Source organism: Pseudotabrizicola algicola (assembly GCF_010915705.1).
GTDB classification, from domain to species: domain Bacteria; phylum Pseudomonadota; class Alphaproteobacteria; order Rhodobacterales; family Rhodobacteraceae; genus Pseudotabrizicola; species Pseudotabrizicola algicola.
In genome coordinates, this window is the sequence record NZ_JAAIKE010000007.1 from 54,847 (window position 1) to 112,517 (window position 57,671).

General features: G+C 61.6%; 53 protein-coding genes and 1 pseudogene (2 of these 54 only partly in view). 23 read left to right on the top strand and 31 right to left on the bottom strand.

All coding sequences use genetic code 11. The annotated features are described in order from the left end of the window. The 11 genes from lptB to G3572_RS17565 form a co-directional block, all read left to right on the top strand. Positions 1-477, top strand: partial view of an LPS export ABC transporter ATP-binding protein gene (lptB, locus tag G3572_RS17515; protein WP_164614322.1) — the 3' portion only. It extends 285 nt beyond the left edge of the window; 477 of the gene's 762 nt are visible here — the last part of the coding sequence; the start codon falls outside the window, past its left edge; it ends in the stop codon at positions 475-477. A 230-nt stretch (positions 478-707) separates the two neighbouring features. Then, positions 708-1,283, top strand: a complete 576-nt coding sequence (gene hpf / locus G3572_RS17520; RefSeq protein WP_164614324.1) for a ribosome hibernation-promoting factor, HPF/YfiA family — start codon at positions 708-710, stop codon at positions 1,281-1,283. A gap of 36 nt (positions 1,284-1,319) precedes the next feature. After that, positions 1,320-1,784 carry a PTS sugar transporter subunit IIA gene (locus G3572_RS17525; RefSeq protein WP_100196707.1) on the top strand — a complete coding sequence of 155 codons (465 nt, stop codon included), beginning with the start codon at positions 1,320-1,322 and terminating at the stop codon, positions 1,782-1,784. A gap of 7 nt (positions 1,785-1,791) precedes the next feature. Then, positions 1,792-2,463, top strand: coding sequence for an HAD family hydrolase (locus G3572_RS17530; RefSeq protein WP_164614326.1), 672 nt, complete (start codon positions 1,792-1,794; stop codon positions 2,461-2,463). Continuing rightward, entirely contained in the window at positions 2,460-3,413 is a 954-nt protein-coding gene (locus G3572_RS17535; RefSeq protein WP_164614328.1) for a sugar-binding transcriptional regulator, read from the top strand. The genes G3572_RS17530 and G3572_RS17535 overlap by 4 nt, the downstream gene beginning before the upstream one ends. Positions 3,414-3,519: 106 nt before the next feature. Next, complete coding sequence (locus G3572_RS17540; RefSeq protein ID WP_164614330.1) at positions 3,520-4,833, top strand: ABC transporter substrate-binding protein; 1,314 nt, start codon at positions 3,520-3,522, stop codon at positions 4,831-4,833. Positions 4,834-4,948: 115 nt separating this feature from the next. Next, a complete protein-coding gene (locus tag G3572_RS17545; RefSeq protein ID WP_164614332.1) occupies positions 4,949-5,821 on the top strand; it encodes a carbohydrate ABC transporter permease in 873 nt (290 codons plus the stop codon). 1 nt (position 5,822) lies between these two features. Then, the gene (locus G3572_RS17550) at positions 5,823-6,653 is read left to right on the top strand and encodes a carbohydrate ABC transporter permease (RefSeq protein WP_164614334.1); all 831 of its coding nucleotides are present in this window, start codon (positions 5,823-5,825) and stop codon (positions 6,651-6,653) included. Between the two features lie 7 nt (positions 6,654-6,660). Next, complete coding sequence (locus tag G3572_RS17555; protein ID WP_164614336.1) at positions 6,661-7,659, top strand: ABC transporter ATP-binding protein; 999 nt, start codon at positions 6,661-6,663, stop codon at positions 7,657-7,659. Beyond that, on the top strand, positions 7,656-8,426 hold the full coding sequence (locus G3572_RS17560) for an L-iditol 2-dehydrogenase (RefSeq protein WP_164614338.1): 771 nt from the start codon (positions 7,656-7,658) through the stop codon (positions 8,424-8,426). Before G3572_RS17555 ends, G3572_RS17560 begins: the two co-directional genes overlap by 4 nt. Position 8,427: 1 nt before the next feature. Next, positions 8,428-9,876, top strand: coding sequence for a mannitol dehydrogenase family protein (locus G3572_RS17565; RefSeq protein ID WP_164614340.1), 1,449 nt, complete (start codon positions 8,428-8,430; stop codon positions 9,874-9,876). Here the strand turns inward: G3572_RS17565 and G3572_RS17570 are convergent. The 6 genes and pseudogenes from G3572_RS17570 to cysQ form a co-directional block, all read right to left on the bottom strand. Continuing rightward, positions 9,861-11,215 (bottom strand): annotated as a pseudogene (locus tag G3572_RS17570) (nodulation protein NodH). The gene G3572_RS17565 and the pseudogene G3572_RS17570 overlap by 16 nt on opposite strands. After that, positions 11,216-12,913, bottom strand: a complete 1,698-nt coding sequence (locus G3572_RS17575; protein ID WP_164614342.1) for a DUF5927 domain-containing protein — start codon at positions 12,911-12,913, stop codon at positions 11,216-11,218. It lies immediately after the preceding pseudogene. Positions 12,914-12,926: 13 nt separating this feature from the next. Further along, on the bottom strand, positions 12,927-13,937 hold the full coding sequence (locus G3572_RS17580; RefSeq protein WP_164614343.1) for a glycosyltransferase family 2 protein: 1,011 nt from the start codon (positions 13,935-13,937) through the stop codon (positions 12,927-12,929). Positions 13,938-14,115: 178 nt separating this feature from the next. Continuing rightward, the gene (locus G3572_RS17585; protein WP_164614345.1) at positions 14,116-15,153 is read right to left on the bottom strand and encodes a glycosyltransferase family 2 protein; all 1,038 of its coding nucleotides are present in this window, start codon (positions 15,151-15,153) and stop codon (positions 14,116-14,118) included. Positions 15,154-15,162: 9 nt separating this feature from the next. Beyond that, on the bottom strand, positions 15,163-16,056 hold the full coding sequence (galU, locus tag G3572_RS17590) for a UTP--glucose-1-phosphate uridylyltransferase GalU (RefSeq protein WP_164614347.1): 894 nt from the start codon (positions 16,054-16,056) through the stop codon (positions 15,163-15,165). Between the two features lie 128 nt (positions 16,057-16,184). Further along, on the bottom strand, positions 16,185-16,967 hold the full coding sequence (gene cysQ / locus G3572_RS17595) for a 3'(2'),5'-bisphosphate nucleotidase CysQ (RefSeq protein ID WP_240335623.1): 783 nt from the start codon (positions 16,965-16,967) through the stop codon (positions 16,185-16,187). A gap of 170 nt (positions 16,968-17,137) precedes the next feature. Between cysQ and G3572_RS17600 the strand changes: the two genes are divergently transcribed. Both G3572_RS17600 and G3572_RS17605 read left to right on the top strand, forming a co-directional pair. Then, a complete protein-coding gene (locus G3572_RS17600) occupies positions 17,138-17,959 on the top strand; it encodes an ABC transporter permease (protein WP_164614351.1) in 822 nt (273 codons plus the stop codon). Then, positions 17,956-18,579 (top strand): COG3650 family protein, encoded by a 624-nt coding sequence (locus G3572_RS17605; protein WP_205518781.1) that lies wholly within the window; start codon positions 17,956-17,958, stop codon positions 18,577-18,579. Before G3572_RS17600 ends, G3572_RS17605 begins: the two co-directional genes overlap by 4 nt. A gap of 49 nt (positions 18,580-18,628) precedes the next feature. Here the strand turns inward: G3572_RS17605 and G3572_RS17610 are convergent, their stop codons facing one another. Continuing rightward, positions 18,629-19,750, bottom strand: coding sequence for a baeRF11 domain-containing protein (locus tag G3572_RS17610; protein WP_164614353.1), 1,122 nt, complete (start codon positions 19,748-19,750; stop codon positions 18,629-18,631). 289 nt (positions 19,751-20,039) lie between these two features. Here G3572_RS17610 and dnaK point away from each other — a divergent pair, with 289 nt between their 5' ends. The 3 genes from dnaK to radC all read left to right on the top strand — a co-directional run bounded on the left by dnaK (position 20,040) and on the right by radC (position 24,142). Then, positions 20,040-21,947, top strand: coding sequence for a molecular chaperone DnaK (gene dnaK, locus G3572_RS17615; protein ID WP_164614355.1), 1,908 nt, complete (start codon positions 20,040-20,042; stop codon positions 21,945-21,947). A gap of 75 nt (positions 21,948-22,022) precedes the next feature. Further along, a complete protein-coding gene (gene dnaJ, locus G3572_RS17620; protein ID WP_164614357.1) occupies positions 22,023-23,171 on the top strand; it encodes a molecular chaperone DnaJ in 1,149 nt (382 codons plus the stop codon). A gap of 203 nt (positions 23,172-23,374) precedes the next feature. Further along, positions 23,375-24,142 (top strand): RadC family protein, encoded by a 768-nt coding sequence (radC, locus tag G3572_RS17625; protein WP_164614359.1) that lies wholly within the window; start codon positions 23,375-23,377, stop codon positions 24,140-24,142. On the opposite strand, the gene G3572_RS17630 is transcribed toward radC, so the two are convergent. From G3572_RS17630 to secA, 3 genes are all read right to left on the bottom strand, one after another. Next, on the bottom strand, positions 24,114-25,622 hold the full coding sequence (locus G3572_RS17630) for a phosphate ABC transporter substrate-binding/OmpA family protein (RefSeq protein ID WP_164614361.1): 1,509 nt from the start codon (positions 25,620-25,622) through the stop codon (positions 24,114-24,116). The genes radC and G3572_RS17630 overlap by 29 nt on opposite strands. Before the next feature lie 18 nt (positions 25,623-25,640). Further along, on the bottom strand, positions 25,641-26,639 hold the full coding sequence (locus G3572_RS17635; RefSeq protein ID WP_164614363.1) for a hypothetical protein: 999 nt from the start codon (positions 26,637-26,639) through the stop codon (positions 25,641-25,643). Positions 26,640-26,780: 141 nt separating this feature from the next. Beyond that, a complete protein-coding gene (gene secA / locus G3572_RS17640; protein WP_164614365.1) occupies positions 26,781-29,480 on the bottom strand; it encodes a preprotein translocase subunit SecA in 2,700 nt (899 codons plus the stop codon). A 184-nt stretch (positions 29,481-29,664) separates the two neighbouring features. On the opposite strand from secA, the gene G3572_RS17645 reads away from it, so the two are divergent. The 4 genes from G3572_RS17645 to G3572_RS21905 all read left to right on the top strand — a co-directional run bounded on the left by G3572_RS17645 (position 29,665) and on the right by G3572_RS21905 (position 32,561). Further along, the gene (locus G3572_RS17645) at positions 29,665-30,510 is read left to right on the top strand and encodes a peptidylprolyl isomerase (protein WP_164614367.1); all 846 of its coding nucleotides are present in this window, start codon (positions 29,665-29,667) and stop codon (positions 30,508-30,510) included. Positions 30,511-30,525: 15 nt separating this feature from the next. Further along, positions 30,526-31,917: a bifunctional glutamate N-acetyltransferase/amino-acid acetyltransferase ArgJ gene (gene argJ / locus G3572_RS17650; protein WP_164614369.1), complete on the top strand. Its 1,392-nt coding sequence runs from the start codon at positions 30,526-30,528 to the stop codon at positions 31,915-31,917. After that, positions 31,914-32,312, top strand: coding sequence for a (deoxy)nucleoside triphosphate pyrophosphohydrolase (locus tag G3572_RS17655; RefSeq protein WP_164614372.1), 399 nt, complete (start codon positions 31,914-31,916; stop codon positions 32,310-32,312). Before argJ ends, G3572_RS17655 begins: the two co-directional genes overlap by 4 nt. Before the next feature lie 108 nt (positions 32,313-32,420). Beyond that, entirely contained in the window at positions 32,421-32,561 is a 141-nt protein-coding gene (locus G3572_RS21905) for a hypothetical protein (RefSeq protein WP_205518782.1), read from the top strand. 65 nt (positions 32,562-32,626) lie between these two features. Here G3572_RS21905 and infB read toward each other — a convergent pair whose 3' ends face one another. The 13 genes from infB to G3572_RS17720 form a co-directional block, all read right to left on the bottom strand. After that, positions 32,627-35,221: a translation initiation factor IF-2 gene (gene infB, locus G3572_RS17660; RefSeq protein ID WP_164614374.1), complete on the bottom strand. Its 2,595-nt coding sequence runs from the start codon at positions 35,219-35,221 to the stop codon at positions 32,627-32,629. Continuing rightward, the gene (locus G3572_RS17665) at positions 35,218-35,862 is read right to left on the bottom strand and encodes an RNA-binding protein (RefSeq protein ID WP_164614376.1); all 645 of its coding nucleotides are present in this window, start codon (positions 35,860-35,862) and stop codon (positions 35,218-35,220) included. Before G3572_RS17665 ends, infB begins: the two co-directional genes overlap by 4 nt. 23 nt (positions 35,863-35,885) lie before the next feature. Further along, positions 35,886-37,505 carry a transcription termination factor NusA gene (gene nusA / locus G3572_RS17670; RefSeq protein ID WP_164614378.1) on the bottom strand — a complete coding sequence of 540 codons (1,620 nt, stop codon included), beginning with the start codon at positions 37,503-37,505 and terminating at the stop codon, positions 35,886-35,888. A 16-nt stretch (positions 37,506-37,521) separates the two neighbouring features. Further along, positions 37,522-38,127: a ribosome maturation factor RimP gene (gene rimP / locus G3572_RS17675; protein ID WP_164614380.1), complete on the bottom strand. Its 606-nt coding sequence runs from the start codon at positions 38,125-38,127 to the stop codon at positions 37,522-37,524. Positions 38,128-38,317: 190 nt separating this feature from the next. Next, positions 38,318-38,542, bottom strand: a complete 225-nt coding sequence (locus G3572_RS17680) for a hypothetical protein (protein ID WP_164614382.1) — start codon at positions 38,540-38,542, stop codon at positions 38,318-38,320. Positions 38,543-38,620: 78 nt separating this feature from the next. Further along, positions 38,621-39,271, bottom strand: coding sequence for a YjbF family lipoprotein (locus tag G3572_RS17685; protein ID WP_164614384.1), 651 nt, complete (start codon positions 39,269-39,271; stop codon positions 38,621-38,623). Further along, a complete protein-coding gene (locus G3572_RS17690; RefSeq protein ID WP_164614385.1) occupies positions 39,268-41,490 on the bottom strand; it encodes a YjbH domain-containing protein in 2,223 nt (740 codons plus the stop codon). The genes G3572_RS17685 and G3572_RS17690 overlap by 4 nt, the downstream gene beginning before the upstream one ends. A gap of 105 nt (positions 41,491-41,595) precedes the next feature. Then, complete coding sequence (locus tag G3572_RS17695; protein ID WP_240335615.1) at positions 41,596-43,524, bottom strand: polysaccharide biosynthesis protein; 1,929 nt, start codon at positions 43,522-43,524, stop codon at positions 41,596-41,598. Positions 43,525-43,621: 97 nt separating this feature from the next. Further along, positions 43,622-44,257 (bottom strand): sugar transferase, encoded by a 636-nt coding sequence (locus G3572_RS17700; RefSeq protein ID WP_164614387.1) that lies wholly within the window; start codon positions 44,255-44,257, stop codon positions 43,622-43,624. A 49-nt stretch (positions 44,258-44,306) separates the two neighbouring features. Then, positions 44,307-44,756: a MarR family winged helix-turn-helix transcriptional regulator gene (locus G3572_RS17705; protein WP_164614389.1), complete on the bottom strand. Its 450-nt coding sequence runs from the start codon at positions 44,754-44,756 to the stop codon at positions 44,307-44,309. Beyond that, the gene (locus G3572_RS17710) at positions 44,753-45,583 is read right to left on the bottom strand and encodes a carbon-nitrogen hydrolase family protein (RefSeq protein WP_164614391.1); all 831 of its coding nucleotides are present in this window, start codon (positions 45,581-45,583) and stop codon (positions 44,753-44,755) included. The genes G3572_RS17705 and G3572_RS17710 overlap by 4 nt, the downstream gene beginning before the upstream one ends. Next, positions 45,583-45,840 carry a glutaredoxin 3 gene (grxC, locus tag G3572_RS17715; protein ID WP_164614393.1) on the bottom strand — a complete coding sequence of 86 codons (258 nt, stop codon included), beginning with the start codon at positions 45,838-45,840 and terminating at the stop codon, positions 45,583-45,585. The genes G3572_RS17710 and grxC overlap by 1 nt, the downstream gene beginning before the upstream one ends. A gap of 42 nt (positions 45,841-45,882) precedes the next feature. After that, a complete protein-coding gene (locus G3572_RS17720; RefSeq protein ID WP_164614395.1) occupies positions 45,883-46,614 on the bottom strand; it encodes a double zinc ribbon domain-containing protein in 732 nt (243 codons plus the stop codon). 207 nt (positions 46,615-46,821) lie between these two features. Here G3572_RS17720 and G3572_RS17725 point away from each other — a divergent pair, with 207 nt between their 5' ends. Then, positions 46,822-47,451 (top strand): methyltransferase domain-containing protein, encoded by a 630-nt coding sequence (locus G3572_RS17725; protein ID WP_354004064.1) that lies wholly within the window; start codon positions 46,822-46,824, stop codon positions 47,449-47,451. A gap of 58 nt (positions 47,452-47,509) precedes the next feature. Beyond that, a complete protein-coding gene (gene hemH / locus G3572_RS17730) occupies positions 47,510-48,610 on the top strand; it encodes a ferrochelatase (RefSeq protein WP_164614399.1) in 1,101 nt (366 codons plus the stop codon). Between the two features lie 88 nt (positions 48,611-48,698). Here the strand turns inward: hemH and G3572_RS17735 are convergent, their stop codons facing one another. Next, positions 48,699-48,878 (bottom strand): hypothetical protein, encoded by a 180-nt coding sequence (locus G3572_RS17735; protein WP_164614401.1) that lies wholly within the window; start codon positions 48,876-48,878, stop codon positions 48,699-48,701. A 147-nt stretch (positions 48,879-49,025) separates the two neighbouring features. Next, positions 49,026-49,631, bottom strand: coding sequence for a L,D-transpeptidase (locus tag G3572_RS17740; protein WP_164614403.1), 606 nt, complete (start codon positions 49,629-49,631; stop codon positions 49,026-49,028). Positions 49,632-49,807: 176 nt separating this feature from the next. Between G3572_RS17740 and dalA the strand changes: the two genes are divergently transcribed. Beyond that, positions 49,808-50,323 (top strand): divisome-associated lipoprotein DalA, encoded by a 516-nt coding sequence (gene dalA, locus G3572_RS17745; protein ID WP_164614404.1) that lies wholly within the window; start codon positions 49,808-49,810, stop codon positions 50,321-50,323. A 29-nt stretch (positions 50,324-50,352) separates the two neighbouring features. Here dalA and G3572_RS17750 read toward each other — a convergent pair whose 3' ends face one another. The 6 genes from G3572_RS17750 to G3572_RS17775 form a co-directional block, all read right to left on the bottom strand. Next, positions 50,353-50,850, bottom strand: coding sequence for a L,D-transpeptidase family protein (locus G3572_RS17750; RefSeq protein WP_164614406.1), 498 nt, complete (start codon positions 50,848-50,850; stop codon positions 50,353-50,355). Positions 50,851-50,917: 67 nt separating this feature from the next. After that, complete coding sequence (locus G3572_RS17755; protein WP_164614408.1) at positions 50,918-51,706, bottom strand: ion transporter; 789 nt, start codon at positions 51,704-51,706, stop codon at positions 50,918-50,920. 35 nt (positions 51,707-51,741) lie between these two features. After that, positions 51,742-52,962 (bottom strand): class I SAM-dependent RNA methyltransferase, encoded by a 1,221-nt coding sequence (locus G3572_RS17760; RefSeq protein ID WP_164614410.1) that lies wholly within the window; start codon positions 52,960-52,962, stop codon positions 51,742-51,744. After that, the gene (locus G3572_RS17765; RefSeq protein ID WP_164614412.1) at positions 52,959-54,809 is read right to left on the bottom strand and encodes an ABC transporter ATP-binding protein; all 1,851 of its coding nucleotides are present in this window, start codon (positions 54,807-54,809) and stop codon (positions 52,959-52,961) included. The genes G3572_RS17760 and G3572_RS17765 overlap by 4 nt, the downstream gene beginning before the upstream one ends. Continuing rightward, positions 54,806-56,647, bottom strand: a complete 1,842-nt coding sequence (locus G3572_RS17770; RefSeq protein WP_164614414.1) for an ABC transporter ATP-binding protein — start codon at positions 56,645-56,647, stop codon at positions 54,806-54,808. Before G3572_RS17770 ends, G3572_RS17765 begins: the two co-directional genes overlap by 4 nt. A gap of 62 nt (positions 56,648-56,709) precedes the next feature. After that, positions 56,710-57,671: the 3' portion of a CCA tRNA nucleotidyltransferase gene (locus tag G3572_RS17775; protein WP_164614416.1), read on the bottom strand. 181 nt of this gene lie beyond the right edge of the window; the window shows 962 of its 1,143 coding nt (coding positions 182-1,143); its start codon lies beyond the right edge, outside the window; its stop codon occupies positions 56,710-56,712.

Consider the following 57,671-nt stretch of genomic DNA (forward strand, 5'->3'; position numbering starts at 1 on the left):
CCGCAAGAGGTCAGCATCTTTCGCGGCCTTTCGGTGGAAGACAACATCCTTGCGGTGCTGGAGATTACCGATCTGGATCGCCACAAGCAGCGCGAGCGGCTGGACGAATTGCTGTCGGAGTTTTCCATCACCCACCTGCGCCGCGCGCCTGCGCTGGCCCTTTCGGGCGGCGAGCGGCGGCGGGTGGAAATCGCCCGCTGTCTGGCGGCAAACCCGAAGTATCTGCTGCTGGATGAACCCTTTGCCGGCGTGGACCCGATTGCGGTGGCGGAAATCCGCGGGCTTGTGCATGACCTCAAGTCGCGCGGCATCGGCGTGCTGATCACCGACCATAACGTGCGCGAAACGCTGGAGATCGTCGATCGCGCGTATATCTTGCACGATGGCCATGTGCTGATGAGCGGCACCACCGAAGAAGTCGTGCGCGACGAAACCGTGCGGCGCGTCTATCTGGGCCAGAACTTCCGCATTTCCTGATCACATCCAGATGACAATGCGGTGACGATTCGGTTGACAAGTCGGCCATCCCTGTCGCCAAATACCGTGGATGCGAGCAAGAACCCGCCATCTGCCAAGCCTGCCTTGCGGCCGCCATTCGGCCCCGCCATCTTGCAGTTGCGCCCCCGGTCCCCATGTCAAGGAAAGTAGACCTCTGGCTGCGGGCACCCGCCCCCGGCCAGAGCAAGAAGCCGCGCGGAGGAGACATCATGCGCTATCAGATCAGTGGAAAACAGATCGACATCGGAGAAGCCCTGCAGACCCATGTGAAGGCCGAACTTGGCGAGGTGGTCGAGAAATACGCCCAGCGCCCGACAGAGGCCGTCATCGTCTTTTCCCGCGTTGCGCATGAATATGTCTGCGAAACCGTGATCCATCTTTCCACCGGACTGACCGCGCAGGCCAAGGGCCATGCCACTGAAATCTATGCGGCTTTTGAATCCTGCCGCGAGAAGATGGACAAGCAGCTGCGCCGTTACAAACGCCGCATCCGCAACCACCATTCTGCCCGAACGTCACCTGTTGAATTTGACGGCGCATCCTCATATATCCTCGCCCCAACCGAGGACGCCGAGGATGCGGAGCCAGACAGCCTCCAGCCCATCGTGATCGCCGAGATGGAGACGAAGATACCGTCTATCACCGTCGGCGAAGCCGTGATGCAGCTGGAGTTGAACGGCAACCGGATGCTCGTGTTCCGCAATGAAGGGCATGGCGGGGTGAATGTGGTCTATCGCCGGGATGACGGCAACATAGGCTGGATCGACCCGCGCAACAGCAAATAGGGGCAGCCGGTTGGCTGTTCGGGAACACGACCGTCCATGGATTTAGCAAAGCTCCTCACGCCCGGCGCCGTTCGCGTCGTCGGGCAGATCACCAGCAAGAAGCGTCTCTTTCAGGAACTGGGAGAGATGGTGGCCGGATGCTACGGGCTGACGGCCGCCATTGCTGTGGACGGTCTGCAAGAACGCGAAAGCCTTGGCCCCACAGGTGTGGGCCACGGCATCGCCCTGCCCCATGCGCGGCTGGAAGACCTTGACCGGATCGTCGGCGTGTTCATCCGGCTGGAGAAACCGCTGGATTATGACAGCGTCGACCGTCAACCGGTGGACCTGATCTTTGGCCTGTTCGCCCCGAAGGATTCGGGGGTCGATCACCTGAAGGCGCTGGCGCTGGTCAGCCGCACCATGCGCGACCAGAACGTTGTCGCAAAGCTGCGTGCCAATACCGACCCCGCCAAGCTGCACGCGATCCTGACCGAATCCCGCACCCCGCAAGCGGCCTGATGCCCGCATGGGCCGCGCCTGTGTGATCTTTGACTGCGACGGCGTGCTGATCGACAGCGAGATCATCAGCGCCCGCATGTTGATAGAGGCTTTGGCCCAGCGCGGCGTGACCATCGACCTGCCCTATGTGGCGCGGCATTTTCTGGGCCGCAGCTATCCGGTGGTGATGGCCCAGATCCGCACCGAATTCGGGCTGGACCTGCCCCCCAGCTTTGAAGACGAATACCGCGACCGCCTGCTCGAAGGCTTTCGCGCCGGACTGAAGATCATGCCGGACGTCCGCGATGTGATCGGCGCGCTGGCCGTGCCGTTTTGCGTGGCCACCTCCTCCAGCCCCCGCCGCGCCGAGATGTCGCTGCGTCTGGTTGGCCTGTGGGACGTGTTTGACGGGCGGGTGTTCACCGCAAGCCAGGTGGCGCGCGGCAAGCCCGCTCCCGACCTGTTCCTGTTTGCCGCAAGCCGGATGGGATTTGCCCCCGCCGATTGTCTGGTGATCGAAGACAGCCTGACAGGCGTTGCCGCCGCCCGCACCGCCGGCATGGAGGTCTGGCAGTTTACCGGTGGCAGCCATATGGCGGGCCTGTCACTGGAGATGGGCCAAGGTGCCAGCCCGGACTTGCGTTTTGCATCATTTGCAGACTTCCATCGGCTTGCCCCCGAAACCCTGAGGCAAGCATGAGCCGGATCGAGAACAGCGACCCTACGCCCCAAGATGACGCCGCCCGCGCGGGCTGGCTGTATTACGTGGCGGGCATGACGCAAGACCAGATCGCCGCCGAGCTTGGCATCAGCCGCCAGCGCGCGCAGCGTCTGGTTGCCAAGGCAATGGCCGACGGTCTTATCCATGTGCGGCTGAACCATCGCATCGGGGCCTGCCTCGATCTGGAATCGGCCCTGCGCGACCGCTTCGGATTGGGGCGCTGCCGTGTGTCGCCATCGCTGGGCGGCGCGGACCCCGTGCTGTCGATCGCCCCCGCCGCCGCCGCCGAACTGGAGCGGGTGCTGCGTCAGCCCGATCCGCTGACCATCGCGCTGGGAACCGGTCGCGCCATGCGCGGCATGGTCGATGCCATCACCCCGCTCGAGGCACCGCAGCACCGGCTTGTCTCGCTGATCGGGAACATCGCGCCTGACGGGTCCGCCAGCTTTTTCGATGTCATCATGCGGGTGTCCGACAAGGTGCGCGCCCCGCATTACCCCATGCTGGTGCCGGTGATCTCGCCCACCAGTGCCGAGCGTGACGCCTTTCACGCACTGGCCCCCGTGCGGCGGGTGGCCGATCTGGCGCGCGCGGCGGATGTGGTCTTTGTCGGCGTCGGCCAGATGTCCGACGATGCGCCGCTCCTGGCCGACGGCTTTGTCACCCGTGAGGAGTTGGACCAGATGCGCGCCGCCGGAGCCGTCGGCGAAGTGGCGGGCTGGGTGTTTGATTCGGCGGGTCAGTATCTGGATGTCGGCACCAATACCCGCACCGGCGGGGTGCGCGTCGCGCAGAATCCCGACCGTCCTGCCGTGGGCATTGCTGCGGGCGCATCCAAGGCCCCCGCCATCGCTGCGGCGCTGAAATCGGGAATCATCAATGGTTTGATCACTGACGAGCTGACCGCCCGCGCGGTGCTCGCGTCCTGATTGCTTTGCATTTGCGGCGTAGGAAGGGGCTTGACGGCTGCGGCCCTAATGTGAGTAATTGCCCATCAAGCGATGATTTGCTCATTCGCTGATAGGGAGGATAACCATGACACTCACGCTCCGCGCCCTGCTTGGCGCGACGGTTTCGCTTACTCTGGCGGGTGCCGCCTTGGCCGAAACCACCATCACCGTTGCCACCGTCAACAACGGCGACATGATCCGCATGCAAGGCCTGATGGACGACTTCTATGCCAAACACCCCGACATCAAGGTCGAATGGGTGACGCTGGAAGAGAACGTCCTGCGCCAGCGCGTGACCACCGACATCGCCACCAAGGGCGGCCAGTTCGACGTGCTGACCATCGGCACCTACGAGGTTCCGATCTGGGGCAAGCAGGGCTGGCTGGTCAGCCTGAACGACCTGCCTGCCGAATATGACGTGGACGACCTGCTGCCCGCGATCCGGGGCGGCCTGACCGTGGATGGCGAGCTTTATGCCGCGCCCTTCTACGGCGAATCCTCGATGGTGATGTATCGCAAGGATCTGATGGAAGCCGCCGGTCTGACCATGCCCGAGGCGCCGACATGGGATGACATCAAGGCCGCAGCCGCCGCGATGACCGACAAGTCGAAAGAGCAATATGGCATCTGTCTGCGCGGCAAAGCAGGCTGGGGCGAAAACATGGCCTTCCTGACCGCCATGTCCAACAGCTATGGCGCGCGCTGGTTCGATGAAAACTGGCGGCCCCAGTTCGATGGCGAGGCATGGAAGGCCACGCTGACCGATTATCTGGCGATGATGAACGAATACGGCCCGCCCGGTGCGGCAAACAACGGGTTCAACGAAAACCTGTCGCTGTTCCAGCAAGGCAAATGCGGCATGTGGATCGATGCAACCGTCGCCGCGTCTTTCGTGACCAACCCGAATGATTCCAGCGTCGCCGACAAGGTCGGCTTTGCGCTCGCCCCCGATACCGGCAAGGGCAAGCGCGGCAACTGGCTCTGGGCATGGTCGCTGGGCATTCCGGCAGGCACGCAAAAGGCCGATGCCGCCAAGGCCTTCGTGGCCTGGGCCACCTCGAAAGAGTATCTCGAAGTCGTCGCGGCCAAGGAAGGCTGGGCAAACGTGCCTCCGGGCACCCGTGCGTCGCTCTACGCCAATCCGGAATACCAGAAGGTGCCCTTCGCGCAGATGACGCTCGACAGCATCAACTCGGCCGATCCGACCAACCCGACGGTTGATCCGGTGCCTTATGTCGGCGTGCAATTCGTGGCGATCCCCGAATTCCAGGGCCTCGGCACCGCCGTGGGCCAGCAGTTCAGCGCCGCCCTTGCCGGCACCATGACCGCCGAGGCCGCGCTGGCCGCCGCGCAAACGCTGGTGACCACCGAAATGACGCGGTCCGGTTACATCAAGTAACCTGTTCCTCCTGTGATGCCGGGTGCCTCCGCCCGGCCTCACGCCGCCGCGTCCCGGTGCCGGGCCCTGCGCCCGGCACCCCACCTTCCCCTCCTTCCGCACAAGGACCAAGCCGATGGCAACCGCCCATTCCCGGACTGCTGCGCGCCTGATGCTGTCGCCCGCGGTCCTGCTCCTGCTGCTCTGGATGATCGTGCCGCTGGGGATGACGCTGTATTTCAGCTTCCTGCGCTACAATCTGCTGATGCCGGGCATGGAGACATTCGTCGGCTTCGACAATTACTATTACTTCGTGAACCAGCCTGCCTTCTGGTCGGCCCTGTCGAACACGCTGGTCCTTGTGCTGGGGGTGCTCTGCATCACCGTGATCGGGGGCATCCTGCTCGCGCTTTTGCTCGACCAGCCGTTCTGGGGCCAAGGCATCGTGCGGGTGCTGGTGATCGCGCCCTTCTTTGTCATGCCCACCGTGTCGGCGCTGGTGTGGAAGAACATGTTCATGAATCCCGTGAACGGCATGTTCGCCCATGCGGCCAAGGCACTTGGCCTGCAACCCTTTGATTTCCTGTCACATGCCCCCTTGGCTTCGATCATCCTGATCGTGGCATGGCAATGGCTGCCCTTTGCCACGCTGATCCTGCTGACGGCGCTGCAAAGCCTTGACCGCGAACAGCAAGAGGCCGCCGAGATGGATGGCGCGGGCTGGTTCCAGCGGTTCATCTACCTGACGGTGCCGCATCTGACCCGCTCGATCACCGTGGTGATCCTGATCCAGACCATCTTCCTGCTGTCGGTCTTTGCCGAGATTCTGGTGACCACCAACGGCGGCCCCGGCACAGCCTCTACCAACCTCACCTACCTTGTCTATGCGCAGTCGCTGCTGAACTACGACGTCGGCGGCGGGTCTGCGGGCGGCATCATCGCGGTCATCCTGGCCAATATCGTCGCGATCTTCCTGATGCGGATGATCGGCAAGAATCTGGAGGCATGAGATGGCCCGCAAGGTTTCCAACACCCGCAAGACGGTCGTCACGCTCGCCGCGTGGAGCATCGGGTTCCTGATCTTCTTTCCGATCCTCTGGATCATCATCCTCGGCTTCAAGTCCGAAGGCGATGCCATCAAGACCCCGCTGCAGGTGCTGTTCAGCGACTGGACGCTGCAAAGTTACCATGACGTGCAGGCGCGCTCGAACTATGCGCGGCACTTCTGGAATTCGGTGATCCTGTCGGTCGGATCGACGATGATCGCGCTGGCCATCGCCATTCCGGCCGCGTGGTCGATGGCCTTCGTGCCGGGCAAGCGGACGAAGGATCTGCTGATGTGGATGCTGTCCACCAAGATGATGCCCGCCGTGGGCGTTCTGGTGCCGATGTATCTCCTGTTCCGCGATTTCGGCCTCCTGGACAGCCGCATCGGCCTTGTGGGGGTGCTGACGCTCATCAACCTGCCGATCGTGGTCTGGATGCTCTACACCTATTTCAAGGAAATCCCCGGCGAGATTCTGGAAGCCGCGCGGATGGACGGGGCCAGCCTGCGGTCGGAAATCCTCTATGTGCTGACGCCGATGGCGGTGCCGGGCATCGCCTCGACCATGCTCCTGAACATCATCCTCGCGTGGAACGAGGCGTTCTGGACCCTGCAACTGACCACATCACAGGCCGCCCCGCTGACGCAGTTCATCGCCAGCTACTCGTCCCCCGAGGGCCTGTTCTACGCAAAACTATCGGCGGCCAGCACTATGGCCATCGCTCCGATCCTGATCCTTGGCTGGTTCAGTCAAAAGCAACTCGTGCGCGGCCTGACATTCGGCGCGGTGAAGTGAGGACGACATGGGCAAGATAACCCTGACGCAAGTGCGCAAATCCTTTGGAGAGGTGGATGTCATCCCCGGCATCGACCTGACCATCGACGAAGGTGAATTCGTGGTCTTTGTCGGCCCCTCGGGCTGCGGAAAATCGACCCTGCTCCGGCTGATTGCGGGGCTGGAGGATACCTCGGGCGGCGTGATCTCGATTGACGGGATGGACGCCACCGACCTGCCCCCCGCCAAGCGGCGGCTGGCGATGGTGTTCCAGTCCTACGCTTTGTATCCGCATATGTCGGTGCGCAAGAACATCGCCTTCCCGCTGAAGATGGCAGGGATGGACGCCGCCGAACAGGAAAAGCGGGTGAACCACGCCGCCCGCATCCTGAACCTTGGCAATTACCTTGACCGCCGCCCCGGCCAGCTTTCGGGCGGGCAGCGGCAGCGCGTCGCCATCGGCCGTGCCATCGTGCGCGAACCCGCCGCTTTCCTGTTCGATGAACCGCTGTCGAACCTCGATGCCGCCTTGCGCGTCTCCATGCGGCAGGAAATCAGCGAACTGCACCAGACGCTGAAGACCACGATGATCTATGTGACCCACGATCAGGTGGAAGCCATGACGATGGCCGACAAGATCGTGGTGCTGAACGCGGGCCGCATCGAACAGGTGGGCAGCCCGATGGAGCTGTATCGCAATCCCGCCAACCTGTTTGTCGCGGGCTTCATCGGCAGCCCCAAGATGAACCTCATCGAAGGCCCCGAAGCCGCGAGGCACAACGCCACCACCATCGGCATCCGCCCCGAGCATATCGACATCGGCGGCGATGGCCCGTGGCAGGGCGTCGTCGGCCTGTCCGAGCACCTTGGCTCCGACACCTTCCTCAAGGTGAACGCAGGCCCGCTCGGCACGCTCACGGTGCGCGCCAGCGGCGAGGTCGACATTCACCACGGCGACAGCATCCGCATGACCCCGCAAGTGGGCAAACTGCTGCGCTTTGGCGCAGACGGAAAGGCACTGAAATGAGACTGCACGGCAAGACTGCCCTCATCACCGGGGCCGCGCGCGGCATCGGTCTGGAGTTCGCCCGCGCCTACATCGCCGAAGGCGCGCAGGTGACGCTGGCCGACATCAATGCCGAAGCGGTCAAGGCCGCGGCGGCAAGCCTTGGCCCGCAGGCCCATGCGGTCCATCTGGATGTGACGCGGCAAGACAGCATCGACGCGGGGTTTGCCGAGGCCATCGACCGCATGGGCAAGCTGGATATCCTTATCAACAATGCCGCGCTGTTCTCTGCCGCCCCGATCGCAGAGATCACCCGCGCCGATTATGAACGCCTGTTCGCCGTCAATGTCTCTGGCACACTGTTCTGCCTGCAAGCCGCCGCGCGCCACATGATCGCACGCGGCGCGGGGGGCACCATAATCAACATGGCCTCACAGGCAGGGCGGCGCGGCGAATCTCTGGTTGCCGTCTATTGCGCGACCAAGGCGGCGGTGATTTCCCTGACCCAAAGCGCGGGGCTGAACCTTATCGCGCACGGCATCACCGTGAACGCTATCGCCCCCGGCGTGGTGGATGGCGAACACTGGGACGGGGTGGATGCCTATTTCGCCCGCTATGAAGGCAAGGCCCCCGGCCAGAAAAAGCGCGAAGTGGCGGCCGCTGTGCCTTTTGGCAGGCTTGGCACCGCTGCCGACCTGACCGGAATGGCAATCTTTCTTGCGACCGACGAAGCGAAATACATCGTCTCCCAATGCTTCGGGGTCGATGGCGGAAACTGGATGGCCTGAGATGACCCGCACCCTTCCCCCTGTTTCCCTCCCCGCCTATGACCGCAGCGCGCTGACCCCCGGCATCGTCCATATCGGCCTTGGCAACTTTCACCGCGCGCATATGGCCGTCTATCTGGATGACCTGATGGCAATGGGCCTTGCGCAAGATTGGGCGATTCTGGGCGCGGGCGTGCGCAGCGGCGATGCCCGCATGCGCGAGGCGATGCTGGCGCAGGATTGCCTGTCCACGATCATCGAGCTTGACCCGAAGGGCCGCACCGCCCGCCGCGTCGGCGCCATGACCGGCTTTGTCGAGGTGCAGCCCGACAATGCCGCGCTGATCGCCGCGATGACCGATCCGGCGATCCGCATCGTCAGCCTGACGGTGACCGAAGGCGGCTATTTCATCGACGCCGCCACCGGCCAGTTCGACCCCGAGGCCGCCGAAATCCGCCATGACGCGGCGCGCCCCGATGCCCCGCAAACCGCATTCGGGGCAATCCTTGCCGCCCTGCGCGCGCGCAAGGCGGCGGGCCACGCGCCCTTTACCGTGATGTCCTGCGATAACCTGCCCGGCAACGGCCATGTGACACAGGCGGCAGTCGTCGGCCTTGCCCGCCTGTCAGACCCTGCCTTTGCCGACTGGGTAAAGGCGCATGTCGCCTTTCCCAACGGCATGGTCGACCGCATCACCCCCGCCACCGGCCCGCGCGAGCGCGAGATGGCGGCCGCCTTCGGCCTCTCCGATGATCAGGTTCCCGTCACCTGCGAGCCGTTCCGCCAGTGGGTGCTGGAAGACAACTTCCCCGCCGGACGCCCGCCGCTGGAACGGGTCGGCGTGACCTTTACCGATGATGTGCATGCCTATGAGGCGATGAAGATCCGCATCCTCAACGGCGGCCATGCCACCATCGCCTATCCGGGCGGGCTGATGGATGTGGAATATGTGCATGAGGCGATGGCCCACCCGCTCATCAGCGGCTTTCTCGACAAGGTGGAACGGGACGAGATCATCCCTTACGTCGCCCCGGTGCCGAACACCGACCTTGCCGCCTATTACGCGCAGGTGCGCGAGCGGTTCAGCAACCCCGAGGTGGCCGATACCGAACGCCGCCTCTGTCTGGACGGGTCGAACCGCCAGCCGAAGTTCATCATCCCCTCGCTGCGCGATGCACTGGCGGCGGGCGGCAGGATCGAAGGGCTGGCGCTGGTCTCGGCGCTCTGGTGCCGCTATTGCGCCGGAACCACCGACAGCGGGCAAGAGATCGCGCCGAATGATCCCGATTGGGACAGGCTGCAACCGCTGGCACTGGCCGCCCGGTCCGATCCGTCTCTCTGGATCGGGCAGCGCGCGATTTATGGCGAAACGGGGCAAGACCCGCGCTTTGCCGCCGCCTTTGCCAATGCGCTTGCCGGTCTCTGGGCGGATGGCACCGAAAAGACTCTGGCGCGCTATCTGGACGCCTGATCGCGCCAGTCGCCAAAGCCAAAGGCCAGATAGTCGCGCGCATAGGCATCGCGCGCGGCGGCCTCCACCTCGGCATCATAGATCGCGGCCAGCGGGGTAAACCCGTGCGGCGATGCGGGGGGCAAGGCCGGCGGCTCTTGCCCCACCTCTGCCGCCAGAAAGGCCAGCCCTTCGGCCAGCCGCTCCTCTCGCAGAACCACATCCGGCCGACACGGGTGCTGGTCTGGCCCGACAGGTTCAGCTTGACCCATTTCAGAAAGGCCAGAAATCCGGCGCGATGGGCGGCGACATCGGCGTAATCCTTGCCGCGCGCGGGCAGGTCGATCTTGTGGACCTTGCCCATCTGCTCGCGGATCTGGTCAAGCCCGCCCGACAGGATCTGCGTGCAAAACGCCTCATGCGCGCGGGCGACCGGATGGCGCAGCACCGTGAAGGACCGATGGCCGGGGCGCGCGCGTTTCCATTGCCGCAGGGTTTTCTGGGTGAAATCCCCCTCCAGCCCGCCAAAGCCCTGCATCCAGCCCGTGACCTGCTGCACCGGACCGCCCCGCAGCGGCATGTAAAGCAGCCCCGCCATCCGCGCCGCCAGAAACTGCGGCACCATCGGCGGGCGGCGCGGCTCGAAATTCGGCGTGCGCGCCAGATTGAACCGGTCCAGCCGCGCCAGCCCCCGCTCCATCTCGTCGGGGTTCACCACCTTTTGGGTAATTTCTTCCGGATTCTGCTTTTTCAGGCTGCCATCCAGCCCCGCAAGCCCCTGCAGGCCCAGAAAGGCGGCAAGCCCGTTCAGCACATCCAGATCGTTGATATCGTCATAATCGATGTAGAATGCCGTCTGCCCGCTGGTCTGCAACCCGTGCAGCAAGCGCACCTGAAACGCCTGCAAGTCGCTGACATGCGCCTCGAACTCGGCGGCATCAAACCGCACCTGCGCGCTTTTCAGGTTCTTGGCATTGGTCAGCTTCCACTGGCCGGTTTCCTGCGCGATCTTCCAGCTGACATAGCTTTCAACCGGGTTGCGGGTCAGGATGATCTTGGCGCAGTGCGGGTCATCCAGCACCGGCTGCACCACGCGGGGGTCATGGTCGTGGAAATAGCGAAACCCCGACAAACCCTTGGTCTGCGCCCGCATCGCCCGGATCAGCGCCAGAGGGTCAGCCTCCCGATCCGCCATCGAAAAGCCGAACAGGCTGGTCTGGTCTTTCTTGCCGATGAAATGCGGGTTGAACACCTCTCCGTGGCAGTGGACACCGTCCATCGCGTTCAGATTGGCTTCGAGAAAATTCGACCCTGTCCGCATCTCTGCGAACATTACAAAACTGTCAAACCGCTTGGACACTCACTTCACCAGATAGGGGCGCCCGCGGCGCGTGGATCTTGTCGCCGGATCATCCCCCACCGGAAAATCACCCATAAGCACCGGCTGCATCCCTTGGTTGCGCAGGTTCTGCAGGAACTGGCCAAAGCCGGTCAGATCGGCCATGCGGGGCGCCTCGGTCAGCCGCCGCCCCTGACGCGGGCCGATTTCGTCGATGATGGTCTGCAACGGCTCCATCGGGTTTTCGACAAAATCGGCAAGCGACCAGATGCGCACCCGCGCCTTGGCATAGGGCGCGCGCAGGACGTTCAGAAACTCCTGCTCGATCTTTTGCAGGCGCGCGGCCTCGCGCCGGATGTCGCCGAAATTCCGGTTGGAATGGAACAGCGGCACCGCCCAAGCCCCCGAGATGACCGAAATCTGCGCATTGCCATCCAGCGACATGAACCAGTTCAGCTCTTGCGTATCCGCAGGCCCGAACTGGAAGCACTGACGCTCGCCCCGCGTGTTCCAGATCAGGCTGGTCAGGAAGCTTTTCGGGTTGTAGTCGCGCACCTTGGCACTGTCGGACAGGGCGCCGTTATACACCGACTCGCCCCCGGCAAAATGCACACGGTCGGGTGCGAACAGATGCCCGTGTACCCGCGTGCCGCTGGCCTTGGACAGCCAGATCTCGAAATTCTCGAACACGTCGGCAAAGCCGGAAAACACCGAATACGGCCCCGCTGTCCGCCCGTTTTCGAAGTTCTCTTTCGGGAAACGGCTCTGCATATACAGGCCCGGCCGCCCCTTGACCCGCCGCTCCACCGCCTTGGCAAACAGCCGGTCGATCTTGCCGGGGTTCGGCTCGGCCGCGGCCTGACGGCTGCGGTCATCCGACAGGAACGCGCCGTAAAGCCGCACCGCATCCGGCCAGATCTTGCGGGCGACAAAACAGTCGGACCGCCGCAGCAATTGCAGGTGGTCATCGTAGAAGATGTGCGGCTTGCCCTGAAAATCGAACTTCGACAACGTCAGCGACCGGCTTTCGACCGAGCCGGACACCTGCCGCACCAGCGTCTGGAAATAGCTTTCGTCAGGGATCCAGACCTTCTGGAAATAGCGGTCGATCTTGGCGCGCTCGGGATGCTCCAGAATCGCCGACAGCGTGCGGCGGGTCAGGCACCACCACTGGCTGCCCAGATGCGGCACCAGTTCCGCCGGAATCTTCCGCCGATACCCCACCATGCGCTGCAATTTGACGTAAGTATCAAACCACCAGCGCTGCTTGCGCCAACTGAAGGGGAAGCGCAGCGTGAAGCGTTCGAAATCAAGCCCGCCGATCGTCCAGCCCACATCTTCGGTGGTCACGCTTTCGATGAAATCGGTCTTGGGCCGTTCATCCAGATAGGCGCGCAATTCCTCGACCGGACGCAGCGGCAGGCAAGACCCCGAGGCGAGATAGACATGCCGCACCTCGGCAAACTCGCGCAGCATGACCGTCGCCGCCTCCTGGCTGGCGGCCACAATGCCCCATGTGCCCCATTCGCAGGCATGACGGCCCGAAAAGCGCACGTTGGGCAGATCGGAAAGCTCTTGCACCAGATCGCCATAGGGCTTGGCCGCCACCCGCCGGTCCACATGGATGACAACCGGACAGCCCCGCTCGGCCCAGTGCCGCGCCACCTGGGCAGCGCGACCCAGTGCCGTATGGCACAGCATCACAAAGCCCACCGTCATCCACGCGACTCCTTCATGCCCAGTTGCCCTTGGACATCAGCCCCAAAATCTCGAGCTGGCGCCAGTTGATATACTTTTCACTCCACTTGCACCAAACCTCGGGATGCTCGGCCAGCCCTTGCTGATAGGCCTTATACTCCGCACTTGCGGCATAATGTTGGCCGCGTTTGAGTTCTTCTTGCGCCTTGGCCGGAAACGTATCCAGAAACTTGGCATGCAGCAGCACGCCCGAGGCTTTTTCCCCGCCCCATTCGTCAAAGGCAAGATTCAGGCCACGCGGCAGCATCATGTGGGTGGAACTGATATAGGCATAGGACCGATGCCATTTGACCAGCGGAATCTTGTTCAGCGCGGGGGCCTTGGCGGGACTGTCGCCAAAGAAGATCCGCGTGCGCGGCCCGCCCTGAATCCAGAGGTTGCCATAGGCCGGATTGCGGCTGATCTGGTAATTCCCGCTGTCAAACCATTGCGCGATCTCGAACGGGTCCTGCCCTTCGCGATAGGTCTGGTCGGTGATCGGCCCCTTTGGATACATGTCCAGCAGCATCGCCGAGAAGGTGCGGATCTGCGTCGTGTCAAGCCAGTCGGTCAACGCGCGGATCGGGCGCGTTTCGCAAAAGGGATACACGAAAAACTCGTCCGGATCGACGGTCAGGCACCAATGGCCATGCCCGTAGCGCCGCAGCAGAAAGCTGAGCCAATCCATGCCGAAGCGGCTTTTCTTGTAACTGGCCTCGGTGCGCCAGAGCGACACATCGGGCTGCTCGCGCAGATATTCCAGCGACCCGTCGGTCGACCCGTTGTCGACCATGAAAAAATGGCTGACGCCAAGGTCGCGGTAATAGCGCAGGAAATACGGCAGGCGGATCTTTTCGTTCCGCAGCGTGGTAAAGGCGAAAATCGCATCCTCTGCCTGCCCTGCAGAACGGTCCGCCACCAGGCTCAGGTCACGACGGCTTGCCCAGCCCCGAAAGAGCAGGCGCCGGCGGTGCCAGCGAAGCCGATAGGAAGAGAGCAAACCCAAGATAACAACCCGATCTCAGAACGCACACAGAAAGCGACACCAGTCAGCGCAGCAGACGATATGACACTTTGGCCATTCTGCCATCATTTGCCCAGTTTCCAATGGCCACGCTAGTAAATTGACGCGATTTAGTAAACAATTTCACACAGTTTCACGCCAAAGCGCAGGCAACGGCGCCTTACACCCACCCCCCGCGCGACATCAGGCCCAGCGCCTCCAGCCGCCGCCACCCGCCCAGCCGTTCCGACTGCGGGCAGCGCAGCACGGGATCAGAAATGACCGTATCGTAATAACTGTCATAAAGCGCGCTATTGGCGAAATGCTGCTTCCTTGCCTTCTCTTCGGTTGATTTGCCGATGATCTCGGGCAGGAACTTGGTGTGCAGGAGCAGGCCGGAAATCTGCTCGCCCCCGTCTGTGGCATAAACCCGGTTCAGGCGCGGCGGCAGTATCGCATGGGTAGAGTTCACATAGGCATAGCGCCGGTTCCAGCGCACCAGTGGAATCTTGTTCAGCGTAGGGGCGCGGCGCGGGTCATCGGCAAAGAAAAGCCGGCCCCGGGGTCCGCCCTGAATCCACAGATTGCCCATCCGCTCCTGGACCTGCACCGCATAATTGCCCGGATCGAACCAGCGCAGCACCGACAGCGGGTCATCGCCGGGGCCGATCTGCGCCGCCGACAGCGGGCCGTCCGGGTAAAGGTCCAGCATCATGGTCCCCATCGCCTCCAGCCCCTGCTCCTCCAGCCAGCCGGTCAGCGCGGGCAAGGGGCGGGTCTGCCAATAGGGGTAGATCAACAACTCATCCGCATCGAGCGTCAGCGTCCAGTGGCCGTGTGCATGGCGCATCTGCAGCCATGTCACCCAGTCAAGGCCAAAGCGCGACAGCTTGTAGCTGGCCCTGGTATGCCACAGCGACACATCGGGCTGCGCCACCAGATAGTCGCGGGTGCCGTCGGTGCTGTCATTGTCCACGATCAGAAAATGGCGCACCCCCAGCTTGCGGTGGTGGTCAAGGAAATGCGGCAGGCGAAGCTGCTCGTTGCGCACGGTCATGAAACACAGGATATCGCCGCGCCGGATGGCGCTGCTGCGGTCCTTGACCACCTGCAGCGCGCGCCTGCTGCGGAACGACCGCCACAAATGCCTCCGCCGTCTGGTCCGCAAACCATAGGCGCGCCACGCCGCCCGCAACAGCGTCCTGACGCGCCCGGTCATGGCATTGCCTTATTGCGCGGCTTTCTGCAGCGCGACCATATCGTTCAGATAGGCCCCGAACTCGTCGCGCAGGTCGGGACGCGCCAGACCGAAGGCCACGGTGGCCTGCAGGAACCCGGCCTTGGAGCCGCAGTCATACCGCTGCCCGCGGAAACGGTAGCCGTAAACCTTGCTCTTGCCGATTTCCTCGGCGATGGCGTCGGTCAACTGGATCTCGCCGCCCACACCCTGCTTGATCTTGTTCAGGTTCACCAGAACATCGGGCGACAGGATATAGCGCCCGATCACCGCCAGATTCGACGGGGCCGATCCGGCGGGCGGCTTTTCGACCATGCCCTTGGCTTCGACGATCGAGCCCATGTCATTGGCGATATCAAGCACACCATAGGAAGACGCCCGCTCCGGCGCGACTTCCATCGCGGCCACCATATTGCCGCCAGTTTCGGCATAGGCCTCGATCATCTGCTGCAGGCAGGGCTTTTCCGCCGCGATCACGTCATCGGGCAGCAGCACGGCAAAGGGTTCGTTCCCGATCAGCCGACGCGCGCACCACACCGCATGGCCCAACCCCTGCGGACGGTTCTGGCGGATATAGGCAATCGCGCCGCTGTCCATGTTGGTGTCCTTGAGAACATCCAGAAGCTGGTCCTTGCCCGCCTTGCGCAGCGCCGATTCAAGCTCGGGGGCGACGTCAAAGTAATCTTCCAGCGCCGATTTGCCCCGGCTGGTCACGAAGATGAACTCTTTGATGCCTGCGGCACGCGCCTCGTCGATCGCGTATTGGATCAGCGGGCGATCGACCAGGGTCATGATCTCTTTCGGGATCGATTTGGTGGCCGGCAAGAACCGCGTTCCAAGCCCTGCAACCGGAAAGACCGCTTTGGTGACTTTCTTATGCTTCATAGCACTCGCTCTGTTTGATTGGCCGTCGCAAGAACGGTCGGTTTAAATGACTATACAACAATCAATGGACCAAAGAATGACAAATCTATGGCTTCGCTTAATCATCGGCCTAAAGGCACCGGTCGATCTTAAGCGCCGGCCGGCTCTTTGTGCAACCGGACTCCCGGCGCATAGGCGATAAAGAACGGGTTGTCCCACCCCGGCTTGCCGTAAGTGAGCGGAAAATGATCATCAAAGCGCACGACATGGCCGCCCGCCCCGCGCAAGACCGCGTCTCCGGCGGCGGTGTCCCATTCCATCGTGCGGCCCAGCCTCGGGTAAAGATCGGCCTCGCCGGTGGCGACCAGACAGAATTTCAGGCTGCTGCCCGCGCTCGTCATGTCCTTGACCGCATAGCGCGCGATATAGGCATCGGTCGCCGCATCGCGGTGCGATTTTGACGCCACCACCATCAGCGCCCCGTTGTCCGGCGTCGACACCGCAAGCGGCGTGACCGCGCCGGGGGCCTCCTTGGCAAAGGGGCCGGTTTCCTCGACCGCGCGGCCATCGGCCTCGGTATAGAACAGCCGCCCCTTGGCAGGCGCATAGACCACGCCCCGCACCGGCACGCCATTCTCGACATAGGCGATGTTCACCGTGAAATCGCCGCGCCGCTGCACGAATTCCTTGGTGCCATCCAGCGGATCGACGATCAGGAAAGTGCTTGCCGTCAGATCATGGCTGTCGGCCTGTTCCTCGGTGATCAGCACCACATCGGGATAGGCCGCGCGCAGCCCTGCCGAGATGATCGCATCGGCGGCCTCGTCGGCCTCGGTCACCGGGCTGGCATCGGATTTGGATTTCACGTCAAACTCTGGCCCCTCGTAAACGGCCATGATCTTGTCCCCCGCTTCAAGGGCCAAGCGCCGCATCGTCAGTGTCAAATGACCAAAATCCACATCCATCTCCCTTTTCGCGCCGTTTCGGCACAATAGTTGCTTAAAACGCGCGAAGGCCTTACCATCGCCTTGAAGGAAACATCAAGATTTCCTCCGCTATGGCAAGGGGTTCACTCGGCAACCCTAAAGAGGACAGGGCAGAAATGTTCCGACCTGTGGTCAGAAAGACGCCGGCCCGCAGCGCGCTTGCGATGCTGGAACTTATATTCCATGCCACCGTGCGCTCCATCCGGCGCAGCCACGGCAATGCCGTGATCGGCCTGCTGCTCAATATCATGCAGACCGTCATCATGGTGGTCGTGTTCTATGTGATGTTTGACCTCCTGGGCCTGCGCGGCAATGCCATTCGCGGCGATTTCCTGCTTTATGTGATGTCGGGCATCTTCATGTTCATGACGCACACAAAGGTGGTGGGCGCGGTGGTCGGGTCTGACGGTCCCACCTCGGCGATGATGAAACACTCTCCGATGAACCCGATCATCGCCATCGCCGCCGCCGCGCTCAGCTCGCTCTACATCCAGATCCTGTCGGCGGGCGTGGTGCTGTTCATCTACCACGCCGCCTTTACCCCGATCACCATCTTTGATCCCGTAGGCACAATGGCCATGCTGTTCCTGGCCTGGGGCACGGGGCTCGCGGTTGGCATGGTGTTCAAGTCGGCAATGCCGTGGCAGCCCGAACTTATCGGCATCCTGTCCACGCTTTACCAACGCGCCAACATGATCGCCTCGGGCAAGATGTTCGTGGCCAATGCCATGCCCACCTATATTCTGGCCTATTTCGACTGGAATCCGCTCTTCCATATCATTGACCAGTCGCGCGGCTTCATCTTTCTCAACTACAATCCGCATTACAGCTCTATCAGCTATGCGGTCACCGTCATGATCATCTGCATCCTGATCGGCCTGATGGGAGAGTTCTATACCCGCAAGCACGCCTCCAGCAGCTGGGGTGCAAAGCGGTGACGGGCAAGGCGGCAAAACTGCTGTGCAGCGCCGGGGCTGTGCTGGCCTTGACCAGCGCCGCGCAGGCAGACCCGACCTTTCCCGCCCGTTACGAGGTCAGGGGCGTTGCCGCCACAGATGCGCTGAACATCCGCGCCACGCCCAGCGCAAGAGCCGAGATCATCGGCGAGATAGAGCCTTTTGCCATCCACATAGAGGTGCTCGACCTGTCGCCAGATCGCAAATGGGGCAAGATCGGCGTGCCGGAGGGCAATGGCTGGGTGTCGATGGCCTATCTGGCCCCCACCCCGCCAGAAGATCCCTTCACCGTGCCCCGCCCGCTGTCCTGCCTTGGAACCGAGCCGTTCTGGTCGGTCAGCCTTTACCCGCGCGGGGCCGAGTATAACTCGCCCGACACCGGCGCCGTACCGATGGCTGTCACGCATGAGGCGGTGGCCGATCACGGCTATCTGGTCCAGCTTGAAGAAGGGCCAAGCTTGAACCGCACGCTTATCATCACGCGCGAAGCCTGCTCCGATGGCATGTCAGACCGCGCCTACGGCTTTGCCACCCGCATGTTCACCGAAGCGCCCGACGGGAACAGCGCGCTGCACGGCTGCTGCACGCTCGATCACCGCTAGGGCTTGCATGAAAGAAGGGGGCCGCACAGGCAGCCCCCCCGAAACCGTGTCACGCGGCATAGCGCAAGATCGCGGCCACCGCGCCCTTGCCCGGCACCTCGTCCTGACGCACGGCCACCACCTTGCCACCTGCGACCAGCACGCGCGCCGCGATTTCATCGATCACGCCAAGGTTCTCGGCGGTGGATTCCTTGTCAAAGGTCACCGCGCCCGTGGTCTCGTCCACCGTGCCCGGCACAACCCCGTCAATATCGACAAACAGCGTCTCGACCGCGCCAAAGGTGGCGGCCTTCGCCACATCTGCAACATCGGTCAGCGCGCGGCCCTCCCCCTGCAGCGCCGAAAACCGCTCGTTCAGGGCGGCCACGGTCTTGGCCTGCTCGGCATCCAGCACGGGGCGGGCTTCCTCTGCCAGTTGCGACAGGCTCATGTTGACGGGGCTGGTCTTGATCGCATCCTCGGCCAGCGTGTCATGCGTTGTCACCGAGCGGAACATCGACAAAAGCGGGTCCGTCGCCGCCAAGATCAGCGGCTCGTCGCGCCCCGCCAGAACCGGGCGCAGGGCCTCGTCGATCTTGCGGCAATAGGCGCGCAGCAGCGTATTCTGCCCCTCGCCGCCACCGATCCGGCCCGAATAGCTGCGCGAGTTCACGCTGGCCGTGCCAGCGGCCGAGGCGGCATCCTTGGGCATGTCCGGCACGCGCACCTCTTGTGGCGGCAGATCGGCAAACACCTCCAGCAGGCGCACCTCGTTCTCGGCCAGCGCCAGCACAAAGGCGTGGTTCTGCCCCGATACGGCGCGAAGCAGCGGCTTGAGGAAATAGCGGTCCCCCACCTGCACCATCTCGCCCAGACGGTTGGGCAGCCGGAAGGTGCGCAGCCGGTCCGGGCTGACAAAGATGGCAAGGCTGTTGGCCTGCTTGTTCCAGAAATCGTCATCGTCGATCAGGTCATTCACCTGTTCGGAAATCGGCCAGATCGTGCGCTTGGCGGTGCCTGCGGCCTCCAGCTGCGCCTCGGCCTCCTTGAGAAGATTGCCCAGCGTGGTGCGGGCCTGCCCGATATGCTGCGTCTCCGGCGTGGTCGGGATGAAGAAAGACACCAGCGCATCCCCCCGTGCCGCAATCAGCTTGTCGATCTGCGCCTTGGTCGGAATGTCTACATAAAGCATCTGCATGTCCTTTTTTCTTGAAAACCTGAGCAGGGGTAACGTCACACCCCGCCCCCGGTTCCGGCCTGCGACAGCTTGCCCACCCCGCACCGCCCGCGGCAGGCCCGCACAGGCTTGTGAAAAATTCGCGACACTGGGCGCAGGGACCCCGTTGCAGGCAAAATGCCCGCAACCTATATACAGCACGCAACGGTAACTCGGGATCCACCGATTTCGCCGCACGCTCCATGGGCAAGGGTGCCGCATCGGGCCCGCGCCAATACCATCGCCTGTAGAAAGGGATTCAAACATGGCCAAAGTCATCGGTATCGACCTTGGAACAACCAACTCTTGCGTCGCCATCATGGATGGGTCGCAACCGCGCGTGATCGAAAACTCCGAAGGTGCACGCACCACGCCCTCGATCGTCGCCTTCACCGAGACCGAGCGTCTGGTCGGACAGGCCGCCAAACGGCAGGCCGTCACCAACGCCTCCAACACCATCTTTGCGGTCAAGCGTCTGATTGGCCGCCGCTTTGATGATCCGGCGATCCTCAAAGATCAGAAGAACATGCCCTACAAGGTCGTCAACGGCGGCAATGGCGATGCATGGGTCGAAGTGCGCGGCGAAAAGTATTCGCCCAGCCAGGTGTCTGCCATCATCCTGCAAAAGATGAAGGAAACCGCCGAATCCTACCTCGGCGAAACCGTGACGCAGGCTGTCATCACCGTTCCCGCCTATTTCAACGACGCCCAGCGTCAGGCCACCAAGGACGCGGGCAAGATCGCCGGTCTTGAAGTGCTGCGCATCATCAACGAACCCACCGCCGCCGCTCTGGCCTATGGGCTCGACAAGAAAGAAACCAAGACCATCGCCGTCTATGACCTCGGCGGCGGCACCTTCGACATCACCATTCTGGAAATCGACGACGGCCTGTTCGAAGTGAAATCCACCAACGGGGATACCTTCCTTGGCGGTGAAGACTTCGACATGCGCATCGTGTCCTACCTCGCCGAGCAGTTCAAGAAAGAGCATGGCGTTGACCTGACGCTGGACAAGATGGCGCTCCAGCGCCTCAAGGAAGCGGCAGAAAAGGCCAAGATCGAACTGTCCTCCTCGTCGCAGACCGAAATCAACCAGCCGTTCATCTCGATGGACAAGAACACCGGCCAGCCGCTGCACCTCGTGGTCAAGCTGACCCGTGCCAAGCTGGAATCGCTGGTCGATGACCTCATCAAGCGTTCGATGAAACCCTGTCAGGCCGCGCTGAAAGATGCTGGCCTGTCCGTGGGCGACATTGACGAGGTGGTGCTGGTCGGCGGCATGACCCGTATGCCCCGCGTGATCGAGGAAGTGACCAAGTTCTTCGGCAAGGAGCCGAACAAGGGCGTCAACCCCGATGAAGTCGTGGCCGCCGGTGCCGCCATTCAGGCGGGCGTTCTGCAAGGCGACGTCAAGGACGTGGTCCTGTTGGACGTGACCCCGCTTTCGCTGGGCATCGAAACCCTCGGCGGCGTGTTCACCCGTCTGATCGACCGCAACACCACGATCCCGACCAAGAAGTCGCAGATCTTCTCGACTGCCGAAGACAACCAGAACGCCGTGACGATCCGGGTGTTCCAGGGCGAACGCGAAATGGCCGCAGACAACAAGATGCTGGGCCAGTTCAACCTTGAAAACATCCCGCCCGCCCCGCGCGGTCTGCCGCAGATCGAGGTGACCTTCGACATCGACGCCAACGGCATCGTGTCGGTGAAGGCCAAGGACAAGGGCACCAACAAGGAACAGGCCATCACCATCCAGGCCTCGGGGGGTCTGTCGGACGAGGACATCGAAAAGATGGTCCGCGACGCCGAAGCCAATGCCGAAGCCGACAAGGCCCGCCGCGAACTGGTGGAAACCAAGAACCAGGGCGAAAGCCTGCTGCATTCCACCCGCAAATCTCTGTCGGAGCATTCCGACAAGGTTGACCCGACCACGGTTGAAGCCATCGAACTGGCCATGCAGCCGCTGGAAGAGGCGCTCAAGGGTGATGACGCGGGCAAGATCCGCTCCGGCATCCAGAACCTGACCGAAGCCGCGATGAAGCTTGGCGAAGCGATCTACAAAGCCTCGCAAGCCGAAGGTGAAGGCGCAGACCCGGACCGTCCGCGTGACGTTGACGAAGATATCGTCGATGCAGACTTCGAGGATTTGGGCGAGAACAAGCGGAAGTAAGACCGCAGGACACGGAAAAGGGGGCGGTCTGGCAACGGACCGCCCCTCTCCGGTTCGGGAAAGGTGCTGTGACGCATGGCAAAACGCGACTTTTACGACGTTCTGGGCGTTCCCCGGGGCTCATCTGCGGAAGATCTGAAAAAGGCCTACCGCGCGAAGGCCAAGGAACTGCACCCGGATCGCAATTCGGACAATCCCAATGCCGAGGCCCAGTTCAAAGAGGTGAACGAAGCCTATGAGGTGTTGAAAGACGCCGACAAGAAGGCCGCCTATGACCGTTATGGCCATGCCGCATTCGAAGGCGGCATGGGCGGCGGGCGCGGGCACCCCGGCGCGGGCGGCAATGGCGACTTTGCCTCGGCCTTCTCGGACGTGTTCGAAGACTTGTTCGGCGATTTCATGGGCGGGCGTGGTGGCGGCGGTGGCCGCTCGCGGGCGCAGCGCGGGTCTGACCTGCGCTATAACCTGCGCATCTCGCTGGAAGAGGCGTTCAAGGGCATCCAGAAAACCATCAACGTGCCCACCTCCACCGCGTGCGAAGTGTGCCGTGGTTCGGGGGCCGAAGGCGGCGCCGAACCCACCACCTGCCCCACCTGTTCGGGCATGGGCAAGGTGCGCGCACAGCAGGGCTTCTTCACCGTCGAGCGCACTTGCCCCACCTGCAACGGCATGGGCCAGATCATCAAGAACCCCTGCCGCGCCTGTGGCGGTCAGGGCCGGGTGGAGAAGGAACGCGCGCTTTCGGTCAACATTCCCGCCGGGGTGGAAACCGGCACCCGCATCCGGCTTGCCGGTGAGGGTGAGGCGGGGCTGCGCGGCGGCCCCTCGGGCGATCTCTACATCTTCATCGAGGTGCGCGAACACGCGATCTTCCAGCGCGACGGCGCGCATCTGTTCTGCCGGGTTCCCGTCAGCATGACGACAGCCGCCATAGGCGGCGAGGTCGAGGTGCCGACGATCGACGGCGGCCGCAGCCGCGTCAAGGTGCCGGCCGGTGCGCAATCGGGCAAGCAACTCCGCCTGCGATCCAAGGGCATGCCCGCCCTGCGTGGCGGCGGCGTCGGCGACATGCTGATCGAACTGGCGGTGGAAACGCCGGTGAACCTGACCGCGCGGCAAAAGGAACTGCTGCGCGAATTCGAAAAGCTGTCCGAGGAAAACAACCCCGAAGGCTCGTCCTTCTTCTCCAAGGTCAAGGGCTTCTGGGACGGCATGAAAAGCTGACCGCAGGCAGCATCGCCACGATCCAACCCCGCCGGGCAACCGGCGGGGTTTTTCTTTGCCTGCCGCGCCCCGCGCCGCACCAACGTCATGACGTAGGCCATACGCGCGCCATACCCGAACCACACGCGCTGCACCCCACGGCATTTCCGCCTCCGCTGCCCGCCGTTAACGCTTGGTTTACCCTCTCGTGCCAGCCTGCGCGCATGGCACAGCATGGCTTTCACGATGGCTCCCTCCCCCTCTTCCCCCCCTCGGGCGATGAGGATGAGGCCGCGCCATCCGCCCTCCCGCAAAAGCTGCCCTCCTACATCGCAGACCACCGCAAACGCCTGCGCGAACGCTTCATGGCGGGCGGGGCCGCCGCGATGCCCGATTATGAACTGCTGGAACTGCTCCTGTTCCGCGCCATCCCCCGGCAAGATGTCAAACCCCTCGCCCGCCTGCTGATCGACACCTTCGGCGATCTGAACCGCGTCATCACCGCCGCGCCAGCCCGGCTGCAAACCGTGAAAGGGGTCGGCGAAGCCGTTGTTTGTGAAATGAAAATCTTTGAATCCGTGGCCCAGCGCATGATGCGCGCCCGCGTCATGAACCGGCCCGTGCTGTCGTCATGGGATGCCCTGCTCGACTATTGCCACACCACGATGGCGCACCGCGAAACCGAACAATTCCGCATCCTGTTCCTTGATCGCAAGAACACCCTGATCGCCGATGAGGAACAGGCCAAAGGCACGGTCGATCATGTCCCCGTCTACCCGCGCGAAGTGGTGAAACGTGCGCTGGAACTCAACGCCTCGGCGCTGATCCTTGTGCACAACCACCCCTCGGGCGACCCCACGCCCAGCAGCGCCGACATCACCATGACCCACCAGATTGCCGAGGCATGTCAAGTGCTTGGCATCACCCTGCATGACCACCTGATCATCGGCAAAAACCGCGAACTCAGTTTCCGCTCGGCGGGCTATCTGTGAACACCGGCTTCAGCCAGACCTCCACCCGCCGGTTCAACCGCCGCCCCGCCTGCGTCTCGTCACAGGCCATCGGCATCGCTTCGCCAAAGGCAATGACCTGCGGCAAGTCAGCCTCTGCCACCCCGGCCTCGGCCAATGCGGTCATAACCCCTTCGGCGCGCCCTTTGCTCAGCTCAAGATTGGCCGCAGCCGCCCCGCTCCCATCCGAAAATCCCGCCAGAACAAGGGCATGGTTGCGGAAAACCCCCACCTCGATCAGTCGCGCCAGATCTTCCAGATTGTTGCGCGAATGGGCATCCAGCTGGCTCGACCCGTCCCGGAACCGGAAGGTAAGCGACAGGCGATCCGCCCCGTCCATCGCGTCGGCAAGGCGCTTCAGGTCGGCCAGTGTCGTCTCCTCCCCCGCGCCCTGAATGGCGTTGATCAGCCGCAACCCGTCCCCCGTCAGCGGTTGACGCTCTGGCTGGCGGTCGATCCAGCCCGCCGCAGCCACCACGGCCTGCGCCTGCGGTGTTTCCAGATAGGTCAAAAACTCCCGCACAAACAAAGGCAAACGCCGTTTCGGGGTCAGCAGGTAAAGCGGCAAGGACAGCGGATAATCCTCTGCCTTGACCGCCAAAGCCGTCGGTTGCAGCGGAAAGCCGCAACTGTCGGTCAGCGGCAGCGCCCGCGCCCCCCGCACCCCCGCCCGCACCGTCATCGCCACCGCCCAAGGGTCGCGCGCCACCGCGTCGCCCAAGGCTGCGATGTCGTCATGGATCACGCTGGCCGCCACATCGCGCCCCAGCCGTGCCGCCAAGGCCTTTTGCAGCGCGGCATCACCTTGCAACCCATGCAGCACCAGCGGCATGTCGGGGCCGCCAATCTGCGCCCAATTCGTCACCTCGCCGGCCAGAACCCGCGCCAGATCGCGTGTGCTGATCTTGGGCAGCGGGTTGTCAGGAGCCACCACGGGCACCATCGCATCCATCGCGATCACGCGCGCGCCAAGGTCGGGCTCGGTCATCGCGGCAAGGATCATCTCGGCGCGTCCGGACTGCAACGCGCCGCGCGCCTGAGCTGGCGGCATCGGCAAGAAACTGATGTCGGCCAAGGGCTTGCCGCTGACCGGATCGCTGACGGTCGCACGGTAGCCGTCTTGTTCTTCCTCGGCATAGTCAAGGCCGCGCGCCTCGGCAAAGGCACGCATCAAGGGCGGCATCAGCGCCTCACCCACCCCCGACAGGCCGACAACGCGCACAAGCGCCTTGGGCGCGGTCAGGTCAGGGCAGGCCGGACCGTCGCAGATCACCCCGGCAGCATCCACCGTCAACAGGCCATAAACGCTGTCAATGCGGTAGAATTCGCCATCATAGCTTTGCAGCATACCCGAGATTTCCAGCCCGCCTTCACGGGCCGACAGGGTCACGTCCTGCGCCCCGGCACTACAAGGGGCAAAAAGCGCGGCGAAAAACGCCGCGCGCCAAAAATCTGCCCCCATAGACCCTGCGCTGCCCTGTTAGTCTGCAATCGCCAGTGTCATGTCCTGAAGCAGGTTTTTCAATACAAGAATGTCGCCCACAGCGTCGCAGGTCGGCATGGAAACGTTCAGATCGGTGATTTCGACCGAGCCTCCCGTCGCCAAGATCGCCTCGCCCAGAATTTCGCGGTTGCAGGTGGCGTCCGTGACGGCGGCTTCCAGCACGAGGTCTACCGCAGTGGTCGGGCCGAATGTGTAAACCTCGGCCAGCAGAGGCAGCGCGACAGAGGGATCACCCAGCGTCAGGACACTGCCGGTCTCACCTGAAGTGCCGGTAAAAGCAGCAGAAATATGCCCCGGCTGGTTGTATCCGGCGCCGTTCTCAAAAGCGTGGAGCTGGAAGGAATCCTTGTCTTGCCATTGCACAGCGAAGCGCTGGACATTGGCGAAATCCGGCACGGGCAGACTTGCCTGCGCCTTGGTGCCATCGGCAAACCCGACCTCGACCACGGCAAGCCCGGTCAGCGCGGGAAGCGTCGTTGACAAAGCGCCGCTGCCCGAGGTGCGGGCCGTCACGGCAAGCCCGGCGTGCTTGACCACAACCCGTTGATCCGCATGGCACGGAGCCAGAAGCGAAAGGCCAATCACAGCCCCCGATTGCGGAACCAGATCAAACTTCACATCGCAGTCCGAAGCCGCCAAGTCTGGCGCGGGCAGCGGTGCGGGCGTTTCCGCGGGGGCCGGATCGGCCGCGGCCAACCGTTCGACAGGTGCAGCGGGTTCTGCGGGCGGTGCTGCGAGGGGTGGCAAGCTGCCGAAAATGGGGGCTGCTTCAGCCGGAAGCACAGGCGATTCGGCGCGCGCAGGCGACGGGGCGGTATCCCCCGGCCCAGCCGCCACCGGCTTGATGTCAGAGACGATCAGATCGCGCGGCTCTGCATTTGCACGGTCACCCGCCTTTTCCTGCACATAATGGCCGGCGCCAAGGGCAATCGCACCCGTGGCAACCATCAGTGTCAGTTTCCGTTGCAGGTTCATCATCGCCTCCAGCCCTTCGGTCAGAAGGCACCATGCCCATTAAAACGGGCCAATCAGTGGCGGTTTAAGGGAATGCGCACAAAATAAATGGCAAAAATGGGGCAGCCGAAGCCGCCCCAACCAGATGTTCACCGTCGCAGGTCAGACCAGTCGGCCATGACAGTGCTTGAACTTCTCGCCAGATCCGCAGGGGCAGGGATCGTTCCGGCTGGGGTTGCCCCACGTTGCCGGGTCCGTCTCGTCAAAGCCTGCCAGACGGTTGGAGGGTGCAGCCTCTGCTACCGCCTCGGCTGCAGCGGCTTCCGCCACCGCGCGCTGTTGCGCCCGCACCTGCGCCATCATCTCGTCCTGTTCGGCCTGCGTCAGCGGGCGGATCGCGGCAAGCTTCTGCGTCACCTCTTGGCGCAGCGAGTTGAGCATCGATTCAAACAGCGCGAAGCTTTCGGTCTTGTATTCATTCAGCGGGTCGCGCTGCGCATAGCCACGGAACCCGACAACAGAGCGCAGATGTTCCAGCGTCAGCAGGTGTTCGCGCCACTTGCTGTCGATGGATTGCAGCAGGATCTGCTTTTCGATCGAGCGCATGGTTTCGGCGCCGAAAGCCTCGGTCTTTGCGGCCATCGCCTTGGCAGTCGCCTCACCCAGACGTTCCTTGATGACGTCCTGATCGACACCTTCTTCGGCGGCCCAATCCGCCAGAGGCACGTCGATGTTCAGCTTTTCACGCACGGCTGCGACAAGTGCATCGACTTCCCACGCATCCACATAGGATTTCGGCGGCAGATACATATCGACCAGATCGTCGATGACCTGCGTGCGCATATCCTCGGCGATTTCGGCGACATCCTCGGCCTGCATGATCTCCAGCCGCTGGCCAAAGATTGCCTTGCGCTGGTCGTTCATCACATCGTCGAACTTCAGCAACTGCTTGCGGATGTCGAAGTTGCGGCCTTCCACCTTGGCCTGCGCGCGTTCCAGCGATTTGTTGACCCAAGGGTGAACGATCGCCTCGCCTTCCTTCATGCCCAGTTTGGACAGGACAGCATCAAGCTTTTCAGACCCGAAAATGCGCATCAGATCGTCTTCCAGAGACAGGAAGAAAGACGACCGCCCCGGATCGCCCTGACGCCCCGAACGGCCACGCAACTGGTTGTCGATGCGGCGGGATTCGTGGCGCTCGGTGCCGAGAACGAACAGGCCACCGGCAGCCAGAACCTTGGCCTTTTCCTCGGCGTGTTGCGCCTCGATCCGCTTGCGCACCTCGTCGGGGTTGACATGCGGGTCGGCGGCAATGGCCGCCATGACCTGCATTTCGACGTTGCCGCCAAGCTGGATGTCGGTGCCGCGCCCTGCCATGTTGGTGGCGATGGTCACAGCGCCCAACCGGCCCGCGTCGGCGACGATCTGCGCTTCCTGTTCGTGCTGGCGGGCGTTCAGCACGTTGTGCGGCACCCCTGCGGCTTTCAGCAGGCCCGACAGGAACTCTGATTTTTCAATGCTGGTGGTGCCGACAAGAATGGGCTGGCCCTTTTCATGCGCCTCCTGGATCGACTTCACCACGCCTTCATACTTCTCGCGCGCGGTGCGGTAGACCTGATCGTGTTCATCCTTGCGGGCGACGGGGCGGTTGGTCGGAACCTCGACCACGCCAAGGCCGTAGATTTCCATGAATTCTTCTGCTTCGGTCGCCGCCGTCCCGGTCATCCCGGCCAGCTTTTCATAGAGGCGGAAGTAGTTCTGGAAGGTGACAGAGGCCAGCGTCACGTTTTCCGGCTGGATCTGCACGCCCTCTTTCGCCTCGATCGCCTGATGCAGGCCGTCCGAGAGACGGCGGCCACGCATCATGCGGCCGGTGAATTCGTCGATCAGCATCACCTCGCCATCACGGACGATATACTGCTGATCCTTGGTGAACAGCTTGTGCGCGCGCAGGGCCTGCGTCACATGGTGGACAAGCGTGGTGCTTTCGGGGTCGTAGAGGTTTTGACCCTCTGGCAGCAGACCTGCCTCGCGCACCAGACCTTCGATGAACTCGTTGCCCTCGTCGGTGTAGGTGACGTTGCGGGTTTTCTCGTCCAGCTTGAAGTGCTCGCCGGTAAGATGCGGGATCAGGGCATCGACCTTGGTGTAAAGCTCTGAACGGTCCTGCGACGGACCCGAGATGATAAGCGGCGTCCGCGCCTCATCGACAAGGATCGAGTCAACCTCGTCGACGATGGCAAAGAAATGACCCCGCTGGGCCATGTCTTCGATGCTGGCCTTCATGTTGTCGCGCAGATAATCGAAGCCGAGTTCGTTATTGGTCGCGTAGGTGATATCGCAGCGATAGGCGGCCTTTTTCTCGGCGTCCTGCTGATAGGGGTAAACGACGCCCGTCGTCATGCCGAGTGCGCCGTAAACCTTGCTCATCCACTCGGCATCGCGCTTGGCCAGATAGTCGTTGACCGTGACGATATGCACGCCCTTGCCCGCCAGAGCGTTCAGATAGGCCGGGAAGGTCGCCATGAGCGTCTTGCCCTCGCCCGTCTTCATCTCGGCGATGTTGCCCTGATGCAGGAAGATCCCGCCCTTGAGCTGCACATCAAAGGCGCGCAGCCCGAGCGCGCGCTTTGCACCCTCGCGGCAGTTGGCGAATGCTTCGGGCAAGAGCGCGTCAAGGCTTTCGCCTGACTGCGCGCGCTGTGCCAGCACCCTCGTCTTCTCTTTGAGGCCTTCGTCGCTGAGCGCGGCGAACTCCGGCTCCAGCGCGTTGATCTGTGCGACCAGCGGGCGAACCGATTTGACCTTGCGATCGTTTGGCGTGCCAAAGACCTTACGCGTTAGCGAACCCAGACCCAGCATATGTTCTCCGTGGGTATTCCTGACAGCATCGTGTGAACCAAGGGCCTTGCCCGCCCCCATTGCCTTCCATAGAAAGCCCAAGAAGGCCGGCCGGCCCCATCGCACGCGACCCCCGCGATTTAAGGGACAGGCCCGCCATAGTCAATGTTTGGCGGGGTCGCAGCCCGATCAGGAGGGTGTGAAAATGACGAAATGGACCAAGTTCTTGGCCAGTTGTGCCGTAGTGGGTGCCATGTCCGTGCCCGCGCTGGCGCAGGATACCACCGCAGATACGGTCGTGGCCACGGTCAACGGCACGGAAATTACGCTTGGCCATATGATCGCCCTGCGTGAGAGCCTGCCGCAGCAGTATCAGGCCCTGCCCGATGATGTGCTGTTCAACGGCATTCTCGATCAGCTGATCCAGCAGACCGCGCTGGAGCAATCGGTGACCGACATCGCGAAACGTGACCGGCTGGCGCTGGAAAATGACCGCCGCGGGTATATCTCGGGCGTTGCTTTGCAGGCAGTGATCGCAGGCGCGGTGAACGATGAATCTCTGCAGGCGGCCTATGACGCGAAATTCGCCAATGCCGAACCTCAGACCGAATACAACGCGGCACATATCCTTGTGGATTCCGAAGAAAAGGCAGCCGAGCTGAAGGCGCAGCTTGATGGCGGGGCCGACTTTGCAGAACTCGCACGGGCCAATTCTACGGATGTCGGCTCGGGGGCCAATGGCGGCGATCTGGGCTGGTTTGGTCTGGGGATGATGGTAAAGCCGTTTGAAGACGCGGTCATCGCCGCCGAAGTCGGCAAGGTGGCTGGCCCTGTGCAATCGGATTTCGGCTATCACCTGATCTTGGTCAAAGAAACCCGCATCGCCGCAGCCCCCACGCTTGATGAAATGCGTGACCAACTGGCCGCCGAGATCGAGCGCGCCGCCGTTGATGCACACATCAAGTCGCTGACTGACGCCGCGGACGTCTCGCGCCCCGGTGAGGGGCTTGACCCGACCCTGCTGCGTGATGCAACGCTGCTGGACAAATAGTCCCCGGGGGAAGTCATGGCAAAGACCGATTGGAAGGCTGAGGCAAAGGCGCTGAAAAAGCGGTTGCGCAAGCTGAAGGCACAGGTGGCAGACACGGTTTCCGACGTTGCGGGCACCGTCGGTCACGAGGTGGCCGAAGCTGCAGGCAAGATCGGCACCAAGCTCAAGCCTGCCAAGCCTGTGTCACCACTGGCACCAAAAGATGGCTTCCCCACCCTTCCCGTTATCAAGGGGGTCGAGTTTTCGGCCGCTGAAGCCGGGATCAAATACGCAAACCGCAAGGATGTTATGCTGATCCGCCTCGCGCCCGGCACGGCGATGGCGGGCGTGTTCACGCGCTCGTCCACGCGGTCGGGCTGCGTGCGCGATTGTCAGGAAAAGCTCGCCGCCAAAGTCCCTGCCGGGGCGGGGGCGGCGATCATCGTCAATTCCGGCAACTCGAACGCCTTTACCGGCAAGGTGGGTGACAAGGCTGTGGCAGAGGTGACAGGCGGCGTGGCCGCCGCGCTTGACCTGCCCGTCAGCCGGGTCTTTTCGTCCTCGACCGGCGTGATCGGCGAACCTTTGCCCCATGAAAAGATTACCGCCGTGCTGCCGGATCTTGTCGACGGTCTGCGCGATGACGCGATCGAGATGGCCGCCCATGCGATGATGACCACAGACACCTTCCCAAAAGGTGCTGCGGCGACCATTCAGGGGGAAGGCGGCCCCATTCATATCGCGGGCATCGCCAAAGGCTCGGGCATGATCGCGCCCGATATGGCGACCATGCTGGTCTACATCTTTACCGATGCCAAGATATCGCCCGCGATGCTGCAGCGGATGTTGTCGCGCAATGTGGACGCGACCTTCAACTCCATCACGGTCGATAGCGATACCTCTACTTCGGACACGCTCTTGCTGGCCGCGACGGGCCAGAGCGATGCAGCGCCTGTCAAGGGCGAGGTTGCCAAAGCTTTTGAAAGTGCCTTGCGGACGGTCATGCATAATCTGGCATTGCAGGTGATCCGGGATGGCGAAGGTGCGACCAAGTTGGTCGAAGTCCGCGTCACGGGCGCCGCAAGCGATGCGGATGCGGCCAAGGTTGCCTTCTCCATCGCCAATTCGCCCTTGGTCAAGACGGCGCTTGCCGGGGAAGACCCGAACTGGGGTCGGATCGTGGCGGCCGTGGGTAAATCAGGGGCCGAGGCCGAACGGGACAGCCTGTCCATCCGGTTTGGCGATGTGCTGGTCGCCAAGAATGGCTGGAGAAGCCCCGACTACAAGGAAGAAAAGGGCGCGGCCCATTTCAAACAGGATGAAATCCTGATCCGCGTCGATCTGGGCCTTGGCAAATCCAGCCGCACGGTCTGGACCTGCGATCTGACGAGCCGCTACATCGAAATCAACGCAGACTACCGCTCTTGAAAATCGTCCTCGTCTCAGCCGTTGCCCTGATCGACGCTGATGGCCGCGTGCTTCTTGCACAGCGGCCTGAAGGCAAGTCCTTGGCGGGGCTTTGGGAGTTTCCGGGTGGCAAGGTCGAACAGGGGGAGTCACCCGAGCAGGCGCTGATCCGCGAGCTTAAGGAAGAGCTGGGCATCGACACGTGGCAAAGCTGCCTTGCCCCGCTTACCTTTGCCAGCCACAGCTACGAGAATTTCCACCTGCTGATGCCGCTGTTTGCCTGCCGCAGATGGGAAGGAATCGTGCGAGGCCAGGAAGGCCAGAACCTTGCCTGGGTTACCGCCGACCGTCTGAAAGACTATCCGATGCCACCCGCAGACATCCCTTTGATTCCGATTTTGCGCGATTGGCTGTAAGCATCTATTCTAAAGATGCTAGATTTCGCCGCATTGCGACACAAAATTAATGGTTTTCTGAAATATCTGAGGTAATTATTGGAACAAGTGCCAATGGGGGGTTGCTGAATGCTCAGAACGATTGCTGTCGGAAGTTGTGTCTCCATCCAGGGTTTGCTTGTGAAAACCCTTTCTGATGGGAAGCTTGTCATCAAGGTCGATGAAAAGCTGTTTGTCGGATATCCTGTTTCGCTGACCCGCGCAGCCTGACCCGCAACACACACAAAACAAAAAAGCCGGGGTTTCCCCCGGCTTTTTTGTTTTCAGAAACACCCTCAGGCGAGGGTGCGCTGAACCTCTTCACGTTCGAAGATTTCGATGATGTCGCCGGGGCGAATATCCTCATAGCGCTCGAAGGCCATACCGCACTCTTGGCCGGAGATGACTTCCTTGACCTCATCCTTGAAGCGCTTGAGCGTTTTGAGCGTGCCTTCGTGGATGACCACACTGTCACGCAGCAAGCGCACGCCTGCCGAGCGACGCGCCACACCTTCGGTGACCAGACAGCCGGCAACCTGACCAACGCCCGTAACCTTGAACACTTCCTTGATCTGCGCATAGCCGATGAAGGTTTCACGCACTTCGGCCTTGAGAAGGCCGGAAGCGGCGGCTTTGATATCGTCGACCAGATCGTAGATGATCGAATAATACCGGATCTCGACGCCCTTCTGGTTCGCGGATTGCCGTGCCGAAGCATTGGCACGAACGTTGAAGCCGATGATCGGCGCACCGGATGCTTCGGCAAGGCCGACGTCGGTGTCGGTGATCGCGCCCACGCCGTAATGCAGGATGCGCACGCGCACCTCTTCGTTGCCAACCTTCTCCAGAGCCTGCACGATGGCTTCGGCCGAGCCTTGCACATCTGCTTTGACCAGAACCGGCAGTTCAGCCACCGACTGGTCCGCCTTGGCCTTTGCCATCAGCTGTTCCAGCGTGGTGGCAGCGCCAGCGGCCGCGCGTTTGTCTTTCGCGGCTTGCTCACGGTAGTTGGCGATTTCACGCGCCTGCGCTTCGGTTTCGACAACGTTCAGCGTATCGCCCGCTGACGGCGTACCGGACAGACCCAAGACTTCGACGGGAACAGACGGGCCTGCTTCCAGAACCGTTTCGCCCTGATCGTTGACCAGCGCCCGCACCTTGCCCCACTGCTCGCCGACGACAAAGATATCGCCTTTGCGCAGGGTGCCGTTCTGCACCAGAACGGTAGCGACCGGACCGCGGCCCACATCGAGCTTGGCTTCGATCACCGCGCCCGAGGCTGCCCGATTCGGGTTGGCCTTCAGTTCCAGAATTTCGGCCTGAAGCGCGATTGCCTCGAGCAGGTTATCGATGCCCTTGCCCGTCTTGGCCGACAATTCGACGTCCTGAACATCGCCAGACATCGCTTCGACGACGATTTCGTGCTGCAGCAGGTCCGTCCGCACCTTGGTTGCATCGGCACCGTGCTTGTCCATCTTGTTGATGGCGACGATCAACGGAACCTTGGCAGCCTTGGCATGGTGGATTGCCTCTATCGTCTGCGGCATCACGGCATCATCTGCCGCAACGACCAGAACGACAATGTCCGTCACGCTCGCACCGCGCGCACGCATGCTGGTAAAGGCTGCGTGGCCGGGGGTGTCGAGGAAGGAAACCAGCGACCCGTTCGGCGTGCGGACCTGATAGGCCCCGATATGCTGCGTGATCCCGCCCGCTTCGCCGGAGACCACGTTGGCCTTGCGGATGGCGTCAAGCAAGGAGGTCTTGCCGTGGTCGACGTGGCCCATGATCGTCACGATCGGCGGGCGCGGCAGCAGGTCTTCTTCGCGGTCTTTGACCGAGTCGATCACCTGTTCCACGTCGGAATCAGACACGCGCACAGCTTTGTGGCCGAATTCCTCGATCACAAGTTCTGCCGTATCGGCATCGATGGCCTGGTTCATCGTGACCATCATGCCCATTTTCATGAGCGTCTTGACCACATCCGCTGCGCGCTCGGCCATACGGTTGGCCAATTCCGACACAACGATGGTTTCGGGCAGTTGCACGTCGCGCACCTGCTTCTCTGGCTTGCTGCCGAAGCCCATCGCCTTCTGGCGGGCCTTTTCCTGCTTGCGCTTCATCGCCGCAAGACTGCGGGTCCGCCCACCTTCGCCATTCAGTGCGGCAGACAGGGTCAGCTTGCCACCACGGCGGCTGTCGTCGCCCTTGGCTTTGGCGCTGCGCTCACGCTCTTCGCGCTCGCGGTCGGTCTTGCGTTGCGGTGCCGGCGCGAGCGGTGCCTTGGCGGCGACCCCGCGCGGACCAGATGCATCCTGAGCGCGGCTCACCGGAGCATCTGCGGGGGCGGCAGCAGCGGCGGCAGGCTTTGCCTCGGCAGGCTTTTCAGCCGACCGCGGACGGGTGCCAAGAACCTCGGCCTTGCGCTGAGCTGCCGCTGCAAGACGCGCTTCAGCTTCGGCGCGGGCGGCACGTTCTTCTTCCTCGGCCTTCAGGCGCAGAGCCTCAAGACGCTCGCGCTCTTCGCGCTCTTTGGCTTCAATCTCTTCACGGCGGCGCTGGCGCTCTTCCTCGCGCTGACGCTCTTCTTCGGCCCGGCGCTCGTTATCCGCGACTTCACGCGCCTTGGCAGCCCGCAAGGCCGCCAGACGACGCTCCATCTCGGCGTCCGAGATGCCCGCAGGCCGCTTGGCCGGATCGCCCAGGTTCGGAGACCCGCCGCTGGCGCCCGATGCTCCGGCCGCGCCCGGCTTTGTGGGAACGACCACGCGCTTGCGTTTCGTTTCAACCACGACGCTTTTTGTCCGGCCGTGGCTGAAGCTTTGCTTCACCTGACCGGAACGAGGTGCGCCACCCAAACCGAGGGGTTTTTTGCCGTCTGTATCGCTCATGCGTCCTTCGTATCCTTCCCGGCGATCATGTCGCCGACTTGCTTGTCCTCTGCCCCACGCAGGCCGACAAGCCTTGCCGCTTCCTCTACAACACGGTTGTTGAGTCCACCAGCCGCAAGCGCGGCGTGTATCGCACGTTCGCGACTGAATGCCAAACCCATTTCCCCTGCTGTAAGGCAGGAAATGAGGGATTCTGGCCCATTTGGCGGACGAAGCTTTTCTTTCCCGCGCTCTGAACCGTCGCTGGCCTGTATCAAGGTGCGCGCCTGACCCTTGATGAGCCAGTCCTTCACCTTTTCATAGCCGCAAATCGCATCTCCGGCTTTGCGCCCGAGAGATATAAGATCGATCAGCCGCTGGACCAAGAGCTGCTCGATCATTTCGGGCAGATCGTCCCGCACCTTGACGGGCCGACGTGCGGCCCGCGAAAACAGGTTCTTCTTGACCGCCTTTGCCAAGGCCTCCCGGTCGGCGGCAACATAGATACCGCGACCGGGCAGACGCGCCAGAATGTCCGGCACGATCTCATCCTCCGGCCCCAGCACAAAGCGGATCAGACCCGCTTTTGGCTGGCTTTCCCCAGAAACGATGCACTTGCGTTCCGGTTCGTCGCGCGATTCCTTGTGCCCGCCACGCGTCATTCGCGTTGCTCCGAGGCCTGCGATCAGGCCTCGGCCTCCTCGGTTTCGGAGTCGTCAGCTTCGTCCTCGGCTTCCGCTTCCATTTCGGTCGGATCGACCCAGCCCAGCATGACACGCGCGGTCATGACCATGGTCTGCGCTTCTTCAAGGCTGACGTCGAACGCCTCCAGAATACCCTCATCCTTCTTGCGCTGGCCATTTTCGGTGGTCCAGCCGCCCGCCAGTTCCCAATCGGCGCAGGTTGCGAAATCTTCCAAGGTCTTGATGCCGTCCTTGGCGAGCGCCTCAAGCATCTGCGGCGTCAGACCTTCGAAGTTGATCAGGCTTTCCTCGACACCCATCTTGCGGGCGTTCTCAAGCGCCTTGCGGGCCTGCTCTTCCAGATAGTCACGGGCGCGGGCCTGCAATTCGGCAGCGGTGCCTTCGTCAAACCCATCAATCGACAAGAGTTCATCGACCTCGACATAGGCGACTTCTTCCAGATTTCCGAAGCCTTCCGAAACCAGAAGCTGTGCCATCATCTCGTCGACATCGAGCGTATCCATGAACAGTTTGGTGCGCTCGGCAAACTCCGCCTGACGGCGGGCCGATTCTTCGGCTTCCGTCATGATGTCGATATCAAGACCGGTCAACTGGCTGGCCAGACGCACGTTCTGGCCGCGGCGACCGATGGCAAGCGAAAGCTGCTCGTCCGGCACGACGACTTCGATCTTCCCGGCTTCTTCGTCGATCACGACCTTGGACACTTCGGCAGGCTGCAGCGCGTTCACGAGGAACGTGGCCTGATCCTGATTCCACGGGATAATGTCGATCTTTTCGCCCTGAAGCTCGTTCACCACGGCCTGCACGCGGCTGCCGCGCATACCGACGCAGGCGCCGACAGGGTCTATGGAGTTGTCATAGCTGATCACGGCGATCTTGGCGCGCGAACCCGGATCGCGGGCGACGGCCTTGATCTCGATGATGCCGTCATAGATTTCCGGCACTTCCATCTTGAACAGTTCGGCCATGAACTGCGGGTCTGTCCGCGACAGGAAAACCTGCGGGCCGCGCACTTCGCGGCGCACATCCTTGATGAAGCAGCGGATGCGGTCGCCGATGCGATAGGCTTCGCGCCCGATTTTCTCGTTACGGCGCAGAATGCCTTCGCCGCGGCCCACGTCCACAATGACGTTGCCATATTCTTCGCGCTTGACCACACCGTTGATGATGCTGCCCTTGCGATCGCGGAATTCTTCGTACTGACGATCCCGCTCTGCCTCACGCACGCGCTGGAGCAGCACCTGCTTGCCCGATTGCGCAGCGATGCGGCCCAGATCAACCGGCGGAACCTCGTCGATGACTTCGTCGCCGATCTGCGGGTTGGCCAAATAGTTCTTGGCCTGCTTCACCGTGAGCTGGGCGTGATGATTCTCAACCTGATCGTCCTCTACCACCGTGCGCACACGGGCAAAGGTCGCACGGCCGGTCTTGCGGTCGATGTTGACGCGAATATCAAGTTCGGAGCCGTAGCGCGACTTGGCGGCACGGGCGAGCGTTTCTTCCATAGCCTGGATCACCAGATCCGGGTCGATCATCTTCTCGCGCGCAACCGCTTCGGCGGTCTGGAGAAGTTCAAGCTGGTTGGCAGAGGTAATCGCCATCGGTCAACTCCCGGTCTTAATGTCTGGTTTCTTCGGCGGGATCTTCATCTTCGCCGTCGGTTTGCTCGATTTCGTCGAAGTCTGCTTCGTTGAAGGTGCCGCTTGCCTTCTTCTGGCGCAGCATCTCGGCGATCAGATCATCGGTCAGGATCAGCTTGGCGTCGGACAGCCAGTCGAACCGCAGACCGATGGTCACTTCTTCGCCCGCCTCTTCGATGAGGATCAGGATTTCTTCATCATCGACGCCCGCAAGCTCTCCCTTGAAGCGGCGGCGGCCGTCGATGAGTTCCGTCGTCTCGATCCGGGCTTCCCAACCCTTCCACATCTCAAAGTCCTTGAGGCGGGTCAGCGGGCGATCGATGCCAGGGGAAGACACTTCGAGAATATAGTTGTCTTCCACCGGATCCTCGACATCGAGGACGGCGGAAACCGCGGTCGAGATCGTGGCGCATTCATCCACGACGATACCACCCTCCGGGCGGTCGGCCATGATCTGCAAGACGCGGGTTTTCCCGCCCATCAGGCGGACGCGCACCAGCTCGAACCCCAGCCCCTCGATAACGGGGCCGATGATGTCGGCAAGACGCCGGTCAATGGCAGTTTTCGCGATAAGATCGGTCATGGGTTCCAAAAACAAAAAACGGGCCAAGCGGCCCGCGAACTTTCTTCGGTAGCTTCGGGTGTGGACCCCAAAACCGCTGTTGATCTGCTATCTAGACCTCAGACCGACGTTTTGCAAGCGCGAATGGCGTGACCTTGCCTCAAATGAAAAGAGGCCCGCCAAAGCGGGCCCCCTTCCGGATCAGAAAAGATCAGTGGCTGCCCGAGTTGTTCTTCTTGAGAGCCAGAGCGAGCAGCAGCGCAGCAGCGCCAGCAGCGGCAACACCAGCATTGCCCATGCTGCCAACGGGCTTTGCGCCCGGAACAACCGCGATAACTGTGTTGTCTTCTTCAGGGGCTGCAAGGCCACCGGCGCTGGCAACAGTTGCCGAAGCGGCAAGTGCGAGGGATGCGACGAGTGCGGTAATGCGCGACATTGGAACTCTCCAGTTTGTTTCTATATTGGCCGACAAATATCATATTCGATCTGGGCGCGAAAGATATTCATGCTCTTATCAGCGGCGAACGTCCGCTATCGTGATATAGCCCAGATCCGGGCTTATCCATTGTCGGGATTTGCGTATTTTTTGATCGCCCGTGATCCAGTAGTCATTGGTGAACGACTCCCCCGGTGCACTGCACGTCTCGATCATATGAGTCGCCTGATAGGTTATCTCAACAACTTCAACGGCTTTTGCTCCGGCATTTTGCAGCGTGCAGGCAAAACGGGTCTGTTCGGGGTTGTCCTCGCCATTCAACAAGACGTGAACGCGGCCGTATGACCCCCCGCTGCGCGTCACGTTCGGACCGCTGGCAGCCATCAGATCGGCCCCGAATCCACGTGTTGCAACAATCACACCATTGCGGAGCGAAATTGTAATGTCATCCACCGTGGACCACGTCTCGACACCGCGATTGTTTTCAATCTCGGCAATCAGCGCTTCTTGCCCGGTGGAATCCACTGTCAGCAGCATCACAGGTGTGACCACTTCGGCGAGGCGGGCGCGTGTCATGCGCTCGATCCCGGCATCAGCGGGGCTGAGCGTGCCAATGGCAGACGTGGCGAAGGAGCGGACGATATCCGCGGTGCCGATAGAGTCACTGTCAGACCCGCAAGCCACAAGCGTGGTGCAGGCGAGAAGGCCAAGAACAAGGGTCGTTTTCATTTCCAGAACCGCCCCCATTGCTCGGTCAGACCATCTGCCCGGTATCCTCTGACAGTGTCGTAAAGCCGCCCATCCACATCCAGCCTCTGCCCACCATCACGGCCGAAGGGACGAACCGTCGCCTCCTGGGTCTTGGTGCTGGGCCGCCCCAACAAAGAGGCAATCGGCACCTCGAGGGTGATTCCCTTGTCAAACGACCCGCTGCCGAACTGCTCGGCAGAAACGTTGGTCTTGGTCACAAAGGCACCGACACGCCAGCCGTTGTCGAACTCGCGCTTGAGCGAGAGCGTCGCCCCCACATCACCCGCAAGGTAGCGGCCCACATCAACCTGAACGTGGAAGTCGTTGTCGAACTTGTAATAACCAGAGACATGCCCCGTCACGACGCGATAGCTGCTGCGCGCTCCGCAGGCCCCCGTGGTGAAACTGGGGGTGCATCCGTCGGTCTGGAACATATCGAGCGGCAGGGAGAAGCCGAAGCGTTGGTCAGGAGAACGCTGTGCGGTGTAATTGACCTCTGCCCCGATTGCCCAGCGACGGTTTGTGGGCATCCACAGCATTTCCGTGGAAATGCCCCCATACATCCGTTCCAGATAACCCAGAGAGACACGGCCATAAAGCTCGGGTGACAGCTTCTGGTAGTAGGTCAGCGCGAAGGATTCCAGCGCAGGGTCGCCATCCCTATCATAGAAGTAACTCGCGGACCGGACCGGATGAAGGCCATTGCGATCAGGCAGCGGGGGCCGGTCATCAAGGTTACTGAACAGGTATTTGGCGACCGCGCCCGACAGAACCAGCCCGGGCGTCACTTCGTAACGACCGCTAAGCTCCAACCCGGCGCCGACCTTGAACGGTGCGTTCTGATCAAACACACGCACGCGGGCGGTGGGAGCCAAGGACCATGAAAGCTTTGGATAGGCTTCCGGATCGCGATAGCCATCGTTCAGCATGGCGGGGGCCGACAGGATTTGCGAGCGGGCAAGGATCTTTTCGCTCGCCTCGATATCAAACTCCAATGCCTCGAGGTCAGACCGGCGCAGCACGACTTGCGACACAGGCATGCCACCGACCATCGGCACGATGACAAACTGCTCGACAGCGGCGGGCATGACCCGCGTCATCGCGCGGGCAGTGCGGCCAACGGCCTGTGCCTCGGCATCCGATGTCAGGTTACGGATGCGAACCTGTGCCGTCGTTCCGTCAAACCGGATCGATTCGACCTGCACACCATCATTGGCGAGCCGACGCGACAGCCGGCCGCGCAGTTCATTCTCGCTTTCGGAATCACCCAGCCAGCTCGTCGACCAGGCCTCGGGGTCGGCACCGCGTGAGGGGCGAGTCTTGACTGCATCGGGCGCAGAGGTGACGATACCGCCGCCCGGGCGCCGTTTCGGATTCAGAATGAAATGGGCAGCAATGCCGACTTCGCTGCCGTGCATGTAATAGGCACCCAGACGGAGCGCGTCACTCCGCTGATATTCAATTCCGAAGTTGAACGGGCTGCGCCTGTCAAAGGTCCCGCGTCGTGCGGCCTCTTCTTCGTAGGCATCAGAGGAGTATTCGGCCTTGGCGGTCCACTGGTCATTGACCTGCCATTCGACCCCGGCAAAGGGCGCGGCCGGGCCACGGAACCACTGGCCCGTGTTGAAATTGCCCCCGCGCCCGATCACAAGTGGCGGACGTTCTCCCAGCGGGCTGCCGATAGGTTTGTAGCTGCCCAGACGGCCCCAACCGAGCCCGGCAGAAACCTTGACATTCGGGACAACGTGCTTGGTTGCGACGACATATTCGCCCGCGATCACACCTGTTCCGACGAAGTCCTGCAAACCGACTGCTATGGCGGGCAAGAACCTTCCTTCGTCGGTGATCTGGTAGCGCAGATCAAAGGAGCGGTCGTAATAGACATCAAACTGGTTGGCACCCGCGCAATTCGGGGGACAAAACTGTTTGTTCCAGTCCCGGATTCCCAGAAAGCGGAAACTGCCTGACAGGCGCGGAGTGATCTGAAAGCTGAGGGTGGTCCGGCTGATGGGGCCAAAATGGCTGGTCGAAACAGAGAGAATCCCATCGGGCTGCGATTCCGCCGACGGCATGTCGATCAGGCCCGTGGCCCCGTAAAGGTTGAGCGTGGGCCGCGATTCCGCCTGAGCGAGCGCCGTTCCGAGCGCACCTGCCGAGACGAGCGCGAGGACTGCCGTTGATATCTTGGGCCTGAGCATCGAAGGCGGTCCCTTATTCTTGCGTTTTATCTAGCATACGAGAGGAGCCGTTCAGCACAATGGGCCAAATTCAGTTTGGCGCTGCACTGATGCCAAGCTGCCCAGTCACGACCGGACCTGCTCCCTGTGAGCGATCACCCTGTCATGTGATCCGAAGCCTTCGACATAGGCTTCGAGCACTCTGCGCGCGGCATTTGCGTTTCCGACAGCGACAGCGTTGCGCAATTCGCGCAAGGCAGACGACATTTCCATGCTGGTCAGCCCGCGCTCTTGCACACGCAGGATCTTTTCGTGCGGTGTCGTCAGCATACCCGGTTGGATCAGCAGTTCTTCATGCAGTTTTTCACCGGGCCGCAGACCGATAACCGAGACCTCGATCTGGCCATCCGGATTTTCCGCCGATTTCACAGTATAGCCGGCAGCTTTGATCATACGCTCGGCCAGATCGCGGATGCGGATGGGTTGGCCCATGTCGAGCACGAAAAGATCACCTTCATGCGGCCCGCGTGACATCGAAAGTCCGCCAGCGATGAGCACAAGCGAAGCCGCTTCGGAAATGGTCATGAAATACCGAGTGACATCTTCATGGGTAAGCGTCACCGGACCGCCCATCTTGATCTGCTCGCGGAAGAGCGGAACCACCGAGCCGGAACTGCCCAGGACATTCCCGAAACGCACGATGGAAAAATCGGTGGTCGTGGACCGCCGCGCCATGTCCTGCACGACAAACTCGGCCATGCGCTTCGATGCGCCCATGACATTCGTCGGCCTTACGGCCTTGTCTGTCGAGATCAGGATGAAACGTTTCACCCCTTCTTCCAAGGCCGCCTCGGCCAATGTGCGGGTTCCCAAAACGTTATTGACCAGACCCGCAATCGGATTTGCCTCGACCAGCGGCACATGCTTGTAGGCCGCCGCGTGGAGGATCACATCGACCTTATATTCGGACAGGACGGCCCTGACCTGCCGCGATTCCGTCACCGTGCCCAAGACCGGAACGAAACTGATCCCCTCGGCGTCAACGCGGCCCGCCATTTCACGCTCGATCGTGTACAGCGCGATCTCGCTCACCTCGAACAGCACGATCCGCGCGGGCCGATAGCGAATCAACTGGCGACACAGTTCCGAGCCGACAGATCCGCCGGCTCCGCTGACAAGAACGGTCTTGCCACCATAGGCATCGCTGGCTTCGGGGCGCAGATCGTTCACCGGATCGCGGCCGAGATAGACGCCGGGGGAAACGGGGGCCAAGGTATCAAGAATGACCTCGGTGCCGACCAGTTGCGCAAACGAAGGCAGGGCGTGCACATCAAGCCCGCGCGAGACAAGATCGCGCGCAATCGCAGCCTGTCGCGCGGCAGAAGCCGACGGCATCGCAAGCAATACTCGCTCTACGTCGTATCGCGCGACGATCCGCTCCAACTGGTTGGCAGGATAGACTTTCAGCCCCATCAGCGTCATGCCCTGGACTGCTGCGCTGTCATCCACAAAGGCAACGACATGGATGCTTTCATGAGACCGAAGAGCAGAGGCAAGCATCGTCCCGGTATTGCCTGCGCCATAGATCAGCACATTGCGCCGCACTTGGCCTTGCCGCAGGACAGACAACAACAGGCTGAGCAGGGCAAAGCGGCTAAGAACCATAGAGATTACAAAGATAAGCAAGAACAAGGGCGTGCCGGCCGCAGGCAGGGAAAATCCCGCGTAAAGCTTGGCAAGCCACAGGCCCAGTGCGGCAAAAAGTGCCAGAAGTCCCGTCTTGATCGCGCCTACCGCCTCATAGGCCTTGAGCTTGATCAGAGGAATCCCGAGCAGGGGAGAACCAATAGCCGAAAACACGGTCACTGCCACAAAGCCGAGCGTAGCCTGACCGATCATCTGGGCGGCTATCGCAGGGTGAAACAGGAGGTAATAGCTGGCGAGAAGGGATAGCGGCGCGAGCACGACATCGACGGCAAGAAAGATCGCCTGCTTCTGCAATCGGGAAAGACGCCCGACAAACCACAAAAGGAACTTTGAACTGCGCTTGGTCAAACCTGGCTACCCCGGAAACTCAACAGGAAGATCGCAGAAGATTGCCGGAACAAACTTTAGTCGAATGACTGTTTGATAGTCGCTTCGCGCTTGTCAATCAAGCAACACGCTGCTTTGATCTCGGCTTTCGCCGGCTGACGCCCTGCACGGTGGCAAGCATTAGCACAATATCCATGCAAAGGTTTCGCCGCCTTGTATAAATGGCGTCAAGCTGCGCTTTTCGCGGGATGCAGCGGCGGACATAGACATCGTCTGTCTGTTCCGGCGTGCTGCAGGCGCGCAGCAGCTTTTCCTCCCTCGCGTAAAAGTGAAGCGTGGCAAGGCCCGTCACTCCGGGTCGCGACTGGAGAACCTTTTCATACAGCTCTGGAAAACGCTCTACATACATACGCAGCGGGGGTCTTGGGCCGACAAAGCTCATATCGCCCTTCAGCACGTTCCAAAGCTGCGGAATCTCATCCGCGCGGTACTTGCGCAACCAGCGGCCCATCGGGGTGACCCGATCTGCCTTGTCTCCCCCTGAAACACCGGAATCCTTGTTGACAACCCGCATCGTTCGCAGCTTCCACAGATGAAAGGGGCGCCCCGGCGCGCGCATACGTTCCGAGACATAAAAGACCGGACGACCCTCTCGCAAAAGGAGATAAATCAACAAGGCCAGGAACGGCACGGCAAGGATCGCCGCAAGGAAGAGGGCAGCCACGATGTCAAAGAGACGCTTTGCCGGGGTCATGGGTGTGCCCTTTGCGGGCGCTGCAAAATCGCGCGCATGTCTGGATGCCTTAGCCGTCACCTTCAAGCCGTGTCCGCATTTCTCGCAGCACCGGAACCAAGGTTCTGACCCGGTCGACGCCCATGGCTTGCACAACGTCTGCGATCAGTGGTGCAACGGCATGTACCGCCGCATCCCGCGCGGAACGGCCCGAAGGGCTGATGGCGACAAGCTTGCGCCGCGCGTCATCCCAATCGGGGCGGATGTGCACATGCCCCGCCCATTCGAGCTTTGCCAGCGTGTTTGTCATCGCGCCGCGCGTCACATGAAAAGATCGGGCAAGTTGCGCGGGGGTGCGTTCGTCATTCAGACGAGCCAGATGGTTGAGCACGCCGAAATGCGAAAGCTCCATGCCCTTAGGCAGTGCCTTTGATATGCGGTTGCGCGCCAATTGGTCGGCCATGAACAGCTCGCTGAACAGCGCGACCGCGATTTCTTCGACGCGCTCTTTATCGCTCATGGCCCCGTAAACTCCCGATCATGGGTCAGCGACGGCACCCTTCCCCGAGCCAAAGCAACCTGGGCAAAGTCCAGATCGGCAAAGACAACGCCCGGATCGGTTCCGCCATCTGCCAGAACCTCACCCCAAGGGGCGACGACAAGGGAGTGCCCATGCGTGCGCCTGCCTTTGCCCAGAGCCTCTGGGTGAAAGCCGGTTTGGGCCGGAGCAAGCACGAAACACCCCGTCTCTATGGCGCGGGCACGCAGCAGAACCTCCCAATGCGCGGCTCCCGTGATGTGATTGAACGCGGCGGGAACCGTCAGGATGGTCGCCCCAGCTTTTGCAAGCGCGCGGTGCAAATAGGGAAAACGCACATCATAGCAGACGGTCAGGCCCAGTTTCCCGAAAGGCGTATCTGCCAGAACCGCTTGTCCCCCCGGACGGTAACCGGCGGATTCACGGTAAGCTTCGGTCTCGGAGACCGTGACATCAAACATGTGGATCTTGTCATATCGGCTGACGACTTGCCCATCCGGCCCGATCAGGAAGGATCGGTTGGCAAAGCGGCCATCCGGGTCGTTGGTCTTGAGCCCGAGCGAGCCGATCAGCAGCCAGACACCCAGCGCCTGCGCCTCTGTGCGCAGCGCGGCCAGCGTCGGGTCTGCTTCCTCATGGTGAAGCACTGCATTCTGATGCTCGCGCTGCGAGGAAAGCAGGTTGGTGCATTCCGGCGTCAACACAAAGCTCGCGCCACCCGCCGCAGCCTCACGCACGAGGGCAAGCGTTTGCGGCAGATTGGCCGCCGGGTCATCACTGACCGTCAGTTGCACCAAGCCGACGCGCATCAGTCGGCCAACAGCGCATCTAGCGCCCCGTCATACTCCAGTGCATGCAGATCATCGGACCCGCCAACATGCCGCTCGCCAACGAAGATCTGAGGAACTGTCCGCGAGCCATTCGCCCGCTGCGTCATTGCCATGCGCAAAGCGGGGTGTTGGCTGACGTCGATCTCGGTGAAGGTCACGCCTTTCTTGGTCAGCAACCGCTTGGCGGCCAGACAATAGGGGCAATAGGGCGTGGTGTAGATTTCAACGGGTTTCATCGGGCGTCCTGCGCAGGCATCTGTTGCGCGGACTATACGGATTTAGCCCTCCTTCGCAACGCGGCAGAGCACCAGAACAGAGATGTCCACAGCCCCGGCGGCAAGACAGGCCTCTGCCGCCGCTGCCAAGGTGGCGCCGGACGTCATCACATCATCGACAAGCAGCACATGCCTGCCAGTAAGCACCCCGCTGCGCCGCGGATGCACACGAATGCTGTCGGCAAGATTTGCAAAACGCCCGTCGCGATCTTTCCCCTCTTGGCTTTGGGTGTTGCGCCTGCGCTGCAGCAAATCCGGGCAATGGGCCAGACCTGCAAGCCGCGCCACCTGATCCGATAAGGCGGCAGATTGGTTGTATCGCCGTCGCAGCAACCGCAACCAGTGCAAGGGCACGGGCGCCACCAACATATCGGGGAGCAGGATCGGCCTTACCGCCTTGAGCAGCCACCCCCCCGCAGGACGTGCCAAGTCCAACCGGTCTGCGTGCTTCAACTGCAGCACCAGATCCCGTGCCCTATCCCGATATAGCATCGCGGCCCGTCCACGCGACCAAGGCCGGGCGATGCTCAGGCAATCATCGCAAAAAACAGCATGACCCGGATCTTGTCCCGGCAAGGGCGTGCCGCATTTGTCGCAGACAAGACCGGTGATAAACGGAGTTGCGCGCCAACACTCTGCACACAGCCCGAAATCGCTGGAAACCATCGCCCCGCAAGCCACGCATTGCGGTGGATAGACCAAGTGCAGCAGCGCCGCTTGCATTCCAACCCTCATCGCACCATGTTCCGCGCCATGCAGACACCACCCCTCCTGACCGACCGCCCCGCCTTGTTGCGAAACCGCGACCGCGCGACCGAATTTTTTCTGCACGAGGAAGTGCGCGCCGAGGTTCAGGAAAGGCTCATCGAGGTTAACAGAACGTTTACGGCGCCTGGGATTGTGACGGGATTTCCGGGCTTCTGGGCAGATCTCGGGCCTACGGTGGCAGATGACGATCTGCTTTCGCTGACGCCCGCCGCGCATGATCTGATTATCCATGCGCTTTGCCTGCATTGGGCGAACGACCCTGTGGGGCAACTTGTGCAATGCCGCCACGCCTTGCAACCCGATGGCCTGTTCATCGCCTTTCTGTTTGGCGGAGAAACCTTGCACGAATTGCGCAGCTGCCTTGCCGCAGCCGAGGTTGAGGTTTCGGGAGGGCTTTCTCCGCGCGTTTTGCCGATGGGTGAGATACGCGAACTTGGCGGGCTGTTGCAGCGGGCCGGTTTTGCGCTGCCAGTGGCCGACAGCTTCCGGAAAACCGTGCGCTATCGGGATGCGTGGCACCTGATGCATGATCTGCGACTGATGGGAGAGGGCAACGCGCTTGCCGGCCGACTGCGCCACCCGACTCGCAGGGCCGTCTTTGCCCGTGCGGCAGAGCTGTATCAAACCGAGTATTCCGACCCCGAGGGACGTATCCCTGCGACCTTTGAAGTGATTTGCCTGACGGGCTGGGCACCATCCGACAGCCAGCCGAAACCTCTCAGACCCGGATCTGCTGCTCAAAGATTGGCCGATGCGCTGAATACGGCCGAAATGCCGCTGCCGCCAGACCTTCGCAAAGGTTGACCCCGGCGCATAAGCCTATATCTCCCGCTTAACTTCAGATCATCCAAGGACCTCCGCAATGCTCGATGCCAAGCACGGATTGACCCATGCCCCACAGGTTTCTGTCATTGCGCCGGGTCAGGGCAGGCTGTCCCATGCTCCTGCCGACCACCCCCCGGTGCGCAAGGCCAAGATCGGCGTTCTGGTGGCCAATCTCGGCACGCCCGACAATTATGATTACTGGTCAATGCGCCGGTATCTCAACGAATTCCTGTCTGACAAACGGGTGATCGATTATTCAAGCTGGCTGTGGCAGCCCCTGCTGCAACTGGTGATCCTGACAAAGCGGCCCTTCTCGTCGGGTGCAAATTACAAGCTGATCTGGGATCACGAGCGCAACGAAAGCCCGCTGCTGACAATCACCAAGGAACAGACCCGCAAGATCGCGGAAGGCATTGCCGCGCAATATGGCGATGGCATCATGGTCGATTTCTGCATGCGCTATGGCAACCCGTCGACGGAATCCAAGGTCCGCGCGATGGTAGAGGCAGGGTGCGAAAAGATCCTGTTTTTCCCGCTGTATCCCCATTACGCCGGTGCAACCTCTGCCACCGCGAACGATCAGTTTTTCCGGGCGCTTATGAAAGAAAAGCGGCAGCCTTCAGTGCGCACGGTGCCAGAGTATTTTGACCACCCGCTTTATATCGATGCGCTCGCGCAGTCGGTTGAGCGGGTCTATGCGACACTGGACACCAAGCCGGATGTGCTGGTCGCCAGCTATCATGGCATGCCTAAACGCTATTTGATGGAAGGTGATCCCTACCACTGCCAATGCGCCAAGACGACCCGTCTGATGCGCGAGAGACTGGGCTGGGAAAAAGGCACGATCGACACGACCTTTCAGTCAGTCTTTGGCCCTGAAGAATGGCTGCGCCCCTACACCGTCGAGCATGTCGCGGAACTGGCAAAGCAGGGCAAAAAGAACATCGCCGTGATTGCGCCCGCCTTTTCATCCGACTGCATCGAAACGCTTGAGGAAATCAACGGTGAAATCCGTGAAGCGTTCGAGCACGCGGGCGGCGAGACATTCACCTACATTCCCTGCCTGAACGAGGACGACTCGCACATCAAGGCGCTTTTGGCGGTCATTTCGGACAATCTGGCGGGCTGGCTGCGCTAAGGGCGGCCAGATCGACCCCCGAAGCACACGGCGGACATAGAAAAAGGCGGTGGGAAACCCACCGCCTTTTCCTAAAGTGATCAGAAAATCACTTCGAAGCAGCAGCTGCAATGATGAGCAGGAGCAGCAGCGGAACAACGATGCCGCCAGCCGACGACGACGTTTGGGTAGCAACGACGGTCGGCTCCATCACCGGTTCCATCATGCCACCAGCGTTAGCGGTGGAAGCAGCAACCGTCAGAGCGGCAGCGAGCGCAAGTTTCTTCATAGTAACCTCCAGTTATCGCATACCGCCGTATGTTGCAGAGGCGACGGCATGCACCCAAGACTGTACCTCGTATCGACTTCATAACCAGCTTGCCGAGCGATTTGCAATCTGGCTTGTTGAAGCTAGGCTCGCTTCAACGCCATTTCGTCAAATTAGCAACACCTGTGTTCCAACTTTCGTCAAGGCAAACAGTTCCGAGATGTGCTCATTATAAAGCCCGACACATCCGTTCGACGACCGGCGCCCGATCTTGCGTGTGTCATGGGTGCCATGAATGCGATAATAGGTCCACGACAGATAAAGCGCATGCGAGCCCAACGGGTTATCCGGGCTGCCACCCGGCACCACGTCCGGCCATTCAGGATTGCGTTGCTTCATCGACGGGGTCGGACGCCATGTGGGGGCGACCACCTTTTGCACCACCTCGGTCTTGCCGCGGCGGGTCAGATCCTCTGTAAGCGGCACAGAGGTGGGGTAAAGCCGATAGGTCTGCTCGTCTTCTGACCAGAAGTGCAGCGCGCGCGAGGTCAGATCGACCAGGATCGCCCCGTTGCGCGTGTTGCTGAAATAGTCTTGCCACCGCAGCATCCTGAAGCTGGACACGTTGTTGCGCACACTACCCGCGGCCACCGAGCTGATAAATTCAGTCGAGCCATCCATCGCAAAGGCAGGTGTCAACCCGGCACCCAGACCAGCAGCAGCCGTTCCGATAAAGGTGCGGCGATTCAGTTTGATCCGATCTTCGACACTCATCCGAGGTCTCCTGAGGTTGATTGATGCCGCGCTGCATACCCGCATCAGCCATGTCCCGCAAATCAAACCGTTGTCAGACGCTACGGTCACGCAGAGTTGGGTTTGAAATAGCGCAGCATTTTCGATACACAGCGCCGAAACATAGTGCCTGCGGGCCGGAATGATCGGAATTCAAGATGAACAGACGCGTGGTCCTGACCCTTGGTGCGGTTGGTCTGCTTTCTGCATGTGCTCAACAAGCGGCTCCGGTGCCGGTCGATGCCAGCGGGCAGCCGCTGCCGCAGGTTTACCGGATTGCGGCCGGATCAGAGAATGAAATCTCGTTCCGCTTGCTTGATTCGGTGAACTCGCTGCGCCGGGCGCAGAATGCGCAGCCACTGGCGTTCAACGCATCTTTGAACGCCGCTGCGGCAACCCACGCGCGCGACATGGCGGTTCAGAACCGTCCCTGGCATTTCGGGTCTGACGGCTCTTCTCCGCTGACGCGGGTGCAGCGTGTGGGTTACACCGGGTCGCTCAAGGGCGAATTGATCTCGGAAACCTTCGAGACAGAGCTTGTCACGCTGGCGGCATGGATGCGGCAACCCGAAACCCGCGCAGTCATTCTCGATCCGTCAGCCCGCGATATCGGATTTGCCTGGTTTCAGGAGCCGAGCGGCAAGATCTGGTGGTGCCTGGTGACAGGGGGCTGACCAAACAGGTCAGCCCATGAGGGTCAAAGCTAGGGCAAGATGTGGATGGGCGTGCCATTCTTGACCATGGCGTAAATCCGCTCCATCTCCTTGTCGGTCACCGCGATGCAGCCCGCCGTCCAGTCGCGGCGGGAAACCTTTTTCTTGGGTCCGCCATGAATGAAGATATCGCCGCCAGGGCTCTTGCCCAGATTCCTTGCGTATTCGCGGTCTGCCTGATTGGGATAGGATATCCCGATCGAGAGATGGAATTCTGAATTCGGATTGCGACGGTCAATGATATAGGTGCCTTCCGGCGTGCGCCCGTCGCCTTCGAACTGCTTGTGACCCACAGGGTTGAAGCCAAGCGCGATATCATAGGTTTTCAGCACCCGTTCATGGTGCAGCAAATACATCTTGCGTGCACCCTTGTGAACCTGAACCGAGGTCACCTCGGGGCCGTTATAGGTCTTGAACTTGCTTTGGTTGCCGCAAGCGGCCAAGCCAAGAGCCACCACCAAGAGCGCCAGAATTCGAAAAAACCGCATATGCCTGCCCTGTATTTTTTTGCCCGCATAGCGAATTTTGATAGGCCTGCCTAGCGGCTTTGGGCGCTCACTTGCTCACGGCTGTGTCATCGCTTTTGGCGAGGCGCGCCTCGATGGCGGCCAAACGGCTCAGGACCTCATCACGGTAGGCGTCGGTCTTGAGATTGTCCTCGGCCGAATGGGCATCCTGCATCGAGTTGACAATCAGACCGACCAGCAGGTTTACCACCGCGAATGTCGTGACCATGATGAACGGGACAAAGAACATCCATGCATAGGGGAAAGCCTCCATTACGGGGCGGACGATGCCCATCGACCAGCTTTCCAGCGTCATGATCTGGAACAGCGTATAGGCCGAGTTGCCCAGATCGCCGAACCATTCGGGGAACGCAGCGCCGAACAGTTTGGTCGCCATGACAGCACCAATGTAGAAGATGATCGCCATCAGCAAAAACACTGATCCCATTCCGGGCAGCGCTGTGATGAAGCCTTCCACCACGCGCCGCAAACGGGGCGCAACGGACACCACGCGCAGCACGCGCAAAATCCGGAGCGCACGCAGCACCGACAGCCCCTGTCCCGCGGGAACAAGGGCGACGCCGACGATGACAAAATCGAAGATGTTCCAGCCCGACCGGAAATAGCGCAGCCCGTGAGCGTAGAGCTTGGCCACGATCTCGGCGACGAAGATCGCCAGACAAATCCTGTCGAGCATCAGGATCAACGGTCCGATGCGCGACATGACGGTTGTCGATGTCTCGAGCCCGAGGATGACCGCGTTGAACAGGATGACGCCAATGATGGCATTCCTGACTACGGGGCTTTCCAGCCAGTCACCAACCGCGGCGCGCGTCATTTTTATCTCCTGATCCGAATGTCACAGGAGGTATGCTACCGAAAGAAGCGCCCGACAAGTTCCACATGCGCCGACCAGCGAAATTGATCGACAACCTGTATCCAGTCCAGCCGATAGCCGGCATGACAGAGTAGCCGCGCATCCCGCGCGAAGGTCACCGGATTGCACGACACCATCGCAATCACCGGCACCGCCGACTTGGCCAGAGCGCGCACCTGTGCCTCGGCACCGGCGCGGGGCGGGTCGATGACAACGCCGGTCACCGACTTGAACTCGTCGGGCTCCAGCGGGCGGCGGAACAGGTCCCGCGCTTCGGCACGGATCGGCCTGAGCCCTTCGGTCTGGCGCGCCGCCTTGTTGAGGGCGGCCACCATCGCCGGATCACCTTCCACCGCGTGAACCTCGGCCATTTCGGCAAGGGGAATGGCAAAAGTGCCGATCCCGGCGAACAGATCGACGATCTTCTTTTGCGGGCCGAGCGCTTGCCGAACCGTGTCTAACAAGGCCAATTCGCCATCTTCGGTCGCTTGCAGGAACGCCCCGGCAGGTGGCGCGACGCGCGCCTTGCCAATCGTTTGCAGCGGTGTCGCGCGCAGGGCCACAGTCTCAGCGTCCCATGTCAGGCGTGCAAAACCATGTGTTTCGACAACCCGCGCCAGTGCCAGACGGAGGTTGGCATCCAAGGGCTTGCCACCCGTCACAACAACATCTGGCCCCCCCACCGCACGGGTTACCATCAAGGCGATTTCTTGGGTGCGCGATCCGCCAAGACGGACCAGATCCTCAAGCCCCGGCAGCGTGGCCATCAGATCGGGATGCAGCAACTGGCAGTTCGGAATCTGCACAAGAGCATCAGAGCCACGCGTGTGAAAGCCGATCATGGACCCGCCCTTGGTGCGCCGCGCCGCAAAAGTTGCCCGCCGCCGCGAACGGGGTGGTGACGTAAGGATCGGCCGGAATGGCGCGTCAAGTCCCTGCCCCGCCAAAGCGCCCAAAACACTGGCAGTCTTCCACTCTGCGACCAGGGCATCGTTGGCGTGCTGCATCAGGCAGCCGCCGCATGTGCGGGCATGGCTGCACGGCGGCTTTACGCGCGCAGCGCTTGGCGTGACGATCTTGGCACGCACCAGCCGGTCGCCTTCAGGATCGCCCTCCACCACTTCACCGGGCAGGGTTCCGGCAACAAAGATCGGCCCCGCTTCCCCTTGTGCGATCCCGTCGCCAAGATGGCCAAGCCGGTCAATGGTAACAATCACTCTGCCGCTTCCTTTTCATCCGACCCGATAAATCCGCCCGATTGACGATTCCAATAGCGGGCATAAAGGCCGTTTTGCGCCAAAAGCGCATCATGCGTGCCTTCTTCGACTATGCGGCCCTCGTCAAGCACCACAATGCGATCCATCGCGGCAATCGTAGACAGGCGATGCGCGATCGCCAGCACGGTCTTGCCTTCCATCACGCGGTCCAGCGCGCTTTGGATGTTTGCCTCGACCTCTGAATCGAGCGCAGATGTCGCCTCATCCAGCACAAGGATCGGCGCATCCTTCACAAAGGCGCGGGCAAGGGCGATCCTCTGCCGTTGCCCGCCCGAAAGCTTGACACCCCGTTCACCCAGAAACGCGTCATACCCCTTGCGACCCGTGTGATCGACCATCTGACTGATGAAGCCATCCGCTTCGGCAGCACACGCCGAGGCGATAATCTCATCCTCCGTCGCATCGGGACGGCCATAGGCGATATTGTCTCGGGCCGAGCGGTTGAACATCGCTGTTTCTTGCGTGACCATCCCGATCTGGCGGCGCAGGCTTTCCTGTGTGACGTGGCGCACATCGCGGCCATCAACCAGAACGGCGCCTTTTTCGCAATCATAGAGCCTGAGAAGCAGAGCCACCAAAGTCGATTTGCCCGCACCGCTGGCCCCCACGATCCCCAGCTTTTCGCCCGCACGGATCGTCAGGTTCAAGTTTTCCACCCCACCGCGACGCCGGCCATAGGCAAAACTGGCACCGGAGAAAGTAATTTCACCTCGCACAGAAGGCAGTTCCACTGCATCGGGCGCATCCGCCAACTGGTGCGGCGCCGACAGTGTTTTCATCCCGTCCTCCACCTCGCCGACCGAAGTATAGATCGACATCAGCGTGAAGCTGACCCAGCCTGACATCTGGGCGATCCGCATCGAAATCGCACCTGCTGCGGCAATCGCCCCGGCCGTGGCCTGCCCCTGCTGCCACAACACAACCGTTCCCCCGATGAGAAGCACCGGGAGGACGCCCGCGATGGTCATCAGGGACAGGCGGAACCATGTCGAGATCACCCCGAATTCGAGACTGCGTGCGCGGAAAACGTCCATTGCCTTGAGCGCAACGCGATCTTCGAACGCGGCATGGGCGAAAAGCTTTACTGTTTTGATGTTTGTGATCGTATCCACAACCTGGCCCGAAACCATCGCCCGGCTTGAGGCGCGGGCCGCAGAGTTTTCACGCACCCGAGGCATGAAAAACCGGATAAGCGCCAGATAGGCCACCAGCCAGACCGCCAAAGCCAAGGCAATGCGCGCATCGATGGCCAGCAAGAACACGACCGACCCGATCACCGAGGCAAGGGCAAAGCAGACGGTGTTGATGACCTCGGTCGCAACATCGGTCACCGCTCGCGCTGCCTGCATCTGCTTTTGTGCGATGCGCCCTGCGAAATCATTGTCGAAGAAGGTGACCGCCTGCCCGAGTGTCCAGCGGTGCAGGCGAGACAGCACAAGCGGCATGACGTTCGGCCCCACAACAATGCTGTTGGACGCCGCAGCCGCCCCGAACGCCAAGGGGCGCAAGACGAGGTAGAACAGTATAAACATCGATATGAGCAAAAGATGCTCGCTGAAAAACTGTGTCGGCCCCGCGCTGAGGGCTGCATCGATCACCCAGCCCAGAATGATCGCAGAGACGACTTCGGTCGCACCGGCTAGCGACGAAAAGACGCCCGCAAGCCCCAACATCGGCCAAGAGCCCTTGAGGCACCATTTCATGAAGGGCCACAACTGTTGCGGCGGTTGCCCGTCTGCCGGACGGAAGGCGTCGATCAATCCGCCGAGGCGCCGCAATCCACTCATGCTGTTTCCTCTAGGCCGATAAAGCCGCCCGACTGCCGCGCCCAGAACCGGGCATAGAGGCCATTCAACGCCAAAAGCTCGGCATGTGTTCCCTGTTCGGCGATATGGCCATCTTCCAGCACCACGATCCTGTCCATCGCAGCGATGGTCGACAGGCGGTGCGCGATGGCAATCACGGTTTTGCCCTGCATGACGCCGAACAACGCATCCTGAATCGCAGCCTCGGCCTCACTGTCCAATGCGCTTGTCGCCTCGTCCAGAATCAGGATCGGCGCATCTTTCAGGATCACTCGGGCCAATGCGACACGTTGCCTTTGCCCGCCCGAAAGCTTGACGCCGCGCTCACCCACATGTGCGTCATACCCGCGTCTGCCTTCAGGGTCTTCCAGCATCTGGATGAACTCATGCGCATCTGCCCGTTTGGCGGCAGCAATCATTTCGGCCTCGGACGCATCAGGGCGGCCATAGAGAATGTTATCGCGCACTGAACGGTGCATCAGGCTACTGTCTTGCTGCACCATCCCGATCACCCGCCGCACAGAGTCTTGAGTGACCTGCGAGATATCCTGACCGTCGATGCGAATGCACCCCGCCTCGGCGTCATAGAAACGCAGCAGCAGTTTCACCAGCGTCGACTTGCCCGCACCAGAGCGTCCGACAACGCCGATCCGTTCCCCCGGACTCACGCTCAGCGACAGGTTCTGTAATCCGCCAGACCCCCGCCCGTAATGATGGCTGACCCCCTCCAGATCAATCTGTCCGGCCTTCAGCACCAAGGGTGGGGCTGCCGGTTTGTCCACAAGCTGAATTGGCTGGGTGATCGTCTCCATCCCCTCGGCAACAACGCCAAGCGCCTGAACCAGAGAGGTGAAAGCCCACATGATCCAATAGGTCATGTTGTTCAGCCGCAAAACAAGCGCCGTTGCCGCCGCCACCGTGCCGACAGTCGCCTGCCCCTGATACCAAAGGATCAGCGCCCAGCCGGTAATCCCGACGATCAGACCGCCGTTCAGAACGGTCAGCGCAAGGTCCATCTTGGTAACAATCCGCATTTCCTTTGCAAAGGTTGTGCGGGCGGTCTCGATCGCCTCTTTGGCATAGCGCATTTCCATATCGTGATGCGCAAACAGCTTGACCGAATGGATGTTGGTATAGGCGTCGACCACGCGCCCCGTCACGGCAGAGCGCGCATCAGAACTTGCCTTCGCAGCAGGCCCCGCGCGCCGGACGGTCCAGCGCACCAGCAGCGCATAAAGCACGAACCAGACGACCAGCGGCAGCAAAAGGCGCACATCCGCTCCGGCCAGCATGATACCCGCCCCGACAACGGTGACGCTGGCGAAGGCAACGGCGTCAAATGTCTGGAAGACCGCATCACCTGCCGCCGGCGGGGTCTGCATGATCCGGTTGGCGATACGCCCCGCAAAATCGCTCTCGAACCAGCCTACGGGCTGCCGGATCACATGGCTATGCGCCCTCCAGCGGATCATGGTGCCAAAATTCGGCAAGATGGTGTTGTGCAGCAAGGCTACATTTGCAACCAGCAGAATGGGACGCAAAATCAGAATGGCCGCGGCAACGAGCAAAATCTCGGTGCCGTAATCGGCCCAGACAGCTTGCGGCCCGTTGGTCGACAAGAGATCAACCAAGCGGCCGACATACCAGATCATCGCCACGTCCGCGAAGGCAGACACCACCGACAACGTGGCAGTGATAGCGAAAACGCCCCGAAAGGGGTGAATGTATTGCTTCAGAAACGGCCAAAGCTTGCGCGGCGGTGTATCCGTCTGCTCGTAAGGACCATAAGGGTCCACGAGCCGTTCGAAATAGGAGAACACTGGAAAGGCCTCTTGCGGATTATCCAGAGCATATAGCCCCGATAATGCCCAAGTAAAACCGTCTAGTCCAAAAGCTCGGCGCGCGTGAGCACCAGATTGCTGTCAAGCCAGCGCTTTCGGGCGGACTGGAGGGCTGCCCCCAACGCCGCCCCCTGATAACGGGTCATAAGATCCGCCGCGCGCAGGGGGAACTCGGCCCTGCTACCTCGCACCACTTCCGCCCGCCAATTCGGGTGCAAAGGCTGCTCCATCATCGCAGCCCGCGCCAGAACGGCGTCGGCGCCAAGCTCGCCGCCCAAAACAAAACCAAGCGCTGCCGGCGCTGCGATACCACCGAGTGCATCTCTAAGCTTGCCCAAATCGGCAATCTCGCGACGTGACAGCCGCAGATTCATGCCCGGGTCCTGCCCTCCAAGGACGGCAAGCCGCCGCAGCCAACGAGGGGGCGCTCCGGCCTCGAGGTGAACCAAGGGAGCAAGCGCGCGCGTATCTGACCCGGGCAACACCTCCGCGAGCACACCCGATGCGGCCATCGAACAGACCGCGGGGGCAGGATCGATGGCTTGAAGCAGTTTGCGCATTTCGGCGCCGACCCGCTCGCGCGATAATGTCTCTATTCCAGCGGAATGCGCGGCGCAGGCCGCCAAACCTTCGGCATCGATGCCTGCAACAGGATCTCCATAATGGGCCGAAAAGCGGAAGAAGCGCAGGATACGCAGATAATCTTCCGTGATGCGTGCATCCGCCTCCCCCACGAAACGCACCTTTCGCGAAAGCAGATCTGGCAAACCGCCCAAAGGATCGATCACGGTGCCGTGGCGATCGGCATAAAGCGCGTTGATCGTGAAGTCCCGTCTGGCTGCATCTTCGGCTACAGTGGTCGAAAAGGCGACAACGGCATGACGGCCATCCGTCTCTACATCGCGGCGAAAGGTTGTGACTTCATGCGCCAGATCGCCAGCGATCACGGTGACGGTGCCATGCGCGATCCCAGTCGGCACAACTCGGAAACCCGCATTTTTTG

What these genes read in the sequence shown, in the direction of transcription:
- hemH (WP_164614399.1), top strand. Translation starts at nt 47,510, where the DNA reads ATGCTCGATGCCAAGCACGGATTGACCCATGCCCCACAGGTTTCTGTC.
- G3572_RS17530 (WP_164614326.1), top strand. Translation starts at nt 1,792, where the DNA reads ATGGGCCGCGCCTGTGTGATCTTTGACTGCGACGGCGTGCTGATCGAC.
- G3572_RS17575 (WP_164614342.1), bottom strand. Translation starts at nt 12,913, where the DNA reads ATGACGGTGGGCTTTGTGATGCTGTGCCATACGGCACTGGGTCGCGCT.
- secA (WP_164614365.1), bottom strand. Translation starts at nt 29,480, where the DNA reads ATGCTGGGTCTGGGTTCGCTAACGCGTAAGGTCTTTGGCACGCCAAAC.
- dalA (WP_164614404.1), top strand. Translation starts at nt 49,808, where the DNA reads ATGAACAGACGCGTGGTCCTGACCCTTGGTGCGGTTGGTCTGCTTTCT.
- G3572_RS17665 (WP_164614376.1), bottom strand. Translation starts at nt 35,862, where the DNA reads ATGACGCGTGGCGGGCACAAGGAATCGCGCGACGAACCGGAACGCAAG.
- G3572_RS17560 (WP_164614338.1), top strand. Translation starts at nt 7,656, where the DNA reads ATGAGACTGCACGGCAAGACTGCCCTCATCACCGGGGCCGCGCGCGGC.
- G3572_RS17710 (WP_164614391.1), bottom strand. Translation starts at nt 45,583, where the DNA reads ATGCGCGTCGGCTTGGTGCAACTGACGGTCAGTGATGACCCGGCGGCC.
- dnaJ (WP_164614357.1), top strand. Translation starts at nt 22,023, where the DNA reads ATGGCAAAACGCGACTTTTACGACGTTCTGGGCGTTCCCCGGGGCTCA.
- G3572_RS17585 (WP_164614345.1), bottom strand. Translation starts at nt 15,153, where the DNA reads ATGACCGGGCGCGTCAGGACGCTGTTGCGGGCGGCGTGGCGCGCCTAT.
- G3572_RS17685 (WP_164614384.1), bottom strand. Translation starts at nt 39,271, where the DNA reads ATGAAAACGACCCTTGTTCTTGGCCTTCTCGCCTGCACCACGCTTGTG.
- G3572_RS17680 (WP_164614382.1), bottom strand. Translation starts at nt 38,542, where the DNA reads ATGTCGCGCATTACCGCACTCGTCGCATCCCTCGCACTTGCCGCTTCG.
- G3572_RS17525 (WP_100196707.1), top strand. Translation starts at nt 1,320, where the DNA reads ATGGATTTAGCAAAGCTCCTCACGCCCGGCGCCGTTCGCGTCGTCGGG.
- G3572_RS17690 (WP_164614385.1), bottom strand. Translation starts at nt 41,490, where the DNA reads ATGCTCAGGCCCAAGATATCAACGGCAGTCCTCGCGCTCGTCTCGGCA.
- G3572_RS17550 (WP_164614334.1), top strand. Translation starts at nt 5,823, where the DNA reads ATGGCCCGCAAGGTTTCCAACACCCGCAAGACGGTCGTCACGCTCGCC.
- G3572_RS17565 (WP_164614340.1), top strand. Translation starts at nt 8,428, where the DNA reads ATGACCCGCACCCTTCCCCCTGTTTCCCTCCCCGCCTATGACCGCAGC.
- G3572_RS17600 (WP_164614351.1), top strand. Translation starts at nt 17,138, where the DNA reads ATGTTCCGACCTGTGGTCAGAAAGACGCCGGCCCGCAGCGCGCTTGCG.
- cysQ (WP_240335623.1), bottom strand. Translation starts at nt 16,967, where the DNA reads ATGCGGCGCTTGGCCCTTGAAGCGGGGGACAAGATCATGGCCGTTTAC.
- G3572_RS17765 (WP_164614412.1), bottom strand. Translation starts at nt 54,809, where the DNA reads ATGAGTGGATTGCGGCGCCTCGGCGGATTGATCGACGCCTTCCGTCCG.
- dnaK (WP_164614355.1), top strand. Translation starts at nt 20,040, where the DNA reads ATGGCCAAAGTCATCGGTATCGACCTTGGAACAACCAACTCTTGCGTC.
- G3572_RS17755 (WP_164614408.1), bottom strand. Translation starts at nt 51,706, where the DNA reads ATGACGCGCGCCGCGGTTGGTGACTGGCTGGAAAGCCCCGTAGTCAGG.
- G3572_RS17700 (WP_164614387.1), bottom strand. Translation starts at nt 44,257, where the DNA reads ATGACCCCGGCAAAGCGTCTCTTTGACATCGTGGCTGCCCTCTTCCTT.
- galU (WP_164614347.1), bottom strand. Translation starts at nt 16,056, where the DNA reads ATGAAGCATAAGAAAGTCACCAAAGCGGTCTTTCCGGTTGCAGGGCTT.
- radC (WP_164614359.1), top strand. Translation starts at nt 23,375, where the DNA reads ATGGCACAGCATGGCTTTCACGATGGCTCCCTCCCCCTCTTCCCCCCC.
- G3572_RS17750 (WP_164614406.1), bottom strand. Translation starts at nt 50,850, where the DNA reads ATGCGGTTTTTTCGAATTCTGGCGCTCTTGGTGGTGGCTCTTGGCTTG.
- G3572_RS17545 (WP_164614332.1), top strand. Translation starts at nt 4,949, where the DNA reads ATGGCAACCGCCCATTCCCGGACTGCTGCGCGCCTGATGCTGTCGCCC.
- G3572_RS17720 (WP_164614395.1), bottom strand. Translation starts at nt 46,614, where the DNA reads ATGAGGGTTGGAATGCAAGCGGCGCTGCTGCACTTGGTCTATCCACCG.
- nusA (WP_164614378.1), bottom strand. Translation starts at nt 37,505, where the DNA reads ATGGCGATTACCTCTGCCAACCAGCTTGAACTTCTCCAGACCGCCGAA.
- G3572_RS17705 (WP_164614389.1), bottom strand. Translation starts at nt 44,756, where the DNA reads ATGAGCGATAAAGAGCGCGTCGAAGAAATCGCGGTCGCGCTGTTCAGC.
- G3572_RS21905 (WP_205518782.1), top strand. Translation starts at nt 32,421, where the DNA reads ATGCTCAGAACGATTGCTGTCGGAAGTTGTGTCTCCATCCAGGGTTTG.
- argJ (WP_164614369.1), top strand. Translation starts at nt 30,526, where the DNA reads ATGGCAAAGACCGATTGGAAGGCTGAGGCAAAGGCGCTGAAAAAGCGG.
- G3572_RS17635 (WP_164614363.1), bottom strand. Translation starts at nt 26,639, where the DNA reads ATGAACCTGCAACGGAAACTGACACTGATGGTTGCCACGGGTGCGATT.
- G3572_RS17740 (WP_164614403.1), bottom strand. Translation starts at nt 49,631, where the DNA reads ATGAGTGTCGAAGATCGGATCAAACTGAATCGCCGCACCTTTATCGGA.
- G3572_RS17735 (WP_164614401.1), bottom strand. Translation starts at nt 48,878, where the DNA reads ATGAAGAAACTTGCGCTCGCTGCCGCTCTGACGGTTGCTGCTTCCACC.
- infB (WP_164614374.1), bottom strand. Translation starts at nt 35,221, where the DNA reads ATGAGCGATACAGACGGCAAAAAACCCCTCGGTTTGGGTGGCGCACCT.
- grxC (WP_164614393.1), bottom strand. Translation starts at nt 45,840, where the DNA reads ATGAAACCCGTTGAAATCTACACCACGCCCTATTGCCCCTATTGTCTG.
- G3572_RS17630 (WP_164614361.1), bottom strand. Translation starts at nt 25,622, where the DNA reads ATGGGGGCAGATTTTTGGCGCGCGGCGTTTTTCGCCGCGCTTTTTGCC.
- hpf (WP_164614324.1), top strand. Translation starts at nt 708, where the DNA reads ATGCGCTATCAGATCAGTGGAAAACAGATCGACATCGGAGAAGCCCTG.
- G3572_RS17555 (WP_164614336.1), top strand. Translation starts at nt 6,661, where the DNA reads ATGGGCAAGATAACCCTGACGCAAGTGCGCAAATCCTTTGGAGAGGTG.
- G3572_RS17645 (WP_164614367.1), top strand. Translation starts at nt 29,665, where the DNA reads ATGACGAAATGGACCAAGTTCTTGGCCAGTTGTGCCGTAGTGGGTGCC.
- G3572_RS17540 (WP_164614330.1), top strand. Translation starts at nt 3,520, where the DNA reads ATGACACTCACGCTCCGCGCCCTGCTTGGCGCGACGGTTTCGCTTACT.
- G3572_RS17610 (WP_164614353.1), bottom strand. Translation starts at nt 19,750, where the DNA reads ATGCTTTATGTAGACATTCCGACCAAGGCGCAGATCGACAAGCTGATT.
- G3572_RS17535 (WP_164614328.1), top strand. Translation starts at nt 2,460, where the DNA reads ATGAGCCGGATCGAGAACAGCGACCCTACGCCCCAAGATGACGCCGCC.
- rimP (WP_164614380.1), bottom strand. Translation starts at nt 38,127, where the DNA reads ATGACCGATCTTATCGCGAAAACTGCCATTGACCGGCGTCTTGCCGAC.